Source organism: Bacillus cereus, assembly GCF_007678085.1.
GTDB lineage: Bacteria > Bacillota > Bacilli > Bacillales > Bacillaceae_G > Bacillus_A > Bacillus_A cereus_BE.
Genome location: NZ_VEDW01000001.1, coordinates 1,327,070 through 1,384,740, shown reverse-complemented (window position 1 = coordinate 1,384,740; position 57,671 = coordinate 1,327,070). Strand labels below are relative to the sequence as shown.

Here is a 57,671-nt window from a genome sequence, read left to right as displayed (position 1 = left end):
TGCAGCATTTTATCATCTGATAGTTCTGCACCGTCTAGTAAATTAGAAGGAGAGAAGGCGACTTTTTCTACTTGTTCCATATAATTTTCAGGATTTTTATTTAACACCATTTTGCCTACTGGTATAAGAGGATACGACTTTTCATCCCATACTTTTGTATCATCTAAAGGGTCATAAGAAAGATGTTCTTCATCTTTCAGATCCATGAGCTGGACATATAATCCGTATTCCACTGGTTTACCATTTGCAATTGCATCATATAAATCTTTCCCGCTATAATCAGGGTTTTCGGCAGCCAGTTTATTTGCTTCCTCACTAGTAATGAATTGTACACCTTCAAATGGGTACCAATGATACTTTACATATTTGCGGTTACCTTCTGCATTTCTCCATACATATGTATTAACACTATGTCCTGGGATGTGGCGCAGACTTTTGGCCGTACCAGCATCAGAGTATAAATGGACAACGAAATGAATGGATTCAGGTGCTCTAGCGACAAAGCTCCAAAATCTATTAGGATCTATTAAGTTATTTATAGGTGAAGGTAACAACGCTTGAATCGTTTCAGGGAAACGCATCGGATCACGAACAGAAAAGACAGGAATGTGATTACATAAAAGATCGAAAATGCCTTCCTTTGTATAAAACTTTGTAGAAAAACCGCGTACATTTCTAGAAGTATCAGGTGTTCCTTTCGTACTAACGGCTAATGAAAATCGCACCATAACAGGAACTTTCTCATTTGAATGTTGTAAAAAACTTAGTTTCGTATGTTCAGACATTGGATAGATCGTTTGAAAATAGCCGAACGCACCAAATCCTTTTACATGAACAGGTCTTTCTAAAATTTTTTCGTGAATAAATTCTTGTAACGTCTCGTGAAGTACACTATCTTGCTCTAGAACAGGTCCACGCGAACCAACTGTTTGAGAGTGAAGTGTAGCTTGTTCATTACGTTTTTCATTTTCATTAAAGCCTTTCCCTAGTAAAGATTGCCTTTGTTTATCATAGTTTTCATCCATTGATATAGCCTCCAAATCTTTTTTGTCCATTGTTACTAAATATGATTTCATAGCCTTGATTATGTATGACATGCAAAGTAGTAACAGACCGCTAGATGAAAAAAACACATATGTAGTGGACCTGTTGAAATAGAAGAAATTATGGAAAAATGAATATCGAGAAGAAAATTACTATTAAAATTACAATCTTAAAAATGAATTTAAACATGACTTTATAGAGAATGAACATAAATAAACAGGGAAAATAACTAGGAGGAATTTAAAATGTCGGATTGGTTTCAATTAGATAAAGAATATATGATGCCTACGTATTGTCGTACGAAGGTTGCAATAGAAAGAGGAGAAGGGTGCAAGCTTTATGATGTGGATGGTAAAGAGTATGTAGATTTATTTTCTGGTGTCGGAGTGAATGTATTAGGATACAATCACCCGAAAATCGTGCAAACGACAATGGAGCAAGTTACAAAATCATTGCATCTGCCGTTTCATTTTTTAAACCCAGTTGCGATTGAATATGCAAAAAAATTAGTTGATTGCTCTTTAAAAAACGGAAAAGTCTTTTTTACAAACTCTGGTACGGAAGCGACAGAAACAACACTGAAATTAATTGATAAATATAGAGCTAATACGGGTGAAGAACGTGAAGGGATTGTGGTGCTGAAGAATAGTTTCCACGGGCGAACATTAGGAGCACTTCATTTTACGAGACAAGAAAATGTATATCAAAATTTCCCTAAAACATCGATTCCTGTATATGAAGTCGAGCGTGAGAATATAGAGCAATTAGAAGAAACAATTGTTAAAGAAAATCCAATTGGGATTATGCTAGAGCCTGTATTAGGTAGCGGGGGGATATACCCTTTATCAAGTGAATATTTACATGATGTTCAAAACTTATGTGAGAAATATAACGTACTACTTATCGTCGATGAAGTTCAAAGTGGTATGGGGAGAACTGGTAAACTATTTGCTTATCAAAATTTCAATATTACACCGGATATTATTCAAATTGGTAAAGGAGCAGGAGGCGGGATACCGTTAGGTGGAATCATCGTAGGTGAAAAGTTATTTGATGTATTTGCACCGGGAGATCACGGTACAACGTTTGCTCATTCATCAATGGGAACGGCTTTAGGTTTAACAGTATTAAACACATTGATTGACGATGGTTTAATGCAAGAAGCGTATGAAACGTCACTATATTTAAATGATAAATTGCAAGAAATTCAGAAAGAAAATCCTTATTATATTCAGGAAGTACGTCATGCTGGCATGATGTTTGGAATTAGTTTGAATGATACAAATGAAAATGTGAAGAAATTACAGGTAGAGCTAATGGAGAATGGGATATTAGTTGATGTTACACAAGGGAATATCATTCGTTTACTTCCTCCATATATAATTACAAAAGAAGAAATTGATGCATTTATTAATCAATTTATTTCTTGTATGGATAAAGTTGCAGCTGTAGTAAGTGCTTAAAAATTAAAAGCTATATTTTATAAAAAGTGCACCCTAATTGTTAGTAATATTTTTACAATTTGTGTGCGCTTTTTATATTAGAATTTGGTAAAAGTATAGAATTTATATTTTCAAAAATAGACGGTTGTTTTTACACAGTATAATTCACTTTTGAATATATTAATAAAGTGGAAAATTTATAAGGAATGGTAATACTTAATATTTTATCCCGCTTTAATGGGCAGTAAGACCCCCATCTCAAAATTCAGCGAAAGCAAAGAATTTAGGTGTGGATCAACTGCCCATAAAAGTCCGATTGGTGAGGGCTAATAATCAGTGGGGGATGAAGAAAACCCCCACTGATTAAAGTTTCACTTTATGTCACATGATGTGTAAAGGGGGAGTGTAATGAAATCTTTAACGGTTATTATTTTGTATAGTGAAAGAGCGAAAATATTAGAAGAGTCAATTCAATCTATATGGAAGCTAAATCCTCTTGAAATTATAATTTTGCTTCCTAATGATAGAAGTAATTTGTATGAAATAGCAAAGAAACATAAATGTCATATTGTTTTGATGGATAAATATAGTACCCATAATGATGGGTATGAAGCTTCTGTAAAGGAAGCAAAAGGAGAAGTATTATTATTTTTAGATAGTAATTTTTCGTTATCTACAAATGAGATGAAGAAATTTATTGAACCAGTTGTTACAAATCAGGCTGATGTAGTATTAAACAAAATAGATAAATTTATTGAAATTGGTAAATGTCCAAATATGGATATTGTATGGAGAAAAATGTTAAATGAAATTTTATGTCGACCAGGTTTAAAAAGCAATTCAATACTTTCATTACCATATGTACTTACGAAGGAAGTAGTGGTAAATATCGGTTTTGATTATATGAAAAATATCGTTCTAACCCATATGAATATATTGAATCAAGGCTGGCGGATTAACGATCAATATGCAATAAAAACGTTATCTAGAGATGAAACGTTAGAAGAGAAAGATTATTTAGTTAAAAAAGAATTGTCAGAATATGAAAAGGAGAAAGTGGGAAAATATTTAATCGGTATTTCTAAATGGATAGAGAAAAAGGGAAAAAGAGTAGGGTTTACTGATGCAGGAAAAAGAAGAGATATTATTCAAAAGTTAGGTGAATGCAAGCGATATCCTTCTTATCATCGAGGATGGGGTATGAATTCATCGATTTATGACGGGAAGCAACTTTCTGTCATTATACCAGTGCAAAATGAAGAAGAAACTATAGAACAAGTAATACTTGAGGCAAGAAAAATAGAACCGCTAGAAATAATTGTCGTTGTAAATGGTTCGACAGATAGTACGGCCAATATCGCTAAAAGACTTGGTGCTACTATTATTAAATATAACGAACGGCTTGGTCATAATGTTGGACGTGCTATAGGAGCGCTTGAGGCTACAGGAGATATTCTCTTATTTATTGATGGTGATTTTAGTGTTTCAGGAAGTAATTTGCATCACTTTACAAAAGCAGTTTCAGCTGGTGTTGACATAGCATTAAATGATTTGAATCCGATGTTACATCCTCCGTTTTATGTTGTAGACGTCGTAAAATATATGCTTAATTTAGCATATAATCGTCCAGAATTAAGTAATGGCTCATTAGTGGCAATTCCACATGCTATGAGTAGAGCATGCTTAGATGCAATAGGGTGGGAAAGTTTACTATGCCCTAGTCTTGCGCAAGTAAAAGCTATATTACAAGGGTATAGAGTAGAATGTGTACATTATGTTGATGTTGTAAAACCAAACAGAATTCGATTAATGGAGAATGTAAGTCATAATGGACATCCTCCAGCAGTATTAAGAATAATTGGTGATCACGTTGAAGCTCTCTCTTACTTAATCGAACATCTCGAAATGGATGGAAAGGGTGATTAAACTGTTAGATCAGTACAAAAAAATTAACATTTCATATGAAGAATTATGGCAAATAGATCTTCAAACTACGGAACCATTTATACTCAAGGTTGATTGGGATAAAGTAACGTATGAATTTTTAATTCGTATTAAGCCCGGTGCTTCTAACACTATTGTTTTTGGATCCGGAGCAGGTGGATTTCAAGAACAGCCAATTGGTCCACCTATTTTTCATCGACATTCATGGATGGAAGAATTTGAAGATACTGTTATATATTTTAATGATCCTACTTTATATCTTGGAAAACTATCTTTAGGTTGGGGACAAGGGGAGTTTGATAGATTTTATTTGCAGGATATAGCTAATATTTTAGAAATAGTATTTACAAAGTTAAAAGTTGATTCAAAAAATGTGTTGTTTTATGGAAGTTCCGGGGGAGGATTTATGTCTTTAATTTTAGCTGGATTCGTTAAGGGCTCCACAGCTTTCATTAATAATCCTCAAACAAATTTATTAAAATGGATACCTGTACCAATAAATCTAGTTTTCGATTTGTCTTATCCAGGTTTATCAAGAGAAGAAGTTGAAGAAAAATTTGAAGAAAGAATTAATGTAGTAAAATTTTTTAATCACATTAAATATGTACCGAATATTTATTTTTTGCAAAATTTCGCGTGTGAATTTGATGTGCAAAATCATTTACTGCCATTTATTTCTGAATTAGAACAATTGGATGAGGATATTGAAGTAAATCAAATTGTAATAGACCTATATTTCAATAAAAAAGCAGGGCATGCAGCTGTAGGGAAGAGTGAAACAATTGAATATATAAAAAAAGTAAAGCCTAATGAGACTGTGAAAGAAGAACAAAAAGAAGTGGGGCTGTCAGTTGTTATAGTTTTAGGAGAAGAAAAATCGAAATTAAATCAAATTTTAAATAAAGTGCAGCATATAAAACCACAAGAAATTATTATTGTAGCTAATGATAGAATGAGCGCGATACAATCTATACCTACATTTGTTGAAAGTAACGTTGTTGTAATTGAGGAGAAAAATAAATGGAAAGCACCAGTTCATGGGGCAAAAATCGCCAATGGAGATGTAGTTTTATTTTTAGATGGAGAAGATGTTATTTTTTCGGTAGAATTAGAACGATTTATAGAACCGCTACTAAAAAAGGAACAGGATGTAATTTTGAATAACATAGACTCCGTATGTTTTGAAAAGATGAGAGTAGAATGGCCAAGTATTGCTATGGTGTATAGAAAAATAGTAAACGATGTATTGGGGCGTATAGATTTAAAATATGATTCGATGTTATCTATGCCATATGCAATTACTAAAAAAGCAATTGAAGACATTAGATATGACACCTTGCAAAATCCCATTCTTTCTCAAATAACTCTTATTGAGAAAGGGTGGCGACTACAATCCTCGTCAGCCATCACTAATACTTTGTTGAATGATATACCCGCAAACAAAAGTTCTTTCTATAGAGATGAATTAACTAAATTAGAAGTATGTGAGATTAAAGAGAATGTAAAAGCTTTGGAGAGTTGGTTGCAACGAAAAGATGATAGAGGTAACTATACAGATGGAGGAAGAAAAAGAGAAATTATAGAGCAACTAAAAAAACAAAAGAATTATTCGCGTTACCATAAAGGATGGGGTATGAATTCATCAATTTATAATGGAAAACAGTTATCAATTATTATACCAGCACAAAATGAAGAATCAACGATTAAAGAAGTTATTCTTGAGGCAAGAAAAGTTGAACCGAAAGAAATAATTGTTGTCATTAATGGGTCAACAGATCAGACAGAAGTAATCGCTAAGCAACTAGGGGCAACAGTAATTGTTTATCAAGAAAGATTAGGGCATGATGTAGGACGGGCAATTGGTGCACAAGAAGCCGTAGGGGATATACTTCTCTTTATTGATGCTGATTTTGCTATTCCAGCAAAAGACCTTCATCCGTTAACGCAGGCTGTTGCGAATGGTGTTGATATGGTTTTAAATGATTTAAATTTAAATCTTAGATTTCCTCTATATATTGTAAGTTTATATAAATATATGTTGAATATTGCTTGTAATCGTAAAGATTTAGGTGTGGGATCCACAATTGCTGTTCCCCACGCAATTAGTAGAAAATGTTTAGAGGGAATCGGCTGGGATACTCTTCAAACAGCGTGTGTTGCGCAAGTAAAGGCAATATTAGAAGGATATAAAGTCGAATGTGTCCATTTTGTAGATGTTATGAAACCAAATCGTATTCGTCCAAACGAGCACTTTGCAACAGTAGGACATCCACCAGCTGTATTGAGAATTACTGGAGATCATATAGAAGGGCTTTCTTATTTATTGAAGAATAGAAATTTCAAAGATTTTTTATAACAGGATATTCTGCTAATTATATGAGTAACTTAAAGAAATTTATTTTAATATGGAAGCCATATCTTTAATAAGCGTTGAATAGCAAGAAATAGAGTATGAAATGAATTAGTTTTGAATGTTTATTGATAGAAAATGCAAAGGTAATTGAAAAGTAAAAACTTCTTCAAATAAATGAAGTAGTTTTTACTTTTTTTATTTGAAGTATATAAGTAAAGAGTAAATAAATCTGTATATGAAAATTTTTAGTGAAACTTACTAATTTCTAGGTTAGAGGAAGCGATGATAGAAACGTAATAAATATAAATAAATGAAAGGTTCATTTGTGGTGTAAAGGTATATATTGTATAGCCTAAACCTCATTGTACAAAAAGTTAAATAGGGTGTAATTTTATATAAAAAGAGCATTTAATTGGACAAATAATTAATTATGTGAAATAATAATAACAGATAAGGAGACGTTGATTTTCCTTAAGTGCTTCGAATTAATTTTATTCAATAAGAGAAGGTGTGCTTAAAGAAGTTAAATTAAATAAGGAGCTGTTTTATTATATGCAACAAAATAATGATTTAAATTTTGAACCTCAAGACGTTAATATTGTCAATCCTAAACAAGCCAGGAAAGCAGTAATTGCTACTGGTATTGGGAATGCAATGGAGTGGTTTGACTTCGGATTATACGCGTATTTAGCGGTAATTTTAAGTCAATTATTCTTCTCAGGTGTTGATAATAGTGGATTGCAACTTGTACTTACATTCGGTACATTTGCAGCAGCCTTTCTCGTTCGACCAATTGGAGGTGTATTCTTTGGTAGAATAGGAGATAAGTACGGCCGAAAAATCGTGTTAAGTACTACTATTATTTTAATGGCACTTTCTACATTATTCATCGCATTACTACCAACCTATGAACAAATTGGTGTATGGGCACCAATACTACTTTTAGTTGCCCGAATGATTCAAGGCTTCTCTACAGGCGGCGAATATTCAGGGGCAATGGTTTATATCGCAGAATCTTCTCCAGATAAAAAGCGTGGTATACTCGGTAGTGGTCTTGAAATTGGAACACTCTCAGGTTACATTGCTGCATCGGTAATTGTTACCATTTTGACGTTATTGTTAACAGATGAGCAAATGCTCAGCTGGGGCTGGCGTATTCCTTTCTTAATAGCTGCACCAATTGGTTTGGTCGGTTTATATTTACGCCGTCATCTAGATGAATCTCCAATCTTTGAAGAGATGGAAAAAGCACAAGAAGAATCTGAAGACAATGAACAATTTTCATTTATGGATATTATGAAATATCACAAAAAAGACTTCTTATTAAGCACAGTAATTGTCGCCTTCTTTAATATTACGAACTATATGATTCTTTCGTATATTCCTTCTTATCTAACTCAAGTACTTAAAGTGAAAGAAACAACCGGCTTATTAATTATTTCTATTACGATGGCACTTATGATTCCACTAGCACTTTATTTCGGTAAATTAAGTGATAAAATTGGTAATAAACGCGTCGTGCAAATCGGCTTACTCGGTTTAACTGTATTTGCAATCCCAGCATTTTTACTAATAGGTAACGGACATATTGCAGCTATATTTGCAGGTATTTTCGTATTAGGTTTCTTCCTAAGTGTGTATGAAGGAACATTACCATCATTATTACCATCACTATTTTTCACCGATGTACGTTATCGAGCACTTTCGATCTCATTTAATATTTCTGTATCTATATTCGGTGGAACAACACCGCTCGTATGTTCATACTTAGTTCATGCGACTGGTAACCCGCTTGCACCAGCATTTTATTTAGCAGGTGTAAGTATTATTGGATTAGTCGTATTTAGTGTTTTATTCGTTACAACTTCAGGACGTGCGCTAAAAGGTTCATATCCTACAGTAGAAACGAAAAAAGAAGCACACCAAATTGCTAAAGAAGACCCTGAAGAAACACTTTGGTGGCATGAAGAGTCATTAGAAATTGAAGCAGGGAAAAACGCTTCAATTTAAAAAGTAACGTAGAAGTACAAAAAGACTCCTATGAAAATAGGAGTCTTTTTATTGTGTTATTTCTTTCTTTTCTTCAAACTCTTCTGATATGCATAGAGCTTATTGATCTCTTCCTTAAATTCATGTAACTGTACGGTATTTTCCTCATTTGAATAACGCACTGTATTATAAGCATCTATAATAATATGACTCTCAATATTTACATCTTCTTCACTATTTATTCTTTCTAACCATGCTTCAATAGGTTCTCCTCGGTTTCTATTTAAAGGAGGAATTAATTTACTCTCCAGTTTAAAAATCTCTTTTCGAATTTCGTTTTGTGGCGGTTTGTTTCGTTTCAAACGTTTTTGGCTCATTCCTTCTTTATCAGTAATGATAGTAGATTCGAAGACAGGCATATTTGGTAAACTGAATTGTTTTCGTCTTTTTATTATTTTCCAAACGACGTAAATAGCAATAGCAGCACAAGCTATTATGGTCATGCTATTTATAAGAGTTGGATCAAAATCAGGAGGTGTTTTCCCATCTTCAATTTGTGGTTTTAAGAGATGCCCTTTACTTGCCCAAACTCCCTCAGTATCTTTCAATTCAGCTGCTATGAGAAATGGATTTATAACATAACCGACCCCTAATGCGACTACTTCTGTCATAAAACTAAAAATAAGACGAATAAAAGGGAAAACTAGAACAAGTATGGTACTCATTACAACAATTGTAATAATAGAAGCGAAACGTAATAACTGTTGATTACGATTAGCCCCAGTTAACCAAAAAGTAATCATAATGTGTAAAACTAAAAGTAATAGTTTCCACAAAGGCGGAAAGGGCGCATAAAATATAGCTGAAATACCAAACCAAACTATGCCGCCTAACGATTTTTGAACTGGATATCCAGGCCCGACTACATGTACGATAAAGAAGAAAAGCGGTAACATAATTGTGCTAAATAGAGAGAATGGGAGAAAGATAGAACAACCGATTATTTGAGTAAGTAACAGTATGACAAAACCTGTTGTTTTTTTCTTCATTAGTTTATAGATAAGCAATACTCCCATATAGCCCGTTGCTAAAAATATAGTAATAGCAACAAGTTCATCTCTTTCCGTTAATAACGAAAGGAGGAGCAGCAGAATAAAGTCATTAACGTGATAGAGCCAAGTTTTCAAGCTTTTCCACCATCCCTTCGTTATTTATGAGAAACGTAGGTTGCGATAGAAGAGAGATGTCATTCTTCTGCAAGCCAATGTAAATCATTGTAGAGGATCGTTCTCCTTTTCTATTTGTATAATGGAGAAATCCTTGTTTTGGAATTAATGTGCTATCGTCTGAAATACGTGCCAATTCTTCTAAAGCTTTTGCGTAATGTGTTTGCCCTTCATTTAATGGTAAGTGCAGAGGACCACCTTCAGCTAATACACTAATAAATAATTCAAACGGTATTTGATGCTTCGTTGCGTATTGAGAAATGTATGTTGCAAATGAAATAAGGTCTTCTATATTATCCTTCCAACCAAATCCGCGATCAGCAGCTAAAGAAAGACAAATCGTCCAACTATAATTTTTTACAGGTTCATATTGCTTCGCCTGTAATTCCTGCATTTTAGCAGATGCTTTCCAATGAATAGAACGGAAAGACTCACGTTCATAGCGTTTAACTCCGATAATAGATGTTTCATCATTGTAAAAAGAAAAATTCGTTCGATAAGCTCCATTTAAAAGCTGCTGAAGTTCTTGCAAACCTGCTACTTCTTTAGGAGAAGGATATACAATAATTTCAGTTCTTAATTTATCAAATACAGGTAAATGTACAGATAATAAATGAAAAGGATCTTTCAAAACACATTCGAATTGTTCAATTTGAAATACGCCACGCTTCGTAGCGGTTAATGTTAAATCCCATTTTTGTGCCGAATGAGCAGGTTGTGAAAACGGAAAAGAGAATAACGTTTTCGATATTTGTTCAATTCCTTGATCTTTTTGTGGTAGTAGTGACGGGTCTAAATGAAAATAACAAGTACCATTAACGAGTGGTATGTTTGCTCCATTTTTTAAATGAATAAAAAACTGTCCAGATTCATCAGGGAAAAGCCGAGTTGTTTGTTTCTCATTTATAACTTCAAATTTCTTCTCTATGTAAGCGACATATTTATAAATGAAAATCGCAAATAAATAATAGAAGAAAAAGAGAAACATAATAATTCGTTGTGGCATGAAAAATGTAAATAGTATAGCGCCTGGGACAGTTAGTTGAATAATATGGAGTTGGAAAAATAACGGTACAGTTACAACACGCTGTCCATTCATGCTTGCTCAATCTCCACTGGTACGTCAACTTCTTTTAAAATCCTTTGCATAATTTCATTTTTTGTCGTACGTAATGCGCCTTCCATTGATAAGACAATGCGGTGATTCCAAACAGAAGGAACTAAAAATTGTATATCTTCAGGCGTGCAATATTCTCTTCCGTGTAAAAAGGCTAACGCTTGAACTGCGCGCACTAAAGCAAGTGTGGCACGTGGACTTACACCGTTAGCGATGTAATCATGATTTCTTGTAGCATGAGCAAGTTTAATAATGTAATATTCCAACGGTTCTGATACGAAAATTTCTTTTACACGTTTCTGTGCTTTTAGAATGTCTTCTAAAGAAATAACAGATTTGATGCTTTCTAACGGTGTATCGTTACGAAAACGACGCATCATTTTCAACTCATCTTCAGGTTTCGGATAACCTATAGAAATTGTCATTAAAAAGCGATCAAGCTGTGCATCTGGTAGAGGAAACGTTCCTTGTGATTCAATTGGATTTTGCGTCGCAATAACAAAGAACGGTTTAGGAAGAAGAGTAGATTGCTTTTCAAGCGTTACTTGTCGTTCTTCCATTGATTCTAATAAACTAGACTGTGTTCTAGGCATAGCGCGGTTAATTTCATCCGCAAGCAAAATATTAGTCATAACTGGTCCAAGTCTTAACTCGAATTCACTCGTTTTCGGATTGAAATATTCGATACCTGTTACATCACTCGGAAGTACATCTGGTGTAAATTGGACGCGAGAAAAATTACCACCAATACTTTTAGAAAGTGTTTTCGCAAGTAACGTTTTCCCCGTACCAGGTACATCCTCAAGCAGTACATGTCCATCAGCAAGCAATGAAACGAGTAATAAATCTATAACATTTTCTTTACCGACAAAAACTGATCCTATGTTTTCTTTCAATTTATTTATCATATGTATCATTCCTTTCAAAATATAAACGGATATTCCTATATTTTAACAAATTATTCAGAAAATTGATATGATTTTTAAATTCAAAGAAATAAATATCCAGTTATTAAATTATACTTGCATGTTTTGGAATGTAGTTATACAATATCGATATACGATGTATCGTTAGTCGATATATCAGGGAGCGATGTATCGGAGGTGGTTATAATGAATGCGAAAGCGAAAAAATATATTCCGTTAACAGAGGCGACATATTACATATTGTTATCACTAGTGAAACCAATGCATGGTTACGGAATTATGCAAATGGTAGAAGAGATGACAAATGGAGAAGTAAAGCTCGGTCCAGGTACTTTATACGGGAATACGACAAAGTTACTAAAAGAGAAGTTAATAGTTGAAGTGGCCTCTACAGATAGAAAGAAGTGCTATGAGTTAACGCCACTTGGTAGAGAAGTATTAGAGCTAGAGTATAACAGATTAAAGAGATCTGTAAGGAATGGAAATAGTATATTAGGGGAGTGAATGGAAGATGGAGACTAAAAGGGTATTTAAGTTTTTTACGGCATGGAATTTAGAAAAAGAAGAAGCTTTTTTACGAAAGATGCATCAACAAGGTTGGGCATTACAAAAATATAATTTAATGTATACGTTTAAGAAAACTGAACCAAAAGATGTAATATACAAAGCTGATTTTAGATTGGTTTATAGAGATTCGAAAGAACAACGACAAGAGTATTTTGAAATATACGAAATGTCAGGTTGGAAACGCGTAACAAGTTTCACAAGATGGAATTATTTTTGTAAAGAAGTAGAAGAGGTAAATGAATTGCCTGATATTTACTCAGAAAAGGAGACGAGAGTACAAAAACTAAATGAGTTATTGCTATTCCTTGTTATTATATCAGCAAGTATATTACCATCAATGTATAACCTAATTTTAAGCCCCATGGAATCAAGAGTGCCAATTTGGGCGAAAGCTATGATGGGTCTTACAGGTTGTATGTGGATATACTTCTTTATAAGACTCACTTGGAAAATTAAAGAATTAAAAAGTGAAATATTATAATAAAAAGTAGAGTTCAAAAGCAGTTGATTTTGTAAGGTGAAATTGAAATTAGCTTCTTTTATTTTTATATAATTTTATTTTTACTAATTCTTTTTTACATAATAAAAATCTATATGAAGGTGTAAAAATTACAGTTACCAACACACAACCCCGAAATAATAAATGAAGAAAAAACGATTTATATTAAAAAGCAAAAAATAAAAGATGGCTAAAAAGGTGTGGGGTGTAACTTATAATAAGGAAGAAAAACATTTTTTGATTGACATATTAAATCGAAAAATCCCCTACAAAAAATCGGTAGGGGGTAATAAAAATGTTTAAGAAAAAGACTGATTTTGCGCAGGTTTAATAAATTGTTCCGGGTTTTCAACGAGTCCGCATACAGCGCATTGGACTCTGTATGTTGGCCCTTGATAGGTCATATGAAAAGCATTCATATTTTCATTTGTGTATTCTTCTTCTACTTGACCAGTTTGTGGATGTAACTTGACTGGTTTTACTTGTTGTTCAAGAATATTAAAGCGAGTACGGTTCGTTTTACAACTTGGACATAGCATTGGTTCCATATGTATACACCTCCATTTGTAGCATTTCTTACATGATATGATTTTATGCAAGCAAAAAAACTTTCTCAATATAAATGGGTATTTAAAGTATTTAAAATTCAGAAAAAATAAAATATAATAAGGGTACGAACTGGTTATGTCCAAACCAAATCTCCTGTTTTATGCCAATAAGCTGGGGGGCCGAGAAATCGGCCTCATTTTTTTGTGCTCATTACTATAGGAAACAAGGTTTTTATGAGACTTTTGTCGAAATTTTAGGGATGGATATAAAGGGGGATGTAAAATGAATTTAAAAATGAAGTACATTATTTTATATGTAGAAAAGTTTGAAGAATGTGTAAGGTTTTATAAAGATATTTTACAGTTACCTATAAAAGCAGAGCATGGTACATATATTGAGTTTAATACTGGTTCTACAATTTTAGCGATGAATACGAGGCAAGATGTGAAAGAATTAACAGGACTACCACTTACAGAAGGCGAGTTACAATCTTCTCATTTTGAATTGGGATTCGTTGTTGATCATGTACAAGAATCGATTGAGCAATTTAGAGAGCAAGGAATTAAGGTTTTAGTTGAACCAATTGTGAAACCGTGGGGACAAACAATTGCATATATTGCCGATCCAGATGGGAATTATATTGAAATTTGCAGTTCATTAGAATAGAAGGAGAAAAAGAGATGGGGTTTCCGAAACTAGAAACAGAACGTTTACAATTAAGAGAACTAACACTGTTAGATGCAGAAACGATGTTCCGTTATTTTTCAAAAAAATCTGTTATACGTTATTTTGGAATGGATTCTTTCGAAAATATTGAGCAAGCGAAAACGACGATTCAAACGTTTAAAAATCGCTATGAAGAGGGAAGTGTATTTCGCTGGGGAATAGAGAAAAAAGGGACAGGCCAATTAATCGGAACGTGTGGATTTCATTTAATAAACAAGCATCATAAGCGGGCTGAAATCGGTTATGAATTAGACGATACATATTGGGGACAAGGATATGCAACGGAAGCGTTACAGGCGATTTTAGATTACGGGTTTGAAACGTTGCAACTGATAAGAATTGCTGCTGTTGTATATGTAGAGAATAAAGCTTCTCAAAAATTATTAAGTAAAGCAGGGTTTCAAGAAGAAGGATTACTTCGAAAACATATGATTCAAAATGAAGTTGCTCATGATACGATTTTATATTCTTTATTAAAAGAAGAGTGGAAGAATTAATGAGTACAAATGAGCTTATAAATATAATGAAGAAACATAAAGAAAATAGGTTCATTCTAGGTATAGATGGTTTAAGTCGATCAGGAAAAACAACATTTGTAACAAACTTAAAAGAAAATATGAAACAAGAAAGCGTTCCGTTTCATATTTTCCATATTGATGATCACATAGTAGAGCGTAATAAACGCTATGACACAGGATTTAAAGAATGGCATGAGTATTATTATTTACAATGGGATATTGAGTGGCTTCAGCAGAAGTTTTTTCAAAAGTTACAAACTGAAACAAAACTGAATTTACCGTTCTATAATGATGTGACAGATTCATGCGAAATGAAAAAAGTACAGATCCCCATAGTAGGTGTAATTGTAATTGAAGGTGTTTTTCTACAGCGAAAAGAATGGAGAGATTTTTTTCATTATATGGTGTATTTGGATTGTACAAGAGAGACAAGATTCCTGCGCGAGAGTAAGGAAACACAGAAAAACATTTCAAAATTTGAGAATAGGTATTGGAGAGCAGAGGATTATTACTTAGAAACGGAATTGCCGAAGGATCGGGCGGATTTAGTTATAGAATGATTTGAAGAAAACCTCAACTTTGTGCTTGAATAGTTGAGGTTTCTCTATGTAATAGCAATGTAATTATTTTAATTCTTGGGAAGGAGATTAGTATAACAATTTGAATTATATAGTTATAGATAAATCTATAGATGAAAAGATTTCAATAAAGCGAGTGATCACATGAGTATTTTTATTTTAGAAGATGATGTCATACAAGCGCAGCAAATGAAGCGGCTAGTTGAAGAGATTTGCGAGAAATATATGTTGCCTTTTGATTTTATAGAGGTGACTAGTAAAAGTGAAAACATCATTACTAACATTCCTAAGGCGAAGTATGTCCCAATCTATTTTTTAGATATAGAGATTAAAAGGGAAGAGCGTAAAGGTTTACAAGTGGCGCAAGAAATACGAAAGTATGATACGCAAGGGATTATTGTGTTTGTAACGACGCATTCTGAATTTGCGCCTATTTCATATCAATACATGGTATCAGCTTTAACTTTTATTGATAAAGGGTTGCCATACGAGGAGAGACGTAACGTTTTTGAACAATGTTTACTCCAATATGAAGCACGTAATAAGCATCTTATTCCGTCCGATGACTTTATCGTGGAAAATAATAATGCGACTGTGCGGGTTCCGTTTCATGAAGTTGAATATGTTATGACCGATGAACCACACCGTTTAGCGCTAGTGACGTTAGATCGAATTGTTTATTTTTACGGGACTTTAAAACAAATTGAATTTGTAGATGAACGTTTATTTCGCTGTCATCAATCATATATCGTGAATACGAAGCAATTGTCTTTTTACGATGCGAAGCAAAAAATGATAGTTTTAAAAAGCGGGAAACGTATTCCAGTATCACGTCGTTTAGTGAGTAAAGTACGTAACATATTAAAGGGTGAGATGTAATGTATATATATGATCTATTTGCAATACTGCTTACTAGTATGAGCCATACGTTTTTATACATTCAATTAATCCAGTACAATAGATTGTCATATAGAATGTTAATAGCTTTAAGTGCAGTATTCATTATTTTACTTGCAATTGTTGTAACAGTAACGAGATATCCAGAATTGAATAGTACCATAGTGTTGTTTCTAATAAGTCTAGGATTAATGCAAAATGAATTGAAATTTAAGCATAATGTATATTTTGCACTAGTGAGTATGGTGATAATAACGTTAGTGAAAATGTTGCTATTTGATTTAGGAATGAAAATCTTTATGTTAACGCCATTCAATTTATATTTATGGACAGGTAGCTTGATTCACCTTACCGTATCGACACTTACTTTTATCAGTATTTTTGTAGCTCGCAACAGAATCCAAAAAATTGCTCAATATATAGTAGATAGTCCGCTATACTATGTAACTTATATATTATTAATTGCCGGATTTATTATTGAACTAATCTTAACTCAGCCATCTTCTGCGCTATTAGCACAATTAAATCAACAATACAGTGAAGTAAGTTATATTTCAGCGATTATTATATTTTTATTATTACTAATCATTGTGTTAATAAGCTCACACTTATCGAAAGAAAAGTTACAAGAAGAACACGAGAAACGTTTAGATAAAGAGTTATTAGATTATGTAGAGAAATTAGAGGATATGCACGATGAACTTGCTAGTTTTCGTCATGATTATATGAATGTATTACTATCGTTAGAGGAGGGTATACGTACAAAAAATGTGAAAGAAATTGAGCAAGTGTATTATGACGTGATAGCTCCTACATTAAAAACAATAAATGATCATGAACTTGATATTGCGAAATTATCTCGCATACATATTTCTGAAGTGAGAAGTGTATTAAGGGCGAAAGTTGGCACTGCCCAGCAGCAACAAATAAAAGTAATGCTCGATATACCAGAGAACATTGAAAGTGTTTCAATGAAAATTATTTCATTTATTCGCATCATTTCAGTTTTAGTAGACAATGCAATTGAAGAAGCAGTACACAGTGAGGAAAAGATATTGCAAATCGCATTCTTTAAAATGGATTCACGACAATATTTTATTGTGCGTAATAGTTCAAAGAGTGAAGCGATTGATTTGCAAAAAATTTATGAGAAAAACCATTCAAGTAAAGAAGGAGCGAGAGGATACGGGCTATTCTCATTAAAACGGATTATGAATAAAACAAATAACGCGACGTTAGAAACAACTTATGTAAGTCCTTATTTCACGCAAACATTCCTATTAAAAGAGATGAAATGACCATATATGATGGAAATGAAACCGAATAGGAAAGAACTACATACTTCCTTCACTCGTTTATATACACTTTAAGTAAGAGGTGAAGCGAGATGAATGGTCTTATTTTTACAACAATGATTAGCTTTGGTTTACCGCTTGTAGCACTTTTATATGCTGTTTGGAAGAAACGCTCTATTCCATATATGTTAGGTGTATTGGCTTTTGTTGTATCACAAATATTGATTCGCATACCAATACTGAATTATGTAAATGGAACTAGCACTGATTTTCAAATGTTTTCTGTTATGCAGCCTGTCCTATTTGTACTTTTGCTTAGTTTATCAGCTGGAATATTTGAAGAAATAGCTCGTTTTATCGCAATGCGTTATGTTATGAAGCAACGAGATTGGCAGTCTGGTTTTTTATTTGGAGCAGGGCATGGTGGTATTGAGGCAGTGTTAATAGTTGGCATCCCGGTAATATCCCTATTATTGTCACAAACAGTCATTCAAAATGGTGACAGTTATTATTTCGGAGGTATTGAGCGCATGTTTGCGATGATATTGCATATTGGGCTTTCCTTCATTGTATTGCAAGCTGTCGTCCAAAAGAAATTTCGTTATGTTGTATATGCAATTCTCATCCATGGGACTGCAAATGCATTAGCTGTCATTATATCACTATATGTACAAGGGAAAAGCGGAATCATTATGTCAGAAGTTTCAATAGCAATTTGTGCTTTACTCGTTTTTAGTTATAGTTTCATTTTAAAAAGAAAGGGTGTATTAAAATGAGAAGAATGTTACTTATTATGATAAGTGCCATTACGGCGTTCGCGCTCGCAGCATGTACCGGTAATAAAGTAGATGAAAGTACGTCTAAAAAATTTATTCCAAAGGCGGAAGAGATTGTATCATTATTAAATGAGGCAAAGTATAAAGAAGTGCATGAAAAATTTGATAGTAAAATGAAAGCTGGATTACCAGAAGAAAAAATGAAAGATCTTACACCTGTAATAGAGAAAGCTGGTACGTTCGAAAAAATTGAGAAAAAATCGATTGAAGAAAAAGATGGTTTATATATTGTTATTCTTGTAGCAAAATATAGTAAAGAACAACGGACATATATTATAACTTATAATGACAAAGAAGAAATAGCAGGTTTATTTATTAAATAAAAATAGATGCAGTGGAAATATCCGCTGCATCTGTTTTTTATAACCAAATTATGGTTAATCGTGCTAATATAAAATCATAGCTATAGAGAAGGGGTGGGTTAGCATGAAAACTGAAATAGTTCTTAAAAAGAAGTACAGTATAATAAGCTACATATCTTTACTCATCGGCATTTTATGTTTTCTATTCGTTTTTATAACGCCGACAAGGATAGCAAATGCCGGTAATATAGTGGGAGATTATATTACAGTTGCCCTTACAGTTGCAGGAATCATACTTTCTATCATTACGATGACGAAAAAAACAGAGAAGAAGGGTATTGCTATTCTTTCATTCATACTGTCCTCATCATTTTTTATATTTTGGATCATTGCAATTATCCTATTGTTTACTGGTCAAATTAGTTTTGCGCCGTAATATGCAATAAAAAGAGTCCTTCTCGTATGAAGGACTCTTTTCATTCGGTATCTTCCGGTTGATATTCTAGAATATCCCCAGGTTGGCATTCTAATGCTTTGCAAATGGCTTCTAAAGTTGAAAAACGAACTGCTTTTGCTTTTCCGTTTTTCAAAATAGAAAGGTTAGCCATTGTAATTCCAACCTTCTCTGAAAGTTCAGTTACGCTCATTTTTCTTTTCGCTAACATTACATCAATATTAATAATAATTGCCATATTATTCACCTCAGACCGTTAAATCATTTTCTGATTTTATATCTATCGCATCTTTTAATAGTCTTTGGAGAACGGCAGCAAAGACCGCGATTACTATTGAAGCAAAAATCATAATCATTCCAATAATAATAATGCCAGGGGCGTCATCTCTCTCTGCCACAAGATAGAAAAGTGGCAAACCTAATACATATAATACACTAATTGCTAGTGCACTGTACTTAATATTTTTTAAAGCTTTAACAGATAACTCTGAGAATGCGTTGTTCTTATCAATATAGTTTAAAAGCTTAAATGTTTGATACAACGCAAAATAATAAGGTATTGCTGTTGCGTATAAGTTGATAAATACAAGATATTTAATATATGCAATATCAGGATATAGTTCTGCAGCGAAATTTCCTATTTTAGGGACTAAAAAAATGCACATAGCAAGAACAGGGATACCCATTAGAATCACAGCTGTCTTTAGGAAGAGTGTTGATCCTTGTTTCATAAAAAGCACCTCATTTATTTAATATCTTATTAATTTACCATGAAATTTATTGTTTAACAATAAATTTTTATTTATTTCAGTTGGGGATTTATTGTTAAACAAGTTAATAATGAAAAATCTTCTTTATTAAGATAGATGAACTATAACGACATGTAATGAATGAGAAAGTTACGATTGTTAGCTTTATAAGAATTGGGAACTAATAAAACATATGTAGGTTGTGAAAAGTAAAGGAAAATCAGACCTTTGTATGTAAATGAATGTGAAATAAATGGAGGCGCAATAATGTCGGAATTAGCTTTAAAGATGAAGAGATTGTTGTTATTAGGAACAATCACAATAAGTATGTTCTGTACTGAAAGTTTGGTGAATTATCATACAGTGGAAGCTAAAGTGAAAAAAGTAGAACGTCAACCGAAAAATGTAATCATAATGGTTATGGACGGAACGAGTTCTTCAGCAACTACGTTAGCTCGCTTGTATAAAGAAAAACCACTTGCATTAGATGAAATGGTAACAGGAGGAGTTCGTACATATTCGGCGGAATCAGCTATAACTGACTCAGCCCCAGCAGCTACAGCACTAGCGACGGGGAATAAATCGAATTCTGGATATGTAGGTGTATTACCTTCAATTGTAAGTTCACCTGGCTTAAAATCAATAAAAGAAGAGGACAAGTTACGGCCAGTTGCCAATGTTTTAGAAGGCGCCAAACGTACTGGCCGCGCAACTGGAATTGTTGCTACAGCTGAAATTCAGCATGCTACTCCTGCTGGATTCTCCGCTCACCATGTAAACCGCAAGCATTTTGACGTAATTGCGGAGCAACAAGTGTATCAACATATAGATGTCGTATTAGGCGGGGGAAAAGCGGCACTACTACCTTTAAAAAGAAAAGATGGTGAAGATTTAGTAAAGGTGATTCAAAACAAAGGATACGACTTTGTTGAAACGAAAAATGAATTATTGAACTCTACATCTAAGAAAATTTGGGGCTCTTTTTCACATAATGCTTTAGCATTTGATATGGATCGTGAAGCAACAAATCCGGAGCAACCGACACTTTCTCAAATGACGGAAAAAGCAATTCAAACACTATCAAAAGATAAAGATGGTTTCTTTTTATTTGTGGAAGGAAGTAAACCAGACTGGGCAGCTCATGTGAATGATCCAATTGGGATAATTAGCGATGTATTAGCATTTGATGAAGCGGTAGCAAAAGCATTACAATTTGCAAAAAAAGATGGTAATACGATGTTAATAGCTTTAACTGATCATGGTAACAGTGGTATTTCTATCGGAAATACGAATACGACAAAAGGTTATAATACTACGCCGGCCTCTGCATACATTGATCCATTGAAAAAATCGAAAATGACACTTGAAGGGACTACAAATAAACTGAAATCTGATTTATCAAATGTAGAAGATGTAGCTAAATTATACGGGTTGGACAATTTAACTTATGATGAAAAAGAAAGCGTAAAAGTGGCTAAAAAGAAAATAGATGTAGGTCCAATTTTCACTACAATATTGGCTAACCGTGCGAACATAGGCTTTACAACAGGTGGTCATACAGGTGAGGATGTGTTTTTGTATTCTTACGGTCCTAAAAAGCCATACGGTTTGATTCAAAACACAGACGTCGCGAAGACGATGGCGAAAGCAATGGGCTTTAACTTAGAAGAAGTAACAAATAAATTATTTGTAGAGAGTCAATCAATCTTTAAACAAAACGGTGCAACTGTAACGATAGACAAAACTGATGCAGCAAACCCGGTGCTCGTAGTAAAACGTAATAACGTAAAGGCTCAATTATTTGTAAATAAAAATATAATTCGTATGAAGAATAAAGATTATGAATTAGGAAGTGTTGTTGTAGAAAGCGATGGTAAGTTCTATGTACCAGAAGAAGCAGTCTGGATATTTATAAAGTATTCTCGTTAGAAAAAGCCAATTCCTTAGCTAATACTTAGGGATTGGCTTTTTTTGTGTAGGTGAGATTTCAATCAAAAAAAAGGAAAGAGAATCATAATTTCTAGAATGGACTTTCTGTAAAGGTACCTATTTTATGTTTTTCACCCTTCAAAAAATATTTCTCAACATTTTAGCTTTTTAAAAATATTGAATATTCGTATTATAACGAATATTATGTTCCTATCGGCAAAAAACGATAATTTGCAACTACTGGGGAGGAAGAGCATTGAAAAAGAATAAGAAGTTAAAACCATTATCAGTTTTAGCAACAGCGGCAGTGCTAAGTAGTACGTTTGCTTTTAGTCATGCAGCGTATGCTGATACGCCACCATCTCTACCAATTGATGAGCATTTAATACCTGATGAGCGTTTGGCAGAAGCGCTGAAACAACGGGGAGTAATTGATCAATCTGCATCACAAGCTGAGACATCAAAGGCTGTCGAAAATTATGTTGAGAAAAAGAAAGGAGAAAACCCTGGAAAAGAAATCTTGACAGAAGATAACCTTACGCAAGAAGCTTCAGATTTTATGAAAAAAGTAAAAGATGCAAAAATGAAGGAGAATGAACAGGCGCAGCAGCCAGAAGTAGGACCAGTTGCTGGACAAGATGCAGGGTTCAATTCTAGAAAATTAAATGGAAAAGTACCTACTACATCAGCGAAGCAAGCTGAGTACAATGGAGCTGTCCGAAAAGATAAAGTACTTGTTTTACTCGTAGAATTTAGCGATTTTAAGCATAATAATATTGATCAAGAGCCGGGTTACATGTATTCTAAGGACTTTAATCGTGAACATTATCAAAAAATGTTATTTGGTGATGAGCCATTTACGTTATTTGATGGTTCGAAGATTAATACATTTAAACAATATTATGAAGAACAATCTGGCGGAAGCTACACAGTTGATGGAACTGTGACGGAATGGCTTACTGTTCCAGGAAAAGCTTCAGATTATGGTGCGGATGCGGGAACTGGTCATGATAATAAAGGTCCTTTAGGGCCACGTGATTTTGTGAAAGAAGCATTAAAAGCAGCGGTAGCAAAAGGTATCAATTTAGCAGACTATGACCAATTTGATCAATACGATCAAGATGGTGATGGAAATAAAAACGAGCCAGATGGAATTATTGACCACTTAATGGTTGTACATGCGGGCGTGGGTCAAGAAGCTGGCGGCGGTAAATTGAAAGATGATGCAATTTGGTCTCATCGCTCAAAACTAGGATCGAAGCCATATGCAATTGATGGTACAAAATCTACTGTATCAAACTGGGGCGGAAAAATGGCTGCATATGATTATACAATTGAGCCTGAAGACGGAGCAGTTGGTGTGTTTGCACATGAGTATGGTCATGATTTAGGCTTACCAGATGAATATGATACAAAGTATTCAGGACAAGGTGAACCAGTTGAATCATGGTCTCTTATGAGTGGCGGTAGCTGGGCTGGAAAAATTGCAGGAACAGAGCCAACAAGTTTCTCACCGCAAAATAAAGAGTTTTTCCAAAAGAATATGAAGGGGAACTGGGCGAATATCCTTGAAGTAGATTATGACAAACTTCGTACGGGAATTGGTGCTGCAACATATATAGATCAAAGTGTTACAAAATCAAAACGACCAGGAATCGTTCGTGTTAACTTGCCAGACAAAGATATTAAAAATATCGAATCGGCATTTGGTAAGAAGTTTTATTACAGCACAAAAGGAAATGACATTCATACAACACTTGAGACACCGGTATTTGACTTAACGACTGCAACGGATGCTAAGTTTGATTATAAGGCATTTTATGAACTGGAAGCGAAGTATGATTTCCTTGACGTAAATGCGGTTGCAGAAGATGGAACGAAGACGCGAATTGATAGAATGGGTGAAAAAGATGTAAAAGCCGGTATAGATACAACGGATGGTAAGTGGGTTGATAAATCATACGATTTAAGTCAATTCAAAGGAAAGAAAGTAAAACTACAGTTTGAGTATGTAACAGATATTGCGGTAGCTTATAAAGGATTTGCGTTAGACAATGCAGCATTAACTGTAGACGGAAAAGTTGTTTTCTCTGATGACGCAGAAGACCAGTCTGCAATGACGCTAAAAGGATTTACTGTGTCAAATGGATTTGAACAGAAAAAACATAACTACTATATTGAATGGCGAAATTACGCGGGTTCTGACACGGCATTACAACATGCACGTGGTCCAGTATTTAATACAGGAATGGTTGTATGGTATGCGGATCAAAGCTTTACAGATAACTGGGTAGGCGTTCATCCAGGTGAAGGTTTCCTTGGGGTAGTAGATTCTCATCCAGAGGCAATTGTAGGAACATTAAACGGACAACCAACTGTGAAGAGTAGTACACGTTATCAAATTGCCGATGCGGCATTCTCATTTGATCAAACACCAGCATGGAAAGTAAATTCACCGACTCGCGGTATCTTTGACTATAAAGGATTACCAGGCGTTGCAAAATTTGATGACTCTAAGCAGTACATCAATAACGTAATTCCAGATGCTGGACGTAAGTTGCCGAAACTAGGATTGAAGTTTGAAGTAGTAGGTCAATCGGAAGACAAATCTGCAGGTGCAGTTTGGATCCATCGCTAAAATAAAATGAAGAGGAGCTGCCATAAGTCGGTGAAAACTGACTTGTGGCAGCTCTTTTCTTCTTGTGAAAAAGCTCTCTGCTTTTTTATATATTTATTGGAAAAAAGAGATATATCTTTTATAAATGAAATGCTCCATCAGTCCGAGTATAGAAGCTTTTTTGGCCGTAAGTAATTTGTAAGTAATGAGTAAGAAAAAAGAAATTTTTATAATATATAATATTTATTACATCTACTTTTAACACCTGATACTAATAGTATGCTATAATGTGAATTAGCAACATAAAGGAAAGGAATTAGAAAAATGACATTAGAAAATACTAAAAATTTAAAAAAACAAGTTGCTCCGTATGAAAAATCAACGATTAAAAAAAGTGTGTGGCAACTTATTAACACAATTGTGCCATTCATTATTTTATGGTACCTTGCTTATAAAAGTTTGTCCGTTTCTTATTGGTTAACATTAGTTCCATCTCTGTTAGCAGCTGGATTTATGACACGAATTTTCATAATTTTTCATGATTGTACCCATTATTCATTCTTTAAAAGTCGACCTGCCAATAGAATAGTAGGGACATGTATGGGTGTTTTAACATTATTCCCGTTTGATCAATGGGGGCATGAGCATTCTATTCATCATGCTACAAGTGGTAATTTAGATAAGCGAGGTACAGGAGATATTTGGACGCTTACAGTAGATGAATATGTTGCTGCGCCATTTAGACTTCGTTTAGCATATCGCTTATATCGCAATCCATTCGTTATGTTTGGGTTAGGTCCGATTTATGTTTTCTTGCTTAAAAATAGATTTAACCGAAAAGGTGCTAGACAGAAAGAACGTATGAATACTTATTTGACGAATATTATAATCGTTGCCTTAGTAGCTATACTTTGCTGGGCAATTGGGTGGCAATCGTTTCTGTTAGTACACGGTACTATATTCTTAATAGCAGGTTCAGTAGGGATTTGGCTGTTTTACGTACAGCACACATTCGAGGATTCTTATTTTGAAGAGGATAAAGATTGGGAATATGTGAAAGCGGCAGTGGAAGGAAGTTCATTTTATAAACTTCCAAAAATCTTGCAATTCCTAACTGGTAATATTGGATTCCATCATGTTCATCATTTAAGCCCAAGAGTACCTAACTATAAACTAGAAGAGGCACACAATAATACGCTTCCATTAAAAAATGTACCAACGATTACACTTGCTACAAGCTTACGATCACTCCGTTTCCGACTTTGGGATGAGAAAAGTAACAATTTTGTTAGCTTTAAAGAATTCAAAAAAATAATTAAAAACAATGTTTCTGTTCGGGTGAAATCTGAACTATAATTTCATTGGCTATAAAACTCCTCTTAATCATTTTCGATGTAAGGGGAGTTTTTGTTTTAAGAATATATGAACAATATTGAGGAGGGGGAAAGCTCATGTGTAGGTATAAATATAAGAAGACGGTAAATATATTATGTAAACAAAGTGAACCATCATAATTTTTTATTATTGTGAAGGATATCGTACATATATAATGGAAAGCAGAAGGTGGATGAGAGTAATTATAAGAACAGAACCAAAGTAATAAAATAATTCTTTCAAAAGGAAGGGGAAATGAAAGATGTTGAAATTACAAGGAAAATACAATGAAGCGAAAGTATTTACGAATAACGTTGATGAGACTGCGACTGGGCAGATTATTGATCTTTGTAACCAAGAATTCGTAAAGGATAGTCAAATTCGTATTATGCCAGATACACATGCAGGAGCAGGTTGTACGATTGGGACAACAATGACAATACAAGATAAAATTGTTCCTAATCTTGTAGGGGTAGATATTGGGTGTGGGATGGAAGTTGTTGTGATTGATAAGAAAAAAGAAGAAATTAATTTCGATTGTTTAGACGAAACAATTCGTAAATTCGTTCCAAGTGGTTTTGGTATCCGAGATAAAGAACATCGATTCTCAAAAATGATTGATTTTGATGGTGTGAGAGCTCCATTTACATTACAACGCGCTCAAAAAAGTATAGGTACTCTTGGGGGAGGAAATCATTTTGTCGAATTAAATGAAGATGAAAAAGGAAATGTATATATTGTCATTCATAGTGGTTCTCGTAATTTAGGTAAGCAAATTGCAGAGTATTACCAAAACTTCGCATATGAACAACTCATTGATGTTACATCAATGAAAGCTGAGATTATTAAGAGATTAACTGAAGAGGGGAGAGCAAAAGAAATACAAGAAACTTTACGTGGAATTCAGAAACCTAAGATTCGTAAAGAACTAGCTTATTTAGAAGGGCAAGGATTCAAAGATTATATGAATGACATGAATATTGCTCAAAAGTACGCTGCGTTAAATCGTAAAGCAATGATTGATGAAATTGTTATGAAAATGGACTGGAAAATAACGGATCAATTTACTACAATACATAACTATATTGACATAGAAAATATGATTCTACGAAAAGGTGCTATTTCAGCTCAGAAAGATGAACGAGTAATTATTCCAATTAACATGAGAGATGGTTCAATTATTGCATTTGGTAAAGGTAATCCAGACTGGAACTTTTCTGGTCCACACGGGGCAGGACGTATCATGAGTCGTAAGAAGGCTAAAGAATTATTGAGTCTAGAGGACTTCCAAAATACGATGACAGAGGTGTGGACTACATCGGTAGTAGAGAGCACAATTGATGAGGCACCAATGGTATATAAGCCAATGGAAGAAATTATAGAAAATACGAAAGAAACAATAGATATAAAGCATATTATTAAGCCATTATATAATTTTAAAGCGAATTAAAAGGGTTAAATAAGCAGCCAGAAAAACTATTCTACGTATCTTTTGTCTGGAAACAATCTAATTAAGGGGAGTAGTTTTATTTTATCGCGATGGGATAAAAAAAGTCGATTTCCTGTTGAGTTAAGAAATCGACTTTTTTATTTATTTTGTTGAATGAAAGCAAGCGTTAGCTTAATAGCAAAGGATTACAACCCATTATTTCTCCCAAAGCTCAATTAGGCGCCCTTCAGGATCTTTAATCCAAATAAACTTTCCGAACTCACTAATTTCTTCTTTCTTTTCAAGAGTTACACCAATATGTTCGAGATGCTGCATAGTCTCATTTAAATTATGTACTTCAAAATTTAACATCACTTGCTGTTCTATTGGAAAATAATTATCATTTTCGGTAAAGAAAGAAAAAATAGTTTCATTTCCTAATTGCGGTTTAATCACAGTCCCATTCCAATCTTCTATTTCAATTTTCAACACTTCGCTGTACCATTTTTTTATAACATCAATATTTTTAGTTCTCCAAAATATTCCCCCGAAACCTTTTATCATCTTACATAACCCCTGTCTATTTTAAAATTTTTTGGCATTATATAGTCAATATATCAAAACAGTAATAGTAAGGGAAATTATTAACTTTTAAACAGTAAGAAATCAAAATTGCTAGTAGCATTGATTGTTGAAACGATATAAATATCATCCTTCGCACAACTTGAAATCATAGAAAAAGTATATAGGAATACAGTCTTGTCTTCCAAAAGTAAAGGGAAATGAAGGAACGAAAGAAAAAGTGAAAAGGAGAAAAGACCGCACATAACGTGAAAGCTACGTGCGGTCTTTTATATATAAGTATAGTATTACATAGTTTCGCTAATTTTAGTTTCATTTTGACTGTTAGTAGAAATTCTTTTCTTAACTTTAAAGTGATAGTACGTGTAGCAAAAGATGATAAATGGTACAGTGCAATAGATTCCAAGTCGTTGTTCAGGGATAAAGATAAGACTAATTAATATAATGCCATACAATCCAAAACCAAGAATTGGTACGAGAGGATAAAGTGGAGTTTTGAATTTCAAGTCTTGTAATTTTCCACCTTCGGCTAAATAATGTTTACGGAAAAAGAATTGAGAGACACAAATTGACATCCAAACGATGATTGTTATGACGCCAGAAATGGAAATTAACCATAAGTAAACCGTTTCAGCAGCTACAACGCTCGTCAAAAGGGAAAAAGCAGAAATAGCGATCGTCATAATTAAAGCGTTTAAAGGTATTCCGCGCGATGACAATTTCTTTAAAAAGGCTGGAGCCATTTCATTTTTAGATAATGACCAAAGCATACGAGTTGCAGCGTACAGTCCAGAGTTTGCGACAGAAAGAACAGCAGTAAGAATAACAAAGTTCATAATATCCGCTGCATATGGAATACCGATATTATCAAAAACAGCAACGAATGGGCTTTTTGTTAATCCTGCTTCTTCCCAAGGAATTAAAGCAACGAGAACAAAGATTGCTAAGACGAAGAAAAACATCGTGCGCCATATAATATTTCTAATAGAACGAGGTAAAGTTTTTGCTGGATCTTCACTTTCACCTGCTGCGATTCCAACAAGTTCTGTACCTTGGAAGGAATAATTAACTGTAACCATTGTTAATAGAATAGCTGCAAGTCCATTTGGGAATAAACCGCCATGATTTACGAAATTTGATAATAATGGTGCTGGTTCGTCGCCTTTTAAATCAATAAAACCGAACATAGCGGCGCCGCCAAGGATAATAAAAGCTATAATGGCAGATACTTTTATACTTGAAAACCAAAATTCTGTTTCTGCATAACTACGAGCAGATAATGCGTTAATAGTGAAGATTGTAACGCCAAATATTAAACACCAAACCCAGACGGGAATATCAGGAAACCAGCGCTGCATTGTAATGCCGGCCGTTGTAAATTCAAGACCGGTCGTATTTGCCCAGCTTAACCAATATAACCATCCAATCGTAAATCCAGTTGCAGGATTAATGAACTTAGTGGCATATTCTTGGAATGAACCTGAAACAGGCATGGCTACAGCAAGTTCACCAAGACAAAGCATAACGAAATACATTAATAATCCACCAGCCATAAAGGCAAGTACGGATCCACCAGGTCCAGCTTGACTTATAATAAAGCCAGATCCGTTAAATAACCCCGTTCCAATCACACCACCGAGTGCAATCATGAATAAGTGTCTACTTTTCATCGTACGTTTTAATTCATTGTTTGTATTGCTTACTTGCGACATTGTTTTCCTCACTTTCGTAGTTGATAGAATAAAGTTTGATGTTTTTCCGTATTGTGGAATGTATTCCGTGATGTGAAATCTTGTTATAATTTTCAGATAATTAAAAAGAAAAGTCAATATTTTTTTGTTCACGCTTTCAATTTATTTTTAGTGACATATTTTTATTTTTAGAAAATTGAATAAATAGATTGATTTCATTTTAAATTTTTGTTAAATTGATAGGTAATTGAGCGTACTAGCATATTACAAGTCAAGTTGAGGTGAGTTATGGTACAGTCCATTGATCGAGCGATAAGTATAATAAAGTTGTTAAATTCTACTAATGAAAAAGAGTATTGGGCTATTTCTGATATAGCGGACAGGACACATCTCCCAGTTAGTACAGTACATAGATTACTTAATTCTCTAATAGAGCATGGGTTAGTTACGCAAATTTCAGAAACGAAGCAGTACAAAATTGGGCCAATGTGGATGGAAATAGGATTACGACAATTGGAGAAAGTAGACTACAGATCTGTAGCAAGAGAAGTGATGAAGCGTTTGGCTGCTGAAGTAGAAGAAAGTGTGTATTTAAACATTCAAAATGGTACGCATTCTATTATCATTGAAAGGATTGATAGTCCTTTAAAAATTCGAGTTATCGATAATCTAGGAGAACAGATTCCACTTTCAATTGGTGCTGCAAATAAAACGATGCTTGCCAATATGAAAACGAATGAAATGGAACATATTGTAGAACAGTTACTTTCTTCTTTACCAGAACAAAAGCGCATTCTTTTAGAGCAAATCAAGCAAATAAGAAATGAAGGATATGCTGTAAGTTATGGTGAAAAAACAGAAGGGACAGCTTCAGTAGCTGCACCTATTATCGGATTTAATCATAAAGTAGTAGGAGCATTAAGTGTTGGGTTAATTAGTCATCGCATTAATGATGATCGACTATCTTTTCTTATTAGTAAGGTAAAACAAGCAGCTCATGAAATATCAATAAAAATCGGCAGTACATCAGAACTATAATTTTGATAACTGTCGTCATTTTTTATTCATATACTGGAATTCATTTTCATAATGCGGAAAAAATAGGAGGATTTATATGTCAAAGTGGCAATCAAAAGAACAATTAATTCAATTATTAAGCAGTCTTGTTGAAATTCCTAGTATTACAGGTACAGAAGCTGAAGTAATATTGCCAGACTTTGTGGTGGAACAATTATCTGATTTACAGTACTTCATAGAAAACCCGCATCATTTACAAAAAAATCCGACGGGGGACGGACGATATTTTGTTACAGCCCTCGTAAAGAAAAGCGATAGTACAAAAAATACAGTAATTTTAGTTAGTCACTTTGATGTTGTAGATGTACAAGATTACGGAGTGTGGAAAGAAGAGGCATTCAATCCTAAAAAGTTAACGTCTATGTTTTATTCTCATAAAGATGAACTACCAGAGCATGTACGTGAAGATATAGAAGAGGGAGATTGGCTATTTGGTAGAGGAACAATGGACATGAAATGCGGCCTCACGTTACAAATGGCAATGATTGAGCAAGCCTGTGAAGGAAGATTTGATGGAAATGTTCTTTTATTGGCGGTTCCAGATGAAGAAGTAAACTCGGTGGGGATGAGGGCTGCTGTTCCAAGATTATTAGAATTAGCAAAAGAACACGGTTTAAATTATAAAACAGTGCTAAATTCAGAACCTATGTTTTCACGACATCCTGGTGACCAAAATAAGTATATTTACACTGGTTCTATTGGTAAAGTGTTACCTGGGTTTCTTTGTTACGGAAAAGAGACACATGTAGGTGAACCTTTTGCGGGCTTAAATGGGAGTTATATGGCCTCATTAATAACAGCAGAATTAGAGTTGAATACAGATCTTTGTGATATTGTAGAAGGGGAAGCGAGTCCTCCGCCAACTAACTTACTTCAAAGGGACTTAAAGGAAGATTATTCTGTACAAATTCCGCATCGTGCCGTTACATTATTTAATTTGTTTTTATTAGAAAAATCAATGACAGATGTCGTTTCATTGTTACGTCAAAAAGTAACGAAAGTAGCAGAGAAAATAGAAGAATCATATGAAAAGCAAGCATATCGTTTTTCTAAATATAATCCGTTTATACCGCCTAATCTGAAAGTAAATGTATTAACATATGAAGAGCTTATCGCTTATGCAATTGAACAACATGGGCAAGAGAAAATAGATGATATTCAATCTAGTATAATAAAAAATAGAGAAGATAAAGATGATCGTGCGGTAACAATTGATTTAGTAGATAAACTAGCTATTTTATGTAAAGAAAAGGCGCCAATGATTGTACTTTTCTTTGCTCCGCCGTATTATCCAGCTGTAAGTTCACGCAACAACCCGTTAATTAAAGAAGTAGTTGCAGAAATGGAAAAGTATGCACACTACAATCATAACATTACATTTGAAAACCAAAATTATTTTGGAGGAATTTCAGATTTGAGCTATGTGGGCTTACAAAATCCTCTAGATTCAATGAGTTCACTTGTAGACAATATGCCATTATGGGATAAAGGTTACTCGATTCCGCTTCAGGAACTAGAAGAGTTTGACGTTCCAGTATTAAATATGGGGCCGGTAGGGAAAGATGCCCATCAATGGACAGAACGTCTAGATGTAAATTATGCATTTGAAACGCTATTAGATATGTTACCGAAATGCATTGAAAAATTACTTGTTTCTAATAAAATTACACAATCATAGTAGGGAATAGAGAAGAGTTAAAACTAAAATATCAAAAGAAGATATAAATAAAATTATCTCGGTATAATCAAAAGAACGGACAAACTCATATATACTTGAGTTTGTCCGTTTATCATTTAGTGAAAGCGAGAAAGTATGTAATCCGCCATTTTCTAATTAAATTCATAGTAAACAAGATCTCTTTTATCGTTTTATTTTTTTGTTTGACCAGACAGTTCAATAGACTTTTGTGTACAGCGCTGCATAGCTGAAATGATGGCTGTGCGTAAGCCTTTTTCCTCTAATGTTGCTACAGCTTCTATCGTTGTTCCACCAGGAGAACAAACCATATCTTTCAATTCACCTGGATGTATTCCTGTTTCTAATACCATTTTGGCAGAACCTAACACAGCTTGAGCTGCAAATTTATATGCTTGATTTCTTGGCATACCATCAAGTACAGCTGCATCTGCCATCGCCTCTATAAGCATATATACGTATGCTGGTGAAGAACCACTTACTGATGTAACAACATCCATTAATTTTTCACTTACGATCTCTGTTTGGCCAAAGCTATTGAAAATGTTTAGCACAGCTTCTAAATCTTTTTCTGTCACCATTTCATTAGGGCATAATGCTGACATTCCTTCTCCAACAAGAGCAGGAGTATTAGGCATTACTCGTACAACTTTTAAATTCTTATCAAAAGATTCCTCTGTGCTTTTGATGCTTTTTCCAGCAGCGATCGTTACGATAATAACGTTGGTTTTTACCTCTTCTTTAATTTCATTAATGATCGATGCGTATAGGTCTGGTTTAATTGATAAAATTAAAATATCAGCATTTTTAGCTACTTCATTGTTGTCAGTAGTTGTAGTAAGTCCATATTTTTCGTTAGCATGTTTTAAATTTGTAGTGTTTAAATCCGAACAAATAACATGATTTGCAGACACTATCTTTTTGTTTAGCATCCCGCCAATGATAGCCAATCCCATATTTCCGCATCCGATGAATCCAATTTGTTTATCCATAATAACTCAATCTTGCTCCTTTTATAATAAATTATATCATTTTGAAATTGTTATCTTAAAATAACAATAACATCTCCATGCAATATAAAGAAACATTCTAAGAGAATATACTCCTTTTTGCAACACTAAAAAATAAAAATCAATTATATTCGACATTCTGTAAATATATACACTATAGATTAAGGTTTTATATTTATGTATATGAGTTAGTCTTATACCGATTTGTATTTTCATTCAGTAGGGTAATAATCTCATACAAGTAATTTGTCACTCTATTTATTTTGAAATTACCTCTTGACACCAAATCGAACTATATCGCATAATATAAAAAAATTAAACCGAAAATCGTTGAAGGGAAATAGTACATATGTCTTCTTGCGAAAGAGAGTGGAATTCACCGGCTGAAAGATTCCTCGTATAGAATATATCGAACCTATCCCTGAGTCTTAAATGAAAGTTTAGGCGTTCGCCTGCGTTATAGGCGCCAAGTGGATATCTATGTATATCAATTAAGGTGGTACCGCGGAACAATGACCGTTTCGTCCTTTTTATTTTATTAAGGGCGAAGCGGTCATTTTTATTTTGCTCTTTAATAGGCTAGGTGCAGCACTGATAAGAATAGAAACCGCTGCAAGCTGTATGAATAACAGCGTAATTGATAAAAAACTTTGATTTTAGACTTGGGGGATATAAAAGTGAAAAAACAACGAATTGTTGTAAAGATTGGAAGTAGTTCCTTGGCAGATAGTCACGGAGGCATTTCTAAAGAACAACTTTCAGATCACGTTGCCGCATTGGCTCGATTGAAAGAGGAAGGACATGAAGTTTTGTTAATTACATCTGGGGCCGTCGCTGCAGGTTTTTCAGCTCTAGGGTATCCAAGTAGACCTGTGACAATTAAAGGAAAGCAGGCTGCTGCGGCTGTCGGACAAAGTTTGTTAATGCAGGCGTACACGGAGGAATTCCGTAAATATGGTATTGTAACTGCGCAATTATTGCTGACGAGAAGTGACTTTTCTAGAAAAGAACAATATAGTAACGCTTACGCTACTTTAGGAGAGTTGCTAAACCGTTCTGCTCTTCCAATCATTAATGAAAATGATTCCATCTCTTTAGAGGAGCTAACGTTCGGTGATAATGATATGCTGTCAGCTTTAGTAAGCGGACTTGTTTCGGCGGATATGCTTATGATTTTTACAGATGTGAACGGTCTATATGACAAAAATCCTCAGAAAAATGCGGATGCGAAAAAATATTACTTCCTTCCTGAAGTTACGGAAGAAATCGCTTCTCTTGCAGGAGATGCTGGCTCAAAACTTGGGACTGGCGGTATGAAATCAAAAATTGATGCTGCGAAGACAGCACTTTCTCTTGGCGTGAGTGTATTTATCGGAACAGGACGTGGACAAGAGAAATTTGTAGATGTTTTGAAGGGTAAAGGTGATGGTACGTATGTCGGAAATGCCCCTCAAAAAGAAATGAAGATGAACAAGCAATGGATCGCGTTGCATTCGCTTGTTAGCGGACAAATTGAAATAGACGCAGGAGCAACTACTGCTATCATTCAGCATGGTAAAAGTCTTCTTCCTGCTGGCGTTACAAATGTGTCAGGATTTTTCAAAGTTGGCGATGTCGTAGAAGTAATGACAAAGCAAGGGCGCGTAATTGGAAAAGGACAATGCACATATAGCGCAGAGGAATTAAGAGAGATAAAAGGTATGCAAAGTCAACATATTCAAGCAAGAGGCGAAAGACATAATTATGAAGTCATTCATAGAGATTATTGGGTTTCACTTTAAGAATAGTGATGTTAAAAAGGAGGAAACAAAAATGAACGAAGTGTTGGCAAAAGGAAAAAAAGCGAAAGAAATTGCTAGGGATCTTGTGCTTAAATCTACAAGTCAAAAAAACGAAGCACTTGCTGTAATTGCTGAAAGGCTAATAGTAGAAACAGCTTATATTTTAGAGGAAAACAAACGTGATATCGAAGAAGGTAAGGCAAAAGGATTTTCTGATTCACTTCTTGATCGACTTATGCTAACAGAACAACGAATTGTTGATATGGCAGAGGGAATTAAGCAGTTAATCGAATTACGTGATCCTGTTGGAGAATGTGTAAGTGAATGGGAGCGACCAAATGGATTATCTATTCAGGAGATGCGTGTACCACTTGGCGTTGTTGGTATGATTTACGAGGCAAGGCCGAATGTAACAGTGGATGCTGCTACAATTTGTTTGAAAACAGGAAACGCAGTTATATTACGTGGAAGTTCTTCTGCTATTAATTCTAACAAAGCTATCGTTGCAGTTATTCACCGAGCGCTTAAACAAACAAGTTTGCCAGAAGAAAGTGTACAGCTCATAGAAGACACAACACGGGATAGCGCAAAGCAGTTGTTTACAATGAATGATTACCTAGACGTTCTTATTCCAAGAGGCGGTAAACAATTAATTGATACTGTAGTGAGAGAAGCGTCTGTTCCAGTACTTGAAACAGGTGCAGGAAATTGTCATATTTTCATTGATGAAACAGCGAATAAACAAATGGCAATGGATATTATTATAAACGCAAAAACGCAGCGTCCATCTGTATGTAATGCCATTGAAACGATTGTACTTCATGAGAAGTGGGCACAGCAATTTGGTAGCGAATTGTTTTCAGCATTGAAGGAAAAAGGCGTGGAGTTACGTGGTGATCAAAAAGCACTGGCGATTGATTCTTCAATTGTACTTGCTTCAGAAGAAGACTGGGGTACAGAATTTTTAGCACTCACGCTGGCAGTGAAAGTAGTTTCTTCTATAGAAGAAGCGATTCATCACATAAATACGTATGGATCTATGCATTCCGAAGCGATTATTACAGAGGACGAGGAAAACGTCAATAAGTTTTTCGCATCTGTTGATGCGGCGGCACTGTATCATAATGCATCCACTCGTTTTACTGATGGATCTGAATTCGGATTTGGAGCAGAGATTGGTATAAGTACACAAAAGCTACATGCAAGGGGACCAATGGGACTTCCTGCATTAACTTCTACAAAATATGTGATTCGTGGAAATGGACAAATTCGAAAATAATAATAAAAGACACTCAATTCGTTTGAGTGTCTTTTATTTTAAAAAGTATTTACCATACAAAAAGCCCAACGAGCATAGCACTTAATAAGGAAACTGCCATTCCGCTAACAAGAAGCTTCCAAACATTTTTACCGATTATGGCTGATTTTTCTCCGCCAAATAATGAATTGTAAGTTCCGTAAATCATACCTACTGTACTAAAGTTAGCAAAAGAAGCTAGAAATGTAGTTGCTACCGCAATCGTATGAGGTTGTAACGACTTTAGGTTCGATTTTAAATCCATCATTGCGACAAATTCATTCGTCGTTATTTTGATCCCCATTAATTCAGCTACATACATAGCATCACTGCCCGATAAACCGAGTAAAAAAGAAAAAGGACTAAAGATAATGGAGAAGATTTTTTCAATTGTTAAACCTGTTACAAAAAAGCCCAAAATCCCGTTTAAACATGCAGTTAATGCTACATAACCAATGACCATAGCTAAAATAACGATAACCATATTCATACCGACTAACATACTGTTTGAAATAGTAGAAAAGAAATCTTTTTTTTCATGTTTTGAAGGAGAATAAACAACATCCTCTTCTTTCGGGACTTCAACAGGGTTTAAGACATTGGCTAAAATTAATGCGTTAATACAGTTTAAAGGGATTGCGCTGAAAATATATGTAGCTGGAACCATTGATAAATAAGCGCCAAGAATAGATCCGCTAACGCTACTCATACTCATAATTCCAAAAGTTAATAAACGATTTTCTTTTAAAACAGATAATTGATCACGAACAACTGCAAGTGCTTCGGTGTTTCCTAAAAACATCATTTGAATGGAAAAGAAGCTTTCTAACTTTGGTAAACGAGAAATCTTTGAAATAACTGCACCTACTTTATCAATAATCCAAGTTAAGATTCCAAAGTACGAAAGAATATCAAAGAACGTGATAACAAAAATGATAGGAAGTAATGCACTAAAGAAGAAGTCAATTGTTTGATTTTCCATAGCGGAAGGAAATGCAAACCGAATACCCTCATTCGCGCATGATAGTAGCCAACTGAAAAATGAAGCAATTTTATTAATGATAATACTGCCGAGCTTCGTGCCTAACATAAACCATGTAATAAAGAGCTCCAATATGATTAGAATAACGATTGGTCTCCATTTTATTTGTTTTTTATTAGGCGAACATAGGAAAACGATTAATATTACAACGAAAATTCCTAACATATTTAATATAAATTGCATATCAACAACTCCTTGAGGCTTATTATTTGTATATAAAAAAGCTCCTATTCTTCTTAATTTAGAATGAATGTGTTTCAACTAAAATTTTGTTGATTCTAAAAATATAGAAGGTGAAATTCGATAAAAATAGAATTTAATATATAGCAAACAAGGAGGGGATAAAAATGGAGGTCTATCACATAACGAGTAGAAAGAGGGAAACTTATAACGTTCAAGTAAAATATTCGATACTTTTCGAATGTGCACTTGGCATTGCAGCAATTACTCATAAAAGGTTAATCGATACTCTTGAAAAGAGTCAAAATGAATGGGAAGAAATTAAGCAATCATTAACAGAAGAAATGAGAGAGCACTTACAGTTTGTAGAAGAAAATAATACGTGGAAAGCGTTGCTTCAGTTGTTGTATAAGGAAGAGTTTCAGGACTTATCACAGTTTCATGCTAAAATCGATTCGCTTTCAGAAGTAGATTTGAAGTATATATGTTTACCGTTTTTAGGTGAGAAGTATGAAGGGCAAAGACATTTAGCAGCAAGTGGAGACATAACTGCAATACATGAACTAAGAGAACTGACACAAGATCATCCGTTTTTCTCTACGTATATTCCTTTTATATGTGAAGTTGATGTACAAGGGCTGAAATCTCATTTAATCGCTGTTATGACAGGTTGGTATGAGAGTGTTATTCAGAAAGAGGAAGAGCAAATACTAACTATATTAAAACGAGATTATGAAGCGAAAAATGAAATGAATAAAAAGATGCAACCAGAAGAGTTTGTCGAGTGGGCGACTGGCGGCGTGAACTATATGCCAGAGCCAAGTGTTCATGACGTACTTCTTATCCCGCAAATGACATACAGACCGTGGAATATTGAAGCGGATATTGAAGATACGAAAGTATTTCATTATCCAGTCGCAAACGAAAGCATCCATCCCGAAGATCTGTTTGAACCGAATTATTTTTTAGTTCAAAAACATAAAGCACTTGGGGATGAAGCGAGATTGCGCATTGTAAAAATGTTGTTTGAAAAAGAACGAACATTGCAGGAAATAACGGAAAGACTGCAACTCGGTAAATCGACTGTACATCATCATTTGAAATTGTTACGTGCAGCGAAGTTAGTAGATATACATGACGGGAAATATGTATTAAGAAAGAAAGCAGTACAGTCGCTAGTCAAAGAATTAGATGCGTTTTTAAATAGATAATATGCAACTAGAATGCACATAAAGGGAGGAATTTAATAGAAAAGTTGGTGGAGTAAAGTGAAAAATGTATTAAAAAATCGTTCGTTCTTTTATATGTGGATTGGTAGTGCGATTTCAGAATTGGGCGGGAGCTTCGTAACGTTATGTAATTCGATTCTTGTTTATGAATTAACAGGTTCAAAAACAGCATTAAGTAGTATGTGGTTACTATATTTTATCCCGTCACTCATATTGCAACTAATAAGTGGCCCATTTATAGATAAATGGAGCCGGAAGTGGATTATGATTTTTTCACAATGGGTGCGAGCTTCCGTTTTCTTATTGCCGTTCGTCATGATACTTACAAGTAGTATAGAAGTTTGGCATGTGTATGTCGTACAAATTATAATCGGACTTATTACGCCGCTGTATACACCTGCAAGTCAAGCGATTATACCGAGTATTGTAAGTAAAGAACAGCTTCAAGACGCGAATGCGTATATTGATGGAATGGCTCGTCTGATGATGTTTCTTGGACCCATATTAGGGGGAGTAGTTATTCATTTGATTGGAACAGAACTTACATTATCTTTCGTATGCATTAGTCTATTTGTTAGTGGTGCATTATTACTTAATATAAAAGAAAAGAGAACAACACAACCCATTCGGAAAACGTGGTTAGAACAGTTTCTTCACGGTTTTACATATTTTTTCACAAAACCAGTTATCGTGTGGCTCGGTATTTTTCTTACTTTCGTGCAATTTGGGGTTGGGGTAACGTTGGTTACAAATCTTCCTTATATAAAAGATGAGCTGTCAGCCGGATATGCGGAGTTTGGTTATTTTATGGCTGGTTTCCCGTTTGGCTATGTAGTTGGATCTACACTAGTTGGAAAAGTAACATATAAAAGCCGGCGTATACTTATGCTTGGTGGATTGTTTATAGGAGGACTTACATACATTTCTCTAGGATTCAATCATAGTATAGTAATTGCGGTGTTTATTGAAGTTGTTGCAGGCATTTGTATTTCATTTTTCAATGTTCATAACACGACAATATGCCAACAAACAGTACCAAATCATATGTTAGGACAAGTATTTTCAGTGCGTTTATTTTTCATACGATCTTCTATGCCGTTAGGTGTGTTACTAGGAGGCATACTAAGTGAAATGTGGGGAATAAGAGCACTATACTTTATTATCGGTACGATTATATGTGTTACTTCTTTAATAGGATTATTACTTCCATATTTCAAATTTTTAGATGAAGTGGTTAAAGAGAAAACAGCATAATTCAAATAATTATAACTTTTTAATTGAAAATAATTATCATAATCAACTATAATAGAAGAATACTAGTATTCGTATTACAAAGAGGGAGTGGGATTATATGTTTATCGAAACGAAAACATTTACAGTAAAAGAAGGTACATCAAATATAGTTGTAGAACGTTTCACTGGAGAAGGTATTATTGAAAAATTTGAAGGCTTCATTGATTTAAGTGTTCTTGTGAAAAAAGTAAGACGCGGCGATGAAGAAGTTGTCGTTATGATTCGCTGGGAATCTGAAGAAGCATGGAAAAACTGGGAAACAAGTGAAGAACATTTAGCAGGACATAGAGCGAGCCGTGGCAAACCAAAACCTGGTCATATCATTAACGTTGATCACGCAGTGTATTATGTGAAATCATCGAAAGCGGCTTATCAACAGTCGTAATATATAGTTAAACTTAGAGGATATTTGTTTATTAATAAACAAATATCCTCTTTTTTTGATTTATAGTAAAATATGGAGGTAATTTACATTTAATTGTTTCGTTATAAATGGAGGTAAATGAAGTGAAAAAAATGTTACGAATGGCAGCTTTAGCGACGACATTATTATCAGCGTGTAGTAATAATAATGTGAAAGAAGAAGTATCTAACAACGAGGAAGTAAAACGTGAAAGTAGTGCAAAAATAGTAGAGAGGAAGGAGTATATCATTATTGATAAGAAGTATAATGATATATTTCTAAAAGATGCTAACTCAAATAAAGAAAATAGTGTGAAAATAAGTTTAAATGATTTAAATCCAACAAAATGGGAGGCACCTGTAAGAAACGGTATCCCAGATATAGGTGATCATATTTCTTTAGAAAAAGAAGAGGGGAAATATACGCCTACATTAGAAAAAGATCTTGTTGGTGAAATAAAGTATGATGGTACAATTAAATATAAAATTTTAGAAGCAACTAATAAATCAGTAAAGTGGCTTCCACTAAATAAAGAGAACGATGGTGGGGGTGTTCTACCAGAGATGGTAAAAGTAGTGAATGCTTCAAAAATAAAAGCTGGAGATATTGTTACGATTCAAGATAAAACAAAAAGTAGTAAAGACGCAATTGTATATGAACTGACAATCGTTGAATAAGTATAGAAGATTGTAAGAGAAGTACAATATATTTAGGTAAGGAATAACTCCATAAAAAATGTTTGGAGGTTACAAATGTTGGAAATACAAACATCTATTAAACATGAACAACATAAAAAATTAGTCCCAATAATAGTGGCTGAATTCTTATCTTTAGATAAGGTAAATGGATGTATGCTTATTGGATCTGTCGCAAGAGGGGATGCATATCCTGATTCGGATTTAGACTTATATATTCTTTTAGAGGACGGACAAAAGAAGAAATTTCATTCTGAAATGAGAGAAGAAACTTTAGTTGAATATAAGTATGCAGATGTTAATCAAATACTAGTAAACTTTCAAAACAATCCGATGGAACTATACTCATTTTTAGAAGGGGAAATTTTATTTGATAAAAGCGGCGAGTTGAAAAGGTTAAAGGAAATAGCTACATATGAATTTGAAAACTATCATGTTTCTAGTGACAAAGTGAAAGGTATTTCTCATTGGTTGCATAGTTCGCTCATTAAAATTCAGTCTGCTATGAAAGCAAATGATGAGTTAAAGGCTTCGTACATCGTTCATACGTCAACTTGGACATTGTTAGAAGGGATATGGGCCATTAATAACAAACCTACACCGCCAGCTGGATCTGTTTTAAGATATATTCAAACGTTGCCGAATAAACCAATTCATTTGGAAACATTACTTCATAAATTATTTTTAGGGGATACGAAAGAACGTATTGAATCGGCAATCGTGTTAATGGAGTGGGTGTTACATAAATAATAGTGTCTAATGTTGTTGGTAAATCGATATCTCGTTTCTAAGAGCCGATATATTGGAAAAATCGTTGATATAAATTGCATATACTGCATAACTAGCAACTAAAAGAGCGTAATCTAGTCTAATTGCCAGCTAGATTACGCTTTTTTTAATCCAGTTGAATTTCAAACTCAAGCATAGCTTGATCCTTCTTAAACGGCATATTGAGTTCTTTAAATCGTAAGCTTATTCCAGACGAATTATCAGGAAGGGCAGGAGATATAACGAAATGATGACTAAAATGTCCATCAGTCCCGCCACCACCTTCTGGCCAGCAGTCATATGTATCATCTATTGATAATTGGAAGAAACTATGAGGCTTATTTTCACTAAAAGCATCATTCGTAGAATCCCAATCACTATATAAATAAACTACACTAGCATTTGCATATTGCCGAATAAAAGTTACCGTATACATGATACCTTTATGTTCATACGTTTTAAAAACAGGTAAATGTTTTTTGAATGTAGTTGGTTCGACGCGAGGTTTAAATTCACCTTCGTCCATCATGGAAGAGAATAGTGAATTTAAATAGTCTGGATAGAATCCGTATTGCTTTGCCCATTTATAAATGGCTTCATCATGTGGAAAACCTGGATCACCACCTGAAAGTTCTTTCCTTTCTTTTAATAGGGCACAAATTTTTTCATCGATAGTATATAATTTTTCATCGTAATAATCAGTAGGGCGTTCAAAAGTCATACGTTGCATAATCATTCCTCCTTTTCTTTATTTTAACAAAAAAGAAAGGACGATACATTTTTAAATGTAAATATTAAGGGTAAATTTAAACTCATGCATAAATCAAATATTATAGACTTAAAATGAAGTTTTATAGCAAGGTCTATTTAGCAAAGGAATTGCTTATGCATAAAATAACAATAATGTTTACTGATGCAAGAAAATTTAGAGAATGAAGCAGGTTTTCCATAGGGTAAAGTACGAAAATGTTATAAGTAGTACAGTAAAATGAATAGGAGGTTACCGCTATGACAGCTGATTTTAAAGATATGGCGTTCCAGTTAAAAACGGAACGACTCGATCTGAATATGTGGGAGGAATCTGATGCAGTTTGGCTGAGAAAATTAATTGGTGAACGTGGTGTGGACATGCCAACCATTGAATCTGTTCGTAGCTCTCTTATCGAAATGCGCAAGAAAGCAACTGAAAATGGTATTTCTCTTCTTACTATACGTAGGCGAGAAGAAGGAGATTTCATCGGATACTGTGGCTTAATCATCGGTCGTTCCACGCTTGAAGAACCGGAAATTGCATATGAGTTGTTCCAAAGTGCTCATCGCAAAGGTTATGCGACAGAGGCAGCAAAAGCGGTGCTTGAGGCTGCGATTGCTACAGGGCGTCATAGACTTTGGTCTACTGTAGGCGCTTGGAATACTGCGTCTTTCCGGGTATTAGAAAAGATAGGATTTAAGCGACATCACAGTACGTTTGGTGAACGCGGTGAGATTGTTTGGAATGTGCGCGATCTGTAGATTAAATTCAAAACAATGAAAAATGCAAAAGAAAGCCCATATGTTAGATTACTAAGTAATCTAACATATGGGCTTTTCCTTTAAATGCAATAGTATGTTCGTTTGTTTTAATTTTTTACATCTTCGTATAATTGGAGAGCCTCTTTCACATTAAACCCATTCTTCACAATACCATGAATCGCTTGAATCATTGCAGCAGGATGTTCAGATTGCCAAATGTTGCGGCCCATGTCTACGCCGATTGCGCCCTCTTGCAGTGCATTGTACGTAATGTTCAATGCGTCTTCAATTGAATCTAGTTTTGGTCCACCAGCAATTACGACTGGGGCAGGGCAAGTGCTCGTTATTTTTTCGAATCCTTCGCAGTAATACGTTTTAATAATGTCAGCTCCCATTTCAACGCATACACGGGAAGCGAGTGCTAGAAAGCGTGCTTCACGTTTTTGCAATTCTTTCGCAACAGCAGTAATTCCGAGTACTGGCAAACCGTAATCGTGAGCTTCTGAAACTACATTTGCGAGATTTGAAACTGTTTGTGTTTCATAGTCTGATCCGACGAAAACAGAAACACCGACGCCAATTGCGTTTTGTTTCACTGCTTCTTTTACAGGTGTAACAATTGTTTCATTCGCTAAATCTTTACCGACGACAGTAGCTCCGCCTGAAACACGCATAACCATCGGTGTGCTGCAGTTTTCAGGAATACAGGAGCTAAGTACACCACGCGTTAAAAAGAGGGAATCTGTGTAAGGAAGTAAGTTTTTAACCGTTTCAAGTGGCTGTTCTAGCCCGTGAATAGGCCCTAAAAAGTAGCCGTGATCTATCGCTAACATAACCGCTCTGCCATCAGGTAAAATTGTATTTAATCGATTTTTAAATCCCCAAGTCATGTGAAATCACTCCTTCGTTAATGTTGGATTTTTCGTTTGTACCGTATCTTTATTTGGTAAATGTGGTGACTTTATAAAAACTGCTTTAAAAGGTTTGTCAGAATGGTTAATAAGATAGTGAGACTCATGAGGGCGAACTTGCAATACATCGCCTTGTTTAATCGGAACTCTTTCGTTATTCACATAGAAATCAATTTCACCTTCTAATGCATAAAAGACTTCCTCGCACGTTGTATGGTAGTGATTTTGAAACTCTTGCCCAGGCTGAATGACAACAAGGCCAAGATCAATATTCGGACCTTGTATTAAATATTTCGGCCCATTATCACCGAAGCGATAGGAGAAGTCATTTTCATTCGCTTTTAACATACTTTTCACTCCCTTATGTAATGTGTTACAGAGCACCAGGCGCAATCCACATATGTGAGGTGAGCCCTTTATCAGCTAAAGCGAGCTGACTGTCATACACAGTTTTCCATGTTTCATAGAATTCTTTATATAGTTCATGATTTTCAGTAAAGGGTTCGAATGTGTTTTCCCACTGTACAAACTGTTCAGCAGTTTCTTCCATAGATGAATATATGCCAGCGCCAACTCCAGCAGCAATCGCAGTTCCTAAAGCAGCTGCTTCTTTCACTACAGGTACTTTTACAGGAATACCGAGAACGTCTGATAAAATTTGTGGCCATAGTTTTCCTTTAGCAGCACCGCCAGCAAAAACAACTTCAGAAGGGAATGTCCCTGTGAGATTTTCTATCAATTTTAAGTTACCAAGTGTAACGAAGGCAGCATTTTCCTCAATAGAACGGAACAGTTCTTTTTTTCCGCATTTGTCAGCTTCTAAACTTAAATTTAAAAAAGAAGGTGCAGCATGACGCCAAGAAATATAGTTCATAACGTTTGAAAAAGTAGGGATAATGCCATGTGAACCGACCGGTACGTCTTTCGCTTGTTCTTCTAATAATTCATAAGCATCTACACCGAGTTTGTCAGCAAGTTTCTTTTCCTCTTGGCAAAAAGCGTCTCGAAACCAGCGCATAACAAGGCCCGGGAAAAAGGCAATCGTTTCATATTGCCATAGGTTAGGTGCGACGTGACAATTTACCCGAATTGAAGCATGTGGATCCGTAATTGGCTCAGTAACATTCATTTCTTGCTGCCAAAAACTTCCTCCGCATATTAATGTTTGATTAGGCCTAACTACTCCAGTTCCGAGTGATGCCATTTGTGCATCTCCGCCCCCGGCGACGACAGGAATTCCTTCACGTAATCCAGTTAATGTGGCACACTCTTTTGTAACGTTGCCAATTACTGTACCAGCTTCATTTACTGTTGGTGAAAATGGTAAAGTTAGACCGCATTCTTTAGCGACATCGTTATCCCACACTCTATTTTGTAAGTCAAAAATACCGGACGTACATCCGTTTGAGGGGTCGATTTGCAGTACGCCGCTTAATTTAAATAAAATCCAATCGTTTAACATCGTAAAAGAATGAATATTGCTATAGACGTCTGGTTCATGTTTTTTAATCCAAAGTAGGCGGGGTAAAGCACCTAATGAAAAAGTTTGCCCTGATCTTGTATATAAATCTTCTTCAAGATGTGACCGAATTTCTTTTAGTTCACTAACTTCAGCGGATGCGCGCCCATCAACATTTGCGCAAGCCCATATTTCTTGCCCATCTTTATCATATAAAACAAAACCTTCTCGCATACTAGTAGCGCTAATAGCTTGTATAGAAGAGGGAGAGACATTACTTCTTTGTAAAACTTCTTTCGTGCACTGTTGTACTAGCTTCCAGTTTTCTATTACATCAAAATTCATAGAAGCTGGGTAACGAGGATCCGTTTTATGAATCCATTCTTTTTGACTGACCGCAATTTGATTACCTAGTAAATCAAAAAGAACAGCTCGAATGCTTCCTGTACCAGCATCAAAAGCTAATAAATGAGACATTAACAATCACCATCCTTTCGTAATAAGGAGAGGGCCGTTTCCTCATCGGTAATTAATGTATGAATGAACTTTCCTTTTAAAGCACCAAAAATTGCATCTATCTTTTCTGTACCTCCAGCAACACCAACGACATGCTTCATTTTGCGTAGAATCGAGAGCGGTGTACCAATAAGGCGGTTGTGATGCGGGAGGTTTAATAAATAACCATCCGTATTATAAAACTGTCCTAAAATATCGCCAGCACCGTTTTGACTACGAATATACGTCATCTCACGTAGCGTTAATTTTTCTTCTTTTACAATAGTTGCATCTTGAGATAGTCCACCAATACCAACAACTGCTGTATGAGCAAGTGAAGCGACATGAAGCATATCTTTTACACTCGGTTCTGATAGAATACTTTGTGCCATTTCGGTTGTAGATGCTAGAAACGGCGTAGGGATAATGTGAAGATCGCCCTGCATGTAGTGTAAATAGTTATGTTTTCTCGGGAGATAGTGGTTTACTCCGCCTGTTAGCGTTACGATTGAAAGATTAATAGAACTTTCAAAATGAATGTTTTCTAGCATTTTGCTAATTGTTTCACCCCATCCAATACCGAGTAAATCGCATTGTTGCAGCTGAGTTTCTAAATACTGTGCAGCAGCTTTTCCGAGTGAGGCGGCATAATTGTCTATTGGAGTAGGGATAATGAAAGCATCTTTTAAGTGGAACTTTTTCATTAGGTCACGCTCAATACTTAAACAGTGTAAACCAGTTCCTTTCACGTGAAATGTAACGATACCTTCACTGCGCGCCTTATCTAATAACCGAACAACCTTATTTCTTGAAATATGAAGAAGTGAAGCGATCTCCTGTTGTGTTAATTGATCTTTATAATAGTACCAAGCTACTTTCGTTAATAAATTCTCTTCAAAGTTTAGCTGTGTCATACTCTTCATCCCTTTCAACAATTGACCACTGCTTAAACATATGTGCCACATATTTTGTTTATTCCAGTTGAAACGATGAATAGTCTGGTGAAAAAAGTGTTCTAGATATGAAAAAAGGAATATACAATGCTACAAAACAAGTAGAACAAATAATCATTTTCTCAAAAAATGTTCTGGATGAAGGCAGGTGACATCATGTGGAGAACGTACCTTTATTACAAGTAAAGAAAATGAGTAAGGCATTTTCAAATCAACTTGTGCTAAAAAAAGTGAACTTACAAGTAGAGTGTGGCGATATATACGCTTTAGTTGGGGGAAATGGTGCTGGAAAGTCAACATTAATGAAAATATTAACAGGGTTATATTCGTATGATAGTGGAGAAATGTATGTAAAAGGAATGAAGAAACAGTATGCAAATCCGAAAGAAGCACACGGAGAAGGGATTTACTTAATACCACAAGAACCACTCATTTTTCCGCATATGACCATTGAAGAAAATATATGTATCGGGCTAAAAGGGAAGAAAAAGGAATTAAAAGTAAAGATTCAGCAATTGATTGACAGTTTAGGATGGGATATTGATCTTAAAAAATTAGGAGGATCACTATCCATTGCGCAGCAACAGTTAGTAGAAATCGTTAGAGGATTAATACGCGAAGCCGAGATTCTTATTTTAGATGAGCCAACATCGACATTAACAACTCACGAAATAAAGAGTCTTTTTGTGCTGATGAAAAGTTTACAAGAAAAAGGAATTGGAATGATATATATTACGCATCGCTTTCCAGAAATCTTTGAAATTGCCAACAAAGTAGCGATATTACGTGATGGAATGATTGTAAGCCAAGGTGATGTATGTGACTATACATATGACATGTTGATGGAGGGATTATTGCCAAAAGGATATAAACAAGAAGAGAAAAGAGAAATAGTGCGAGATTCAAAAGAAACGAAAAAAATATTAGAAGTAACTAATGTAACGAGCCACGCATTCGAAAATATATCATTTACTGTACATGCTGGAGAGATTGTAGGTATTGCTGGCATTGTTGGATCAGGCAGAACGGAATTAGCAGAAACCATATTTGGATTGAAGTCTATAAAATCAGGTTCTATTTTATTAGAAGGAAAATCAATTGATTCATGCTCTTTGCATAAAAGACTTAGTGAGGGATTAGTTTATGTGCCAGAGGATAGAGCAAGAAATGGGATTTTCTCAATTGCATCAGTTAAAGAAAATATGACTGCAGCAAGTTTACATCAGAATAGTCGCTTTTTCATTAATCAAGAAAAAGAAAGCGCTTTATTGAAGTCGTATATAGAACAGTTTCGAATTGTTGTACGAAGCATGGATGAAGTTCTAGCATCTTTATCGGGAGGTAATCAGCAAAAAGTCGTGCTGGCAAAATATCTTGCGTGTAATCCGAAAATTATTATTCTTGATGAACCGACACGCGGGATTGATGCGAAAGCAAGGATTGAAGTATATGAGACGATAGAAAAAATGAAAAGGGAAGGACTCGCAATTTTATTAATCTCTTCAGATGTTGAAGAAATTGTTCAATTAGTAAACCGTGTATATGTAATGCGAAATGGACAATTTGTTTCTCATCTGGAGAAAGAACAAATAAATGTAGAAGCAGTTACACGTCTAGCATACGGAGGTGTAACGGAATGAAACGTATGTATAAAATGCACGAAACATCTATCATACTGTTATTACTCATTTACATTGCCATTGTCGGAATGATAAATCCAAGTTTCGTTCAGCTTAACTCGTTATCTTTAATGATGAAATCAAGCGTTATTTTAGTCGTAATAGCAATTGGCCAATCGTTCGTCTTATTTACGAAAAATATAGACGTATCAGTTGGCTCGATCATGGGATTAAGTGCAGCGGTTTGCGGGATGTTGTTAACGGATGGATATCATGCATTCTTGTCTATTACGGCTGCTATTTTACTTGGTGCTATTATAGGATTCGCAAATGGGATTGGCGTTGCGAAGTTTCGGGTACCAGCTATTATTATGACATTGGGTATGTTAGGGGTCATTAGAGGTGCGATGTTAATTTTCACAGGCGGAAAGTGGATTGAAGATATACCAAACGATTTTAAGCAACTGTCATCTATCGTCATACTTGGTTTGCCGATAATTGTATGGGTTGTTCTTATTATTTTACTACTACTATACTTCTTTTTAAGGAAAGTGCCATTCGGAAGATACTTTTATGCGGTAGGTGATAATGAAGATGGCGCGAGACTCATTGGTATACCTGTTAATACAGTGAAGATATATGCGTTTATGATTTCAGGCATAAGCGCTGCGTTCGCTGGTTGCATATTTGTTATGAATATCGGATTCGTTCCAAATCAAACAGGAACGGGTATAGAACTACAGGTTATCGCAGCTGCGGTATTAGGGGGAGTTCATTTAAAAGGAGGAACGGGTTCTATAGTTGGAGCTGCATTAGGAGCGATATTTTTAGAGGCGATAAGCAGTTCACTCGTCTTTTTAAAAATACCAGCATTTTGGAATAATGCTATTTCAGGTTTCTTATTATTACTAATCGTTATATTAGATAGTGTTATGAAAAAGTGGAAGGCAGAAAGGAGGATGAATCTATGAAGTATGTATACAGATGGGAAAGTGTTCTAATCGTATTACTTCTTTTAGAATTCATTCTCTTTAGTTTTATAAATAGTAATTTCTTAAATATTAGTAATCTCCTTTTTAGTACAAATGATTTTCTCTTTATCGCAATCGCGGCGATACCAATGACTTTCGTTATTGTGACAGGAGGAATTGATGTATCGGTCGGCTCAATAATGGGACTCACTTCGATCTTGATCGGTGTACTTTGGATGAATGGAATACCTATTTTGCTAGCGGTCATAATAGCTCTTATAATCAGTTGTTTAGCAGGAGCTTTAAACGGAATCATTATAAAAATGACAGATGTAGAGCCACTTGTCGTTACACTTGGAACGATGTTTTTATACGGCGGAATTGCACTCGTCATTTCAGGAGGGGCAGGTGCTTCTGGATATGAAGGGATAAGTGGTTTACCTGACGCATTTGTACAACTGGCAAACGGTAATTTTATAGGAATACCGAATTTATTATGGCTACTGATTATATTAACGATTTTATGCACTATATTGTTTCACCACACCATATATGGGCGCCACGTAAAATTAACAGGAGCGAACGAAAACGCAGCAAAATACACTGGGATCAAAACGAAAAAAGTAGTCATCATCGCTTACATACTTTCCGGGTTAGGAGGTGGATTAGGAGGCGCTTTCTTAACTGCATATTTCGGTTCCGCACGTGCAGATATGGGAAGTGAAACGATCTTACCAATCATTACAGCAGTCGTATTAGGCGGGACACTTATTACAGGGGGAAAAGGAAGTATTATCGGTACTGTACTGGCGAGTATTTTTATAGGGCTAATGCAGTATGGCTTGCAAATGACGGGTTTAACAAATGAACAATCTAACGTAGTTATTGGTATTATTCTTATTCTTTCAGTTATTATGAGACATTTCAAATTACATCAATTCAAACCGGGGAAAAGAAAGAACTTGCATAAGGGGGAAATGTCATGAAGAGAAAACTGGGGATTGTATTCATTGTATGCATTTGTTTAATCGGTTTAATCGCTTGCTCTAGTCAAACGGCAGATAAGAAAAAAGCAGATGATGTGAAATTTGCATTCATTCCGAAATTAACTGGAGTTGGCTTCTTTACATCGGGCGGTGAAGGAGCAAAAGAGATGGGTGATAAGCTAGGTGTACAAGTGAAATATGATGGACCGTCTGAAGCAAGCGTATCAGGGCAAGTGAAATATATAAACAATTTTATTAATCAAAACTATGATGCACTTATGGTCTCTTCTACATCGGTAGATGGTCTATCGCAATCATTGCAACGTGCTAAGAAAAAAGGGATGACGGTGTTAACATGGGACTCTGATGTGAATCCGAAAGACCGTTCATTTTATATAAGCCAAGGAACACCAGACCAACTTGCTAACTTATTAATTGAAATGACTTCAAAGCAAATGGGAGATAAAGGAAAAGTAGCCTTCTTTTATTCTAGTCCAACAGTAACGGATCAAAATCAATGGGTAACGAAAGCGAAAGAAATTATTAAAAAGAAATATCCGAACTGGGAAATTGTAACGACGCAGTACGGTGAAAATAATGCGCAAAAATCTTTATCGGTAGGGGAAAACATATTAAAAACGTATCCTGATATTAATGCGGTTATTTGCCCAGATGCAACGGCACTTCCAGCAATGGCACAAGCAGCTGAGAATTTGAAAATGGATAAAAAAGTAGCCGTAACTGGCTTCTCTACACCAAACGTTATGCGTGATTACGTAAAACGAGGAACGGTACAGCAATTTGGATTATGGGATGTGAAACAGCAAGGCGCACTTGCAACGTATGTAGCAAATGAAATTGTTGTAAAAGGGAAGAAGCTAAAAGTAGGGGATAGCTTTGAAGTAAAAGAAATCGGAAAAGTTAAAGTAGAGCCAAACTCCATCCAAGGTTACGATTATGAGGCAGAAGGAAACGGAATTATCGTATTGCCAGAGCGAGTTGTATTTACGAAAGAGAATATTGATAAATATAATTTTTAGTAACAAAAAAACGTCCGAATATATCGGACGTTTTTTAATTTCTTCATTAGTTATGAACTGTTTCTTTTTCATTTAATCCAAGCGTACGCCCAGTCGAAGTGTGAAGGTCTTGGAACAATCTTGGATTTTCAGTTAGTGAAATGCCGTAAGAAGGGATCATTTCTTTTATTTTTCCTTCCCATTCTACCATGCGGCTTGGGAAACATTTTTCTAATACTTCAAGCATGACATGAACGGCAGTAGAGGCACCTGGTGAAGCGCCTAGTAATGCAGCGATTGAACCGTCAGCTGCACTTACAACTTCTGTACCGAATTGAAGTGTGCCTTTACCACCAGCATCAGTATCTTTAATTACTTGCACACGTTGCCCAGCAACTACAATATCCCAATCTTCACTTTTCGCGTTCGGAATGAATTCGCGTAATTCTTCCATACGTTTTTCGTGCGATAACATAACTTGCTGAATTAAGTATTTTGTTAGTCCCATTTCTTTTACACCGGCAGCTAACATCGTTAAGACGTTATTTGGTTTTACAGAACCAATTAAGTCAAGGTTTGAGCCAGTTTTTAAGAACTTAGGAGAGAACCCTGCGAACGGTCCAAATAGTAAAGCTTTTTTATTGTCTATATATCTCGTATCAAGGTGAGGAACAGACATTGGCGGAGCGCCAACCTTAGCTTTACCGTATACTTTTGCATGATGTTGCTCGACAACTTTTTGGTTTTTACATACCATAAATAGTCCGCTTACTGGGAATCCACCGATATGTTTTGATTCAGGAATGCCAGTCTTTTGTAGTAGAGGTAGACTACCGCCACCGCCGCCGATAAAGACGAATTTTGCAGTATGATGCTCAATTTTACCACTATTCATATCGTGTACTTTTACTTCCCACAAACCATTCTTTGTGCGTTTAATATTTTCGACACTATGTTTGTAGTTTAGCTCGACATTTTTCGTTTGTAAGTAATCAAATAACATACGAGTTAATGCACCGAAGTTAACATCTGTTCCAGAGTCAATCTTCGTTGCAGCCATTGGTTCGTTAGGTGTACGTCCTTCCATAATGAGTGGAAGCCATTTTTTTAATGTTTCAGGAGCATCGGAAAATTCCATACCTTGAAACAGTGGATTTTTTGAAAGCGCTTCAAAACGGTTTTTTAGAAACTCAACATTTTTTTCACCTTGTACTAAACTCATATGAGGTAGAGGCATAATAAAATCTTGTGGATTACGAATTAATTTACTTTTTACAAGATATGCCCAAAATTGTCTTGAAAGCTGGAATTGCTCATTCACTTTTACAGCCTTACTAATATCTATAGATCCGTCAGATTTTTCGGAAGTATAGTTCAGTTCGCATAGCGCAGAATGCCCTGTACCTGCATTATTCCATTCGTTAGAGCTTTCTTCCCCGGCACTTGCGAGTTTTTCAAAAACTTTAATTTCCCATTCAGGTGCTAATTCTTTTAGTAATGAGCCTAACGTTGCACTCATAATTCCTGCACCAATTAAGATAACGTCTGTTTTTTGCTGCATGTTGCTCATGATAATCTCTCCATCCCCTATATTGGCAAAAAAGAGTAGGTGTTCACTTATATCTAAGCCGTAAAAAGAAAACACCGCCTAGGCCCCACCTAGGTATTTACCTTTTTTGTCTCAATTATATAACCATCTCATACTCTATTATAATAATTAATAGACTAAAATATCTAGTGTTATCTGATAATTTTAAACTATTTAACGTTTTATTCGCTAAAAATCTTATTTAACAAGCTCTTTTAAGATGATAAATAGAAAAAAATTACAGTTTGAAATTATCTCGAAAAAGCTTACGTATCGTAAAGTGGGTAGAATAGATACCTTTTTATGGAATTTTCACCCTTATAATAGTATGATTATTCTGTAAAAATAGAAGGAGTGATACTAATGCGTACACAAGAACAAATCGCAAACTTATTTCGAAATTTTTCAATAAAGGAATGTAAAGGGTCAAGTGATTTATATGAATACTTATCAATACAAATTGCTGAAGATGAAGAAGTACTTACACTCTCTTCCTATGCTCAAGCAGGTCAACCAGTCCCGAACTTATTACTAGGAGCCGTACATTATTTATTACTAACAGGGAAAGAACATCCTTTAAAAACGTATTACAGTAGTTTAGTTGAAAATACGAATACAAATTTAGATCAAGCTTTTGATCATTTTAAAGATTTCTGTAAAAAGTACCGAGAGGAAATCATTACTTTGTTACAAACGAAACTCGTTCAAACGAATGAAGTAAGGCGATGTGCGTACTTATACCCAAGTTTCTGTTACATATTTAATAAAGTGAAAAAGCCGTTAGGTATAATAGAAATTGGTACAAGTTCTGGATTACAACTGTTCTGGGACCAATATAGCTATTCGTACGGAACACATGAAATATACGGAAATATAAATTCGAACGTACATGTAACTTCTGAAATAAGAGGGGAGAATGTGCCTCATTTTCTAAAAGAGAGCCCATCTGTCGTAGAAAGAATCGGACTGGACATACATGTAAATGATTTACATAATGCGGAAGATTATTTATGGTTACGTGCACTCATTTGGCCAGAACATAAAGAAAGACTTGAAATGTTTGATCAAGCTGCATCTTTAGTGAAAAATGAATCTGTTCAATTAATAGAAGGAGATGGTGTGGAGCTATTGCCATCTATTATTGAACAAATAAGTGAAGATGCTGTAATCTGTATTTTCCATACACACGTCGCAAATCAAATACCTGAACAAGTAAAACATAAGCTAGAAAAACAAATTCAAGAAATTGGCACAAAACGTGATGTATTCCACCTGTATAACAACATGTGGGACCGGGACCTTCATATTGATTATTATATTAACGGAAACGAATATCGTGAAACGATTGGGGAAACGGAAGGGCATGGGAGATGGTTTAGTTGGAAGCTTGGGAAGGAGACGCTTTGCTAGTGGTTCTTCAAAATGAAAAATAGCTAATGGGACTATACCATTAGCTATTTTTCATTGCGCTTAAACAGCCTTGTAAAGTCATTTTTCTTTTTATCTAATGGAATAGGGCGTTCGGTAATTTGCGCCATTACTTCTTTATTTGATACGGGTTGGAAATATAAATTAAAATCTATTTCTTCAAATTTAGCTTTTGCATAATATTCCTCCAAACTAATTTTTAATTGTTCTTCAGAAAAGATTAATGATAAGTAAATCATAATTTGAATTATAAAATGATTGATAAAGTGAATTGTTAATTTTTGATCGATGCCGTACATACAATATGTAATTAAGTGCGTGTACAATGGAGCGAATACAGAAAAGGGTGAATGGTACTTATGAGTTCATTTGAGCAAATGATATATGTTGGTGTCATTATGTCTACTGTACTATCCGTACTGATTTTAGGATCTTTATATTATAATGCTCGTCTTTCGTTAACTGATTATCCGAAAGATATTCAAAAGGTAGTATTTCCAAAATCGATTCATGAAAAAAAGCAAACGATTTACTTTAATGTCGTATATAATGCTATTCTTTTCGGTACTCCTTTCGTTTCTACATATATACTACATAAACATGAAAAAATATTATATATTGATGCCTATTTACATACTTTTGGTATTTTAATGATTTTTAATGTAGTAGATTTATTTATACTTGATTGGCTAATCTTTTGCTGGATTACCCCAAGATTTGTTGTTATTCCTAGTACAGAAGGGATGAAGGGATATAAAGATTATAAGTTTCATTTAAGAGGGGCTATAGTCGGCACAAAGTTTTTAGCAATCGTAAGTTTGTTTTTAGCGGGACTTGCGACAACTATGTAGTATAAAACGTATTGTTTCATTTTGTTTGGATAGAAGAATTTTAGGTGACTTTAATCAAACTAGTATTAGTATATTTTTAGGTTTTATAATACAGTCTCATAAATGTTAATATATGTTATATAGAGTGGGAATTCATGTTATAAAAAGGGGTGTGTTATGAAAGAAACGAATAAATCTTCAGGAAACGATTTAAAGAAAGATATAAAGTTTTCTATTATAATCCCTGCGCATAATGAAGAAAAGTACATTGGAAAATGTTTAGATTCAATTTCACAGGCAGCAGAAGCATATAAAGATCAAACTGAAGTCATAGTGGTTTTAAATCGTTGTACAGATAAAACAGAGGAAATCGCAAAGGTGTATAACTGTATTACATTAAAAAATGATGATAAAAACTTGTCCAAAATTCGAAATGCAGGAGCCGAAATGGCTAACGGAGAAATAATCATTACTATAGATGCTGATACCCAAATGACAGAGTCTTTCTTGTTTAACGTAGAAAAATATTTAGTTTCAGGTAAATATATTGGCGGTGGGGTAACTGGTAAGTTTGAAAGAATATCTTTTGGGATATTTGTTTCCGCATTGTTAATAATAATTCCTTTATTTTTTAAGTATGGTGCTATATCTGTCGGGATTTTTTGGTGCTATAGAAAAGACTTTATGGCGATTAACGGATTTAATGAAAATATGCTTATGGCAGAAGATGCAGATTTTGCAAAACGGTTAAAAGAATGGGGAAAACAAAAAAATAAGAAATTCGGTACAATAAAAAATGGAATGATAACCTCGTGCAGAAGATTTGATACATATGGAGATTGGACTTTAGTTAAAAATCCAAAAATAATCTTAGCTTATTTAAAGGGTAATGATAAAAAATATGCAGATAAAACATATTATGATAATCAAGAAAGATAACTGTAGAAATTCTTAAACAAATAGCCTTTTGTTCACCTCATTTTATATATGATGAGGTGATTTTTTATTTAAAGAACGCAAACGTATAAATTTGATATTCTTGAAGAAAAAGGATATTTTGAACAACAATATATTAAGTAGTATTAATATATTGTTACAAAAGTTTTGATATTCTGTGAAAATACCTTATTTTATGGAAGTATTTGATATAATAGAAGTCAAAAAAATGTAATGGAGGATAATATGAAAAAAATAATTGGCGCAGCAACAGCAACAGTTTTTGGGATGGGGGCTTTTACCACAGTTGCTACTGCAGAAACTATCGTAACAGCAGATGTACTCAATGTACGTGAAAAGCCAACTACGGAATCAAAAGTTGTAAAAAAAGTAAAAGAAGGAGAAAAGCTAAAAGTTATACATACGGAAGAAGGATGGTCCAAAATTGATTTAAATGGTAAAGAAGTATTTGTAAGTGCGGAGTTTACAAAAGATGTGTATTATGTAACCGCGAATTTGTTAAATGTCCGCTCTGATGCAAATACTGAATCAGAAATACTTGGCAGACTGAAAAAAGATGATGTAATTGAATCAACACATCAAGTAAAAGATGGTTGGCTACAATTTGAGTATAAAGGAAAAACAGCTTATGCAAATGTTTCTTTCCTATCAAGTACAGCACCAGTTGAAAAAAAAGCTGAAGAGAAAACGAAGAAAGTAGCGAAAGTACAAAAAACGATTAAAGCTAAGGATGAAGTTAAAGCACAAAAGATAGTAAAAGCAAAAGAAGAAGTGAAAGTACAAGAAGTAGCAAAGCCTAAGGAAGAAGTGAAAGTACAAGAAGTAGCAAAGCCTAAGGA

At 34.7% G+C, this 57,671-nt stretch carries 54 protein-coding genes and 1 other annotated feature (1 of these 55 cut by a window edge); of the genes, 36 read left to right on the top strand and 18 right to left on the bottom strand.

Annotated elements, in window-relative coordinates; all coding sequences use genetic code 11:
- Positions 1-1,025: the 5' portion of a catalase gene (locus FS742_RS07110; RefSeq protein ID WP_260869633.1), read on the bottom strand. 355 nt of this gene lie to the left of the window's left edge; 1,025 of the gene's 1,380 nt are visible here — the first part of the coding sequence; the start codon lies at positions 1,023-1,025; the stop codon falls past the left edge of the window.
- Between the two features lie 264 nt (positions 1,026-1,289).
- Here FS742_RS07110 and FS742_RS07105 point away from each other — a divergent pair, with 264 nt between their 5' ends.
- The 4 genes from FS742_RS07105 to FS742_RS07090 all read left to right on the top strand — a co-directional run bounded on the left by FS742_RS07105 (position 1,290) and on the right by FS742_RS07090 (position 8,793).
- Positions 1,290-2,507, top strand: a complete 1,218-nt coding sequence (locus tag FS742_RS07105; protein WP_144611769.1) for an aspartate aminotransferase family protein — start codon at positions 1,290-1,292, stop codon at positions 2,505-2,507.
- 387 nt (positions 2,508-2,894) lie between these two features.
- Positions 2,895-4,412, top strand: a complete 1,518-nt coding sequence (locus FS742_RS07100) for a glycosyltransferase (RefSeq protein ID WP_144611768.1) — start codon at positions 2,895-2,897, stop codon at positions 4,410-4,412.
- Positions 4,396-6,786: a glycosyltransferase gene (locus FS742_RS07095; protein ID WP_260869632.1), complete on the top strand. Its 2,391-nt coding sequence runs from the start codon at positions 4,396-4,398 to the stop codon at positions 6,784-6,786. Before FS742_RS07100 ends, FS742_RS07095 begins: the two co-directional genes overlap by 17 nt.
- Positions 6,787-7,335: 549 nt before the next feature.
- On the top strand, positions 7,336-8,793 hold the full coding sequence (locus FS742_RS07090; RefSeq protein WP_144611766.1) for an MFS transporter: 1,458 nt from the start codon (positions 7,336-7,338) through the stop codon (positions 8,791-8,793).
- A 56-nt stretch (positions 8,794-8,849) separates the two neighbouring features.
- Here FS742_RS07090 and FS742_RS07085 read toward each other — a convergent pair whose 3' ends face one another.
- From FS742_RS07085 to FS742_RS07075, 3 genes are read right to left on the bottom strand one after another with little or no spacing between them, the layout of a single operon-like run.
- Positions 8,850-9,959, bottom strand: a complete 1,110-nt coding sequence (locus tag FS742_RS07085; protein ID WP_144611765.1) for a DUF4018 domain-containing protein — start codon at positions 9,957-9,959, stop codon at positions 8,850-8,852.
- Complete coding sequence (locus FS742_RS07080; protein WP_144611764.1) at positions 9,934-11,097, bottom strand: DUF58 domain-containing protein; 1,164 nt, start codon at positions 11,095-11,097, stop codon at positions 9,934-9,936. The genes FS742_RS07085 and FS742_RS07080 overlap by 26 nt, the downstream gene beginning before the upstream one ends.
- Positions 11,094-12,023 carry an AAA family ATPase gene (locus FS742_RS07075; RefSeq protein WP_144611763.1) on the bottom strand — a complete coding sequence of 310 codons (930 nt, stop codon included), beginning with the start codon at positions 12,021-12,023 and terminating at the stop codon, positions 11,094-11,096. The genes FS742_RS07080 and FS742_RS07075 overlap by 4 nt, the downstream gene beginning before the upstream one ends.
- Before the next feature lie 204 nt (positions 12,024-12,227).
- On the opposite strand from FS742_RS07075, the gene FS742_RS07070 reads away from it, so the two are divergent.
- Both FS742_RS07070 and FS742_RS07065 read left to right on the top strand, forming a co-directional pair.
- Positions 12,228-12,545, top strand: a complete 318-nt coding sequence (locus FS742_RS07070) for a PadR family transcriptional regulator (protein ID WP_144611762.1) — start codon at positions 12,228-12,230, stop codon at positions 12,543-12,545.
- 7 nt (positions 12,546-12,552) lie between these two features.
- Positions 12,553-13,089, top strand: a complete 537-nt coding sequence (locus FS742_RS07065) for a DUF2812 domain-containing protein (RefSeq protein ID WP_144611761.1) — start codon at positions 12,553-12,555, stop codon at positions 13,087-13,089.
- 317 nt (positions 13,090-13,406) lie between these two features.
- Here FS742_RS07065 and FS742_RS07060 read toward each other — a convergent pair whose 3' ends face one another.
- Entirely contained in the window at positions 13,407-13,655 is a 249-nt protein-coding gene (locus tag FS742_RS07060; RefSeq protein WP_144611760.1) for a DNA alkylation repair protein, read from the bottom strand.
- 283 nt (positions 13,656-13,938) lie between these two features.
- Between FS742_RS07060 and FS742_RS07055 the strand changes: the two genes are divergently transcribed.
- The 8 genes from FS742_RS07055 (at position 13,939) to FS742_RS07020 (ending at position 19,244) form a co-directional block, all read left to right on the top strand.
- A complete protein-coding gene (locus FS742_RS07055; RefSeq protein WP_144611759.1) occupies positions 13,939-14,322 on the top strand; it encodes a VOC family protein in 384 nt (127 codons plus the stop codon).
- 14 nt (positions 14,323-14,336) lie between these two features.
- On the top strand, positions 14,337-14,879 hold the full coding sequence (locus FS742_RS07050) for a GNAT family N-acetyltransferase (protein ID WP_144611758.1): 543 nt from the start codon (positions 14,337-14,339) through the stop codon (positions 14,877-14,879).
- Positions 14,879-15,460: a kinase gene (locus FS742_RS07045; RefSeq protein WP_144611757.1), complete on the top strand. Its 582-nt coding sequence runs from the start codon at positions 14,879-14,881 to the stop codon at positions 15,458-15,460. The genes FS742_RS07050 and FS742_RS07045 overlap by 1 nt, the downstream gene beginning before the upstream one ends.
- Before the next feature lie 162 nt (positions 15,461-15,622).
- Entirely contained in the window at positions 15,623-16,357 is a 735-nt protein-coding gene (locus tag FS742_RS07040) for a LytR/AlgR family response regulator transcription factor (RefSeq protein WP_144611756.1), read from the top strand.
- Positions 16,357-17,673 carry a GHKL domain-containing protein gene (locus tag FS742_RS07035; RefSeq protein WP_144611755.1) on the top strand — a complete coding sequence of 439 codons (1,317 nt, stop codon included), beginning with the start codon at positions 16,357-16,359 and terminating at the stop codon, positions 17,671-17,673. The genes FS742_RS07040 and FS742_RS07035 overlap by 1 nt, the downstream gene beginning before the upstream one ends.
- 89 nt (positions 17,674-17,762) lie before the next feature.
- Entirely contained in the window at positions 17,763-18,446 is a 684-nt protein-coding gene (locus FS742_RS07030; RefSeq protein ID WP_144611754.1) for a YhfC family glutamic-type intramembrane protease, read from the top strand.
- On the top strand, positions 18,443-18,829 hold the full coding sequence (locus tag FS742_RS07025; protein WP_144611753.1) for a DUF3887 domain-containing protein: 387 nt from the start codon (positions 18,443-18,445) through the stop codon (positions 18,827-18,829). The genes FS742_RS07030 and FS742_RS07025 overlap by 4 nt, the downstream gene beginning before the upstream one ends.
- Before the next feature lie 103 nt (positions 18,830-18,932).
- A complete protein-coding gene (locus tag FS742_RS07020; protein WP_144611752.1) occupies positions 18,933-19,244 on the top strand; it encodes a hypothetical protein in 312 nt (103 codons plus the stop codon).
- A 40-nt stretch (positions 19,245-19,284) separates the two neighbouring features.
- On the opposite strand, the gene FS742_RS07015 is transcribed toward FS742_RS07020, so the two are convergent.
- Together FS742_RS07015 and FS742_RS07010 are read right to left on the bottom strand one after the other, a co-directional pair.
- Positions 19,285-19,500: a helix-turn-helix domain-containing protein gene (locus FS742_RS07015; protein ID WP_000974619.1), complete on the bottom strand. Its 216-nt coding sequence runs from the start codon at positions 19,498-19,500 to the stop codon at positions 19,285-19,287.
- A 10-nt stretch (positions 19,501-19,510) separates the two neighbouring features.
- Positions 19,511-19,993, bottom strand: coding sequence for a DUF2975 domain-containing protein (locus FS742_RS07010; RefSeq protein WP_144611751.1), 483 nt, complete (start codon positions 19,991-19,993; stop codon positions 19,511-19,513).
- 285 nt (positions 19,994-20,278) lie between these two features.
- On the opposite strand from FS742_RS07010, the gene FS742_RS07005 reads away from it, so the two are divergent.
- The 4 genes from FS742_RS07005 to FS742_RS06990 all read left to right on the top strand — a co-directional run bounded on the left by FS742_RS07005 (position 20,279) and on the right by FS742_RS06990 (position 27,381).
- Entirely contained in the window at positions 20,279-21,940 is a 1,662-nt protein-coding gene (locus tag FS742_RS07005) for an alkaline phosphatase (RefSeq protein ID WP_144611750.1), read from the top strand.
- A gap of 256 nt (positions 21,941-22,196) precedes the next feature.
- The gene (locus FS742_RS07000) at positions 22,197-24,578 is read left to right on the top strand and encodes an immune inhibitor A domain-containing protein (RefSeq protein WP_144611749.1); all 2,382 of its coding nucleotides are present in this window, start codon (positions 22,197-22,199) and stop codon (positions 24,576-24,578) included.
- Between the two features lie 303 nt (positions 24,579-24,881).
- Positions 24,882-25,913 (top strand): Delta(5) desaturase DesA, encoded by a 1,032-nt coding sequence (gene desA / locus FS742_RS06995; protein ID WP_144611748.1) that lies wholly within the window; start codon positions 24,882-24,884, stop codon positions 25,911-25,913.
- A gap of 280 nt (positions 25,914-26,193) precedes the next feature.
- Positions 26,194-27,381: an RtcB family protein gene (locus FS742_RS06990; protein ID WP_144611747.1), complete on the top strand. Its 1,188-nt coding sequence runs from the start codon at positions 26,194-26,196 to the stop codon at positions 27,379-27,381.
- 195 nt (positions 27,382-27,576) lie between these two features.
- Here FS742_RS06990 and FS742_RS06985 read toward each other — a convergent pair whose 3' ends face one another.
- Both FS742_RS06985 and FS742_RS06980 read right to left on the bottom strand, forming a co-directional pair.
- Complete coding sequence (locus FS742_RS06985; protein ID WP_144611746.1) at positions 27,577-27,924, bottom strand: VOC family protein; 348 nt, start codon at positions 27,922-27,924, stop codon at positions 27,577-27,579.
- 305 nt (positions 27,925-28,229) lie between these two features.
- A complete protein-coding gene (locus FS742_RS06980) occupies positions 28,230-29,654 on the bottom strand; it encodes an amino acid permease (protein ID WP_144611745.1) in 1,425 nt (474 codons plus the stop codon).
- 267 nt (positions 29,655-29,921) lie between these two features.
- Here FS742_RS06980 and FS742_RS06970 point away from each other — a divergent pair, with 267 nt between their 5' ends.
- A complete protein-coding gene (locus FS742_RS06970) occupies positions 29,922-30,671 on the top strand; it encodes an IclR family transcriptional regulator (protein WP_144611744.1) in 750 nt (249 codons plus the stop codon).
- Positions 30,672-30,747: 76 nt separating this feature from the next.
- On the top strand, positions 30,748-32,388 hold the full coding sequence (locus FS742_RS06965; RefSeq protein ID WP_144611743.1) for a M20/M25/M40 family metallo-hydrolase: 1,641 nt from the start codon (positions 30,748-30,750) through the stop codon (positions 32,386-32,388).
- 191 nt (positions 32,389-32,579) lie between these two features.
- Here the strand turns inward: FS742_RS06965 and proC are convergent, their stop codons facing one another.
- Complete coding sequence (gene proC / locus FS742_RS06960; RefSeq protein WP_144611742.1) at positions 32,580-33,398, bottom strand: pyrroline-5-carboxylate reductase; 819 nt, start codon at positions 33,396-33,398, stop codon at positions 32,580-32,582.
- Positions 33,399-33,737: 339 nt separating this feature from the next.
- Positions 33,738-33,948 (top strand) — a binding site (T-box leader).
- A gap of 145 nt (positions 33,949-34,093) precedes the next feature.
- On the opposite strand from proC, the gene proB reads away from it, so the two are divergent.
- Positions 34,094-35,197: a glutamate 5-kinase gene (gene proB, locus FS742_RS06955; RefSeq protein WP_144611741.1), complete on the top strand. Its 1,104-nt coding sequence runs from the start codon at positions 34,094-34,096 to the stop codon at positions 35,195-35,197.
- A gap of 31 nt (positions 35,198-35,228) precedes the next feature.
- Entirely contained in the window at positions 35,229-36,476 is a 1,248-nt protein-coding gene (locus tag FS742_RS06950) for a glutamate-5-semialdehyde dehydrogenase (protein ID WP_144611740.1), read from the top strand.
- 49 nt (positions 36,477-36,525) lie between these two features.
- Here the strand turns inward: FS742_RS06950 and FS742_RS06945 are convergent, their stop codons facing one another.
- Positions 36,526-37,719, bottom strand: a complete 1,194-nt coding sequence (locus tag FS742_RS06945; protein WP_144611739.1) for a NupC/NupG family nucleoside CNT transporter — start codon at positions 37,717-37,719, stop codon at positions 36,526-36,528.
- Positions 37,720-37,883: 164 nt separating this feature from the next.
- On the opposite strand from FS742_RS06945, the gene FS742_RS06940 reads away from it, so the two are divergent.
- The 5 genes from FS742_RS06940 (at position 37,884) to FS742_RS06920 (ending at position 42,086) form a co-directional block, all read left to right on the top strand.
- On the top strand, positions 37,884-38,927 hold the full coding sequence (locus FS742_RS06940; RefSeq protein WP_144611738.1) for an ArsR/SmtB family transcription factor: 1,044 nt from the start codon (positions 37,884-37,886) through the stop codon (positions 38,925-38,927).
- A 57-nt stretch (positions 38,928-38,984) separates the two neighbouring features.
- The gene (locus FS742_RS06935; protein ID WP_144611737.1) at positions 38,985-40,199 is read left to right on the top strand and encodes an MFS transporter; all 1,215 of its coding nucleotides are present in this window, start codon (positions 38,985-38,987) and stop codon (positions 40,197-40,199) included.
- A 97-nt stretch (positions 40,200-40,296) separates the two neighbouring features.
- Positions 40,297-40,623, top strand: a complete 327-nt coding sequence (gene hmoA, locus FS742_RS06930) for a heme-degrading monooxygenase HmoA (protein ID WP_144611736.1) — start codon at positions 40,297-40,299, stop codon at positions 40,621-40,623.
- A gap of 107 nt (positions 40,624-40,730) precedes the next feature.
- Positions 40,731-41,318, top strand: a complete 588-nt coding sequence (locus tag FS742_RS06925) for a hypothetical protein (RefSeq protein WP_144611735.1) — start codon at positions 40,731-40,733, stop codon at positions 41,316-41,318.
- A gap of 75 nt (positions 41,319-41,393) precedes the next feature.
- Positions 41,394-42,086, top strand: a complete 693-nt coding sequence (locus FS742_RS06920) for a nucleotidyltransferase domain-containing protein (protein ID WP_144611734.1) — start codon at positions 41,394-41,396, stop codon at positions 42,084-42,086.
- 145 nt (positions 42,087-42,231) lie between these two features.
- Here the strand turns inward: FS742_RS06920 and FS742_RS06915 are convergent, their stop codons facing one another.
- Complete coding sequence (locus FS742_RS06915) at positions 42,232-42,834, bottom strand: hypothetical protein (RefSeq protein ID WP_144611733.1); 603 nt, start codon at positions 42,832-42,834, stop codon at positions 42,232-42,234.
- 278 nt (positions 42,835-43,112) lie between these two features.
- On the opposite strand from FS742_RS06915, the gene FS742_RS06910 reads away from it, so the two are divergent.
- On the top strand, positions 43,113-43,616 hold the full coding sequence (locus tag FS742_RS06910) for a GNAT family N-acetyltransferase (protein ID WP_144611732.1): 504 nt from the start codon (positions 43,113-43,115) through the stop codon (positions 43,614-43,616).
- A 107-nt stretch (positions 43,617-43,723) separates the two neighbouring features.
- On the opposite strand, the gene lsrF is transcribed toward FS742_RS06910, so the two are convergent.
- From lsrF to FS742_RS06890, 4 genes are read right to left on the bottom strand one after another with little or no spacing between them, the layout of a single operon-like run.
- Complete coding sequence (gene lsrF, locus FS742_RS06905) at positions 43,724-44,506, bottom strand: 3-hydroxy-5-phosphonooxypentane-2,4-dione thiolase (RefSeq protein WP_144611731.1); 783 nt, start codon at positions 44,504-44,506, stop codon at positions 43,724-43,726.
- A gap of 6 nt (positions 44,507-44,512) precedes the next feature.
- Positions 44,513-44,875: a cupin domain-containing protein gene (locus FS742_RS06900; RefSeq protein WP_144611730.1), complete on the bottom strand. Its 363-nt coding sequence runs from the start codon at positions 44,873-44,875 to the stop codon at positions 44,513-44,515.
- Between the two features lie 25 nt (positions 44,876-44,900).
- Entirely contained in the window at positions 44,901-46,463 is a 1,563-nt protein-coding gene (gene lsrK / locus FS742_RS06895) for an autoinducer-2 kinase (RefSeq protein WP_144611729.1), read from the bottom strand.
- Positions 46,463-47,413: a sugar-binding transcriptional regulator gene (locus tag FS742_RS06890; RefSeq protein WP_144612072.1), complete on the bottom strand. Its 951-nt coding sequence runs from the start codon at positions 47,411-47,413 to the stop codon at positions 46,463-46,465. The genes lsrK and FS742_RS06890 overlap by 1 nt, the downstream gene beginning before the upstream one ends.
- Before the next feature lie 179 nt (positions 47,414-47,592).
- On the opposite strand from FS742_RS06890, the gene FS742_RS06885 reads away from it, so the two are divergent.
- The 4 genes from FS742_RS06885 to lsrB are packed head-to-tail and all read left to right on the top strand — an operon-like array spanning position 47,593 to position 52,050.
- Positions 47,593-49,074 (top strand): sugar ABC transporter ATP-binding protein, encoded by a 1,482-nt coding sequence (locus FS742_RS06885; protein WP_144611728.1) that lies wholly within the window; start codon positions 47,593-47,595, stop codon positions 49,072-49,074.
- The gene (locus tag FS742_RS06880; protein ID WP_144611727.1) at positions 49,071-50,024 is read left to right on the top strand and encodes an ABC transporter permease subunit; all 954 of its coding nucleotides are present in this window, start codon (positions 49,071-49,073) and stop codon (positions 50,022-50,024) included. The genes FS742_RS06885 and FS742_RS06880 overlap by 4 nt, the downstream gene beginning before the upstream one ends.
- Positions 50,021-51,010 (top strand): ABC transporter permease, encoded by a 990-nt coding sequence (locus tag FS742_RS06875; RefSeq protein WP_144611726.1) that lies wholly within the window; start codon positions 50,021-50,023, stop codon positions 51,008-51,010. Before FS742_RS06880 ends, FS742_RS06875 begins: the two co-directional genes overlap by 4 nt.
- Positions 51,007-52,050, top strand: coding sequence for an autoinducer 2 ABC transporter substrate-binding protein LsrB (gene lsrB / locus FS742_RS06870; protein WP_144611725.1), 1,044 nt, complete (start codon positions 51,007-51,009; stop codon positions 52,048-52,050). The genes FS742_RS06875 and lsrB overlap by 4 nt, the downstream gene beginning before the upstream one ends.
- 46 nt (positions 52,051-52,096) lie before the next feature.
- Here lsrB and FS742_RS06865 read toward each other — a convergent pair whose 3' ends face one another.
- On the bottom strand, positions 52,097-53,599 hold the full coding sequence (locus FS742_RS06865) for a malate:quinone oxidoreductase (protein ID WP_000069157.1): 1,503 nt from the start codon (positions 53,597-53,599) through the stop codon (positions 52,097-52,099).
- A gap of 381 nt (positions 53,600-53,980) precedes the next feature.
- Here FS742_RS06865 and FS742_RS06860 point away from each other — a divergent pair, with 381 nt between their 5' ends.
- A complete protein-coding gene (locus FS742_RS06860; RefSeq protein ID WP_144611724.1) occupies positions 53,981-55,027 on the top strand; it encodes a DUF2332 domain-containing protein in 1,047 nt (348 codons plus the stop codon).
- Positions 55,028-55,071: 44 nt separating this feature from the next.
- On the opposite strand, the gene FS742_RS06855 is transcribed toward FS742_RS06860, so the two are convergent.
- Positions 55,072-55,371, bottom strand: coding sequence for a hypothetical protein (locus FS742_RS06855; RefSeq protein ID WP_144611723.1), 300 nt, complete (start codon positions 55,369-55,371; stop codon positions 55,072-55,074).
- 33 nt (positions 55,372-55,404) lie between these two features.
- Here FS742_RS06855 and FS742_RS06850 point away from each other — a divergent pair, with 33 nt between their 5' ends.
- The 3 genes from FS742_RS06850 to FS742_RS27945 all read left to right on the top strand — a co-directional run.
- Complete coding sequence (locus FS742_RS06850; protein WP_144611722.1) at positions 55,405-55,896, top strand: nitroreductase; 492 nt, start codon at positions 55,405-55,407, stop codon at positions 55,894-55,896.
- Between the two features lie 156 nt (positions 55,897-56,052).
- Positions 56,053-56,814, top strand: a complete 762-nt coding sequence (locus FS742_RS06845) for a glycosyltransferase (protein WP_144611721.1) — start codon at positions 56,053-56,055, stop codon at positions 56,812-56,814.
- A 243-nt stretch (positions 56,815-57,057) separates the two neighbouring features.
- A partial coding sequence (locus tag FS742_RS27945; RefSeq protein ID WP_260869631.1) for an SH3 domain-containing protein occupies positions 57,058-57,671 on the top strand: 614 nt, incomplete at its 3' end.

What these genes read in the sequence shown, in the direction of transcription:
- FS742_RS07105 (WP_144611769.1), top strand. Translation starts at nt 1,290, where the DNA reads ATGTCGGATTGGTTTCAATTAGATAAAGAATATATGATGCCTACGTAT.
- FS742_RS07100 (WP_144611768.1), top strand. Translation starts at nt 2,895, where the DNA reads ATGAAATCTTTAACGGTTATTATTTTGTATAGTGAAAGAGCGAAAATA.
- FS742_RS07095 (WP_260869632.1), top strand. Translation starts at nt 4,396, where the DNA reads ATGGAAAGGGTGATTAAACTGTTAGATCAGTACAAAAAAATTAACATT.
- FS742_RS07090 (WP_144611766.1), top strand. Translation starts at nt 7,336, where the DNA reads ATGCAACAAAATAATGATTTAAATTTTGAACCTCAAGACGTTAATATT.
- FS742_RS07080 (WP_144611764.1), bottom strand. Translation starts at nt 11,097, where the DNA reads ATGAATGGACAGCGTGTTGTAACTGTACCGTTATTTTTCCAACTCCAT.
- FS742_RS07075 (WP_144611763.1), bottom strand. Translation starts at nt 12,023, where the DNA reads ATGATAAATAAATTGAAAGAAAACATAGGATCAGTTTTTGTCGGTAAA.
- FS742_RS07070 (WP_144611762.1), top strand. Translation starts at nt 12,228, where the DNA reads ATGAATGCGAAAGCGAAAAAATATATTCCGTTAACAGAGGCGACATAT.
- FS742_RS07065 (WP_144611761.1), top strand. Translation starts at nt 12,553, where the DNA reads ATGGAGACTAAAAGGGTATTTAAGTTTTTTACGGCATGGAATTTAGAA.
- FS742_RS07060 (WP_144611760.1), bottom strand. Translation starts at nt 13,655, where the DNA reads ATGGAACCAATGCTATGTCCAAGTTGTAAAACGAACCGTACTCGCTTT.
- FS742_RS07055 (WP_144611759.1), top strand. Translation starts at nt 13,939, where the DNA reads ATGAATTTAAAAATGAAGTACATTATTTTATATGTAGAAAAGTTTGAA.
- FS742_RS07050 (WP_144611758.1), top strand. Translation starts at nt 14,337, where the DNA reads ATGGGGTTTCCGAAACTAGAAACAGAACGTTTACAATTAAGAGAACTA.
- FS742_RS07045 (WP_144611757.1), top strand. Translation starts at nt 14,879, where the DNA reads ATGAGTACAAATGAGCTTATAAATATAATGAAGAAACATAAAGAAAAT.
- FS742_RS07040 (WP_144611756.1), top strand. Translation starts at nt 15,623, where the DNA reads ATGAGTATTTTTATTTTAGAAGATGATGTCATACAAGCGCAGCAAATG.
- FS742_RS07035 (WP_144611755.1), top strand. Translation starts at nt 16,357, where the DNA reads ATGTATATATATGATCTATTTGCAATACTGCTTACTAGTATGAGCCAT.
- FS742_RS07030 (WP_144611754.1), top strand. Translation starts at nt 17,763, where the DNA reads ATGAATGGTCTTATTTTTACAACAATGATTAGCTTTGGTTTACCGCTT.
- FS742_RS07025 (WP_144611753.1), top strand. Translation starts at nt 18,443, where the DNA reads ATGAGAAGAATGTTACTTATTATGATAAGTGCCATTACGGCGTTCGCG.
- FS742_RS07020 (WP_144611752.1), top strand. Translation starts at nt 18,933, where the DNA reads ATGAAAACTGAAATAGTTCTTAAAAAGAAGTACAGTATAATAAGCTAC.
- FS742_RS07015 (WP_000974619.1), bottom strand. Translation starts at nt 19,500, where the DNA reads ATGGCAATTATTATTAATATTGATGTAATGTTAGCGAAAAGAAAAATG.
- FS742_RS07010 (WP_144611751.1), bottom strand. Translation starts at nt 19,993, where the DNA reads ATGAAACAAGGATCAACACTCTTCCTAAAGACAGCTGTGATTCTAATG.
- FS742_RS07005 (WP_144611750.1), top strand. Translation starts at nt 20,279, where the DNA reads ATGTCGGAATTAGCTTTAAAGATGAAGAGATTGTTGTTATTAGGAACA.
- desA (WP_144611748.1), top strand. Translation starts at nt 24,882, where the DNA reads ATGACATTAGAAAATACTAAAAATTTAAAAAAACAAGTTGCTCCGTAT.
- FS742_RS06990 (WP_144611747.1), top strand. Translation starts at nt 26,194, where the DNA reads ATGTTGAAATTACAAGGAAAATACAATGAAGCGAAAGTATTTACGAAT.
- FS742_RS06985 (WP_144611746.1), bottom strand. Translation starts at nt 27,924, where the DNA reads ATGATAAAAGGTTTCGGGGGAATATTTTGGAGAACTAAAAATATTGAT.
- FS742_RS06980 (WP_144611745.1), bottom strand. Translation starts at nt 29,654, where the DNA reads ATGTCGCAAGTAAGCAATACAAACAATGAATTAAAACGTACGATGAAA.
- FS742_RS06970 (WP_144611744.1), top strand. Translation starts at nt 29,922, where the DNA reads ATGGTACAGTCCATTGATCGAGCGATAAGTATAATAAAGTTGTTAAAT.
- FS742_RS06965 (WP_144611743.1), top strand. Translation starts at nt 30,748, where the DNA reads ATGTCAAAGTGGCAATCAAAAGAACAATTAATTCAATTATTAAGCAGT.
- proC (WP_144611742.1), bottom strand. Translation starts at nt 33,398, where the DNA reads ATGGATAAACAAATTGGATTCATCGGATGCGGAAATATGGGATTGGCT.
- FS742_RS06950 (WP_144611740.1), top strand. Translation starts at nt 35,229, where the DNA reads ATGAACGAAGTGTTGGCAAAAGGAAAAAAAGCGAAAGAAATTGCTAGG.
- FS742_RS06945 (WP_144611739.1), bottom strand. Translation starts at nt 37,719, where the DNA reads ATGCAATTTATATTAAATATGTTAGGAATTTTCGTTGTAATATTAATC.
- FS742_RS06940 (WP_144611738.1), top strand. Translation starts at nt 37,884, where the DNA reads ATGGAGGTCTATCACATAACGAGTAGAAAGAGGGAAACTTATAACGTT.
- hmoA (WP_144611736.1), top strand. Translation starts at nt 40,297, where the DNA reads ATGTTTATCGAAACGAAAACATTTACAGTAAAAGAAGGTACATCAAAT.
- FS742_RS06925 (WP_144611735.1), top strand. Translation starts at nt 40,731, where the DNA reads ATGGAGGTAAATGAAGTGAAAAAAATGTTACGAATGGCAGCTTTAGCG.
- FS742_RS06920 (WP_144611734.1), top strand. Translation starts at nt 41,394, where the DNA reads ATGTTGGAAATACAAACATCTATTAAACATGAACAACATAAAAAATTA.
- FS742_RS06915 (WP_144611733.1), bottom strand. Translation starts at nt 42,834, where the DNA reads ATGCAACGTATGACTTTTGAACGCCCTACTGATTATTACGATGAAAAA.
- FS742_RS06910 (WP_144611732.1), top strand. Translation starts at nt 43,113, where the DNA reads ATGACAGCTGATTTTAAAGATATGGCGTTCCAGTTAAAAACGGAACGA.
- lsrF (WP_144611731.1), bottom strand. Translation starts at nt 44,506, where the DNA reads ATGACTTGGGGATTTAAAAATCGATTAAATACAATTTTACCTGATGGC.
- FS742_RS06900 (WP_144611730.1), bottom strand. Translation starts at nt 44,875, where the DNA reads ATGTTAAAAGCGAATGAAAATGACTTCTCCTATCGCTTCGGTGATAAT.
- lsrK (WP_144611729.1), bottom strand. Translation starts at nt 46,463, where the DNA reads ATGTCTCATTTATTAGCTTTTGATGCTGGTACAGGAAGCATTCGAGCT.
- FS742_RS06880 (WP_144611727.1), top strand. Translation starts at nt 49,071, where the DNA reads ATGAAACGTATGTATAAAATGCACGAAACATCTATCATACTGTTATTA.
- FS742_RS06875 (WP_144611726.1), top strand. Translation starts at nt 50,021, where the DNA reads ATGAAGTATGTATACAGATGGGAAAGTGTTCTAATCGTATTACTTCTT.
- lsrB (WP_144611725.1), top strand. Translation starts at nt 51,007, where the DNA reads ATGAAGAGAAAACTGGGGATTGTATTCATTGTATGCATTTGTTTAATC.
- FS742_RS06865 (WP_000069157.1), bottom strand. Translation starts at nt 53,599, where the DNA reads ATGAGCAACATGCAGCAAAAAACAGACGTTATCTTAATTGGTGCAGGA.
- FS742_RS06860 (WP_144611724.1), top strand. Translation starts at nt 53,981, where the DNA reads ATGCGTACACAAGAACAAATCGCAAACTTATTTCGAAATTTTTCAATA.
- FS742_RS06850 (WP_144611722.1), top strand. Translation starts at nt 55,405, where the DNA reads ATGAGTTCATTTGAGCAAATGATATATGTTGGTGTCATTATGTCTACT.
- FS742_RS06845 (WP_144611721.1), top strand. Translation starts at nt 56,053, where the DNA reads ATGAAAGAAACGAATAAATCTTCAGGAAACGATTTAAAGAAAGATATA.